Origin of the sequence: Ruegeria conchae (genome assembly GCF_000192475.1) — a bacterium.
In the GTDB taxonomy this organism is placed as follows: Bacteria; Pseudomonadota; Alphaproteobacteria; order Rhodobacterales; family Rhodobacteraceae; genus Ruegeria; species Ruegeria conchae.
The window spans coordinates 115,343-173,013 of record NZ_AEYW01000012.1 but is presented as its reverse complement, the minus strand read 5'-3'; the positions used below and the strand labels follow the sequence as shown (position 1 = coordinate 173,013).

Annotated in this window: 46 protein-coding genes (2 of these 46 running past the window's edge); 14 read left to right on the top strand and 32 right to left on the bottom strand. The window is 53.9% G+C overall.

All coding sequences use genetic code 11. From position 1 onward, the window contains the following. Positions 1-331, top strand: the final stretch of a protein-coding gene (gene gmd, locus G7G_RS0111235; protein WP_010441507.1) for a GDP-mannose 4,6-dehydratase. The gene continues 794 nt to the left of window position 1, outside the view; only the last 331 of its 1,125 coding nucleotides appear in the window; its start codon lies off the left edge, out of view; the stop codon is at positions 329-331. 1 nt (position 332) lies between these two features. After that, positions 333-1,319 carry a GDP-L-fucose synthase gene (fcl, locus tag G7G_RS0111230; RefSeq protein ID WP_010441505.1) on the top strand — a complete coding sequence of 329 codons (987 nt, stop codon included), beginning with the start codon at positions 333-335 and terminating at the stop codon, positions 1,317-1,319. A 35-nt stretch (positions 1,320-1,354) separates the two neighbouring features. Here fcl and G7G_RS22955 read toward each other — a convergent pair whose 3' ends face one another. From G7G_RS22955 to G7G_RS0111190, 8 genes are all read right to left on the bottom strand, one after another. After that, positions 1,355-2,431: a DUF2793 domain-containing protein gene (locus G7G_RS22955; protein ID WP_010441503.1), complete on the bottom strand. Its 1,077-nt coding sequence runs from the start codon at positions 2,429-2,431 to the stop codon at positions 1,355-1,357. 194 nt (positions 2,432-2,625) lie between these two features. Continuing rightward, positions 2,626-4,062, bottom strand: a complete 1,437-nt coding sequence (locus tag G7G_RS0111220) for a mannose-1-phosphate guanylyltransferase/mannose-6-phosphate isomerase (protein ID WP_010441501.1) — start codon at positions 4,060-4,062, stop codon at positions 2,626-2,628. Between the two features lie 70 nt (positions 4,063-4,132). Next, complete coding sequence (gene galU, locus G7G_RS0111215) at positions 4,133-5,026, bottom strand: UTP--glucose-1-phosphate uridylyltransferase GalU (RefSeq protein ID WP_010441499.1); 894 nt, start codon at positions 5,024-5,026, stop codon at positions 4,133-4,135. A gap of 253 nt (positions 5,027-5,279) precedes the next feature. After that, positions 5,280-7,085 carry an ABC transporter ATP-binding protein gene (locus G7G_RS0111210; RefSeq protein WP_010441497.1) on the bottom strand — a complete coding sequence of 602 codons (1,806 nt, stop codon included), beginning with the start codon at positions 7,083-7,085 and terminating at the stop codon, positions 5,280-5,282. 1 nt (position 7,086) lies between these two features. Further along, positions 7,087-8,016, bottom strand: a complete 930-nt coding sequence (locus G7G_RS0111205) for an ABC transporter permease subunit (protein WP_010441496.1) — start codon at positions 8,014-8,016, stop codon at positions 7,087-7,089. Between the two features lie 11 nt (positions 8,017-8,027). Further along, the gene (gene oppB / locus G7G_RS0111200; protein WP_010441494.1) at positions 8,028-8,951 is read right to left on the bottom strand and encodes an oligopeptide ABC transporter permease OppB; all 924 of its coding nucleotides are present in this window, start codon (positions 8,949-8,951) and stop codon (positions 8,028-8,030) included. 66 nt (positions 8,952-9,017) lie between these two features. After that, positions 9,018-10,646: a peptide ABC transporter substrate-binding protein gene (locus G7G_RS0111195; RefSeq protein ID WP_010441492.1), complete on the bottom strand. Its 1,629-nt coding sequence runs from the start codon at positions 10,644-10,646 to the stop codon at positions 9,018-9,020. A 389-nt stretch (positions 10,647-11,035) separates the two neighbouring features. After that, entirely contained in the window at positions 11,036-12,271 is a 1,236-nt protein-coding gene (locus tag G7G_RS0111190) for a lytic murein transglycosylase (RefSeq protein ID WP_010441490.1), read from the bottom strand. A gap of 132 nt (positions 12,272-12,403) precedes the next feature. On the opposite strand from G7G_RS0111190, the gene G7G_RS0111185 reads away from it, so the two are divergent. Genes G7G_RS0111185 through G7G_RS0111170 form a run of 4 tightly spaced genes read left to right on the top strand, consistent with a single transcriptional unit; the run spans position 12,404 to position 16,401 of the window. Continuing rightward, positions 12,404-13,366, top strand: a complete 963-nt coding sequence (locus G7G_RS0111185; RefSeq protein ID WP_010441488.1) for a cytochrome ubiquinol oxidase subunit II family protein — start codon at positions 12,404-12,406, stop codon at positions 13,364-13,366. Continuing rightward, on the top strand, positions 13,363-15,453 hold the full coding sequence (locus tag G7G_RS22950) for a cbb3-type cytochrome c oxidase subunit I (RefSeq protein ID WP_010441486.1): 2,091 nt from the start codon (positions 13,363-13,365) through the stop codon (positions 15,451-15,453). The genes G7G_RS0111185 and G7G_RS22950 overlap by 4 nt, the downstream gene beginning before the upstream one ends. After that, positions 15,450-16,082 carry a cytochrome c oxidase subunit 3 gene (locus tag G7G_RS0111175; protein ID WP_010441483.1) on the top strand — a complete coding sequence of 211 codons (633 nt, stop codon included), beginning with the start codon at positions 15,450-15,452 and terminating at the stop codon, positions 16,080-16,082. The genes G7G_RS22950 and G7G_RS0111175 overlap by 4 nt, the downstream gene beginning before the upstream one ends. Next, complete coding sequence (locus G7G_RS0111170; protein ID WP_010441481.1) at positions 16,075-16,401, top strand: cytochrome o ubiquinol oxidase subunit IV; 327 nt, start codon at positions 16,075-16,077, stop codon at positions 16,399-16,401. The genes G7G_RS0111175 and G7G_RS0111170 overlap by 8 nt, the downstream gene beginning before the upstream one ends. 87 nt (positions 16,402-16,488) lie before the next feature. Here the strand turns inward: G7G_RS0111170 and crcB are convergent, their stop codons facing one another. Next, a complete protein-coding gene (gene crcB / locus G7G_RS0111165) occupies positions 16,489-16,851 on the bottom strand; it encodes a fluoride efflux transporter CrcB (protein ID WP_010441479.1) in 363 nt (120 codons plus the stop codon). Continuing rightward, the gene (locus tag G7G_RS0111160; RefSeq protein ID WP_010441477.1) at positions 16,848-17,216 is read right to left on the bottom strand and encodes a fluoride efflux transporter FluC; all 369 of its coding nucleotides are present in this window, start codon (positions 17,214-17,216) and stop codon (positions 16,848-16,850) included. Before G7G_RS0111160 ends, crcB begins: the two co-directional genes overlap by 4 nt. Positions 17,217-17,472: 256 nt before the next feature. Here G7G_RS0111160 and G7G_RS0111155 point away from each other — a divergent pair, with 256 nt between their 5' ends. After that, the gene (locus G7G_RS0111155) at positions 17,473-19,053 is read left to right on the top strand and encodes an FMN-binding glutamate synthase family protein (RefSeq protein ID WP_010441475.1); all 1,581 of its coding nucleotides are present in this window, start codon (positions 17,473-17,475) and stop codon (positions 19,051-19,053) included. Between the two features lie 6 nt (positions 19,054-19,059). Here the strand turns inward: G7G_RS0111155 and G7G_RS0111150 are convergent, their stop codons facing one another. The 4 genes from G7G_RS0111150 to G7G_RS0111135 are packed head-to-tail and all read right to left on the bottom strand — an operon-like array spanning position 19,060 to position 22,976. Next, on the bottom strand, positions 19,060-19,716 hold the full coding sequence (locus tag G7G_RS0111150) for an ABC-type transport auxiliary lipoprotein family protein (RefSeq protein WP_010441473.1): 657 nt from the start codon (positions 19,714-19,716) through the stop codon (positions 19,060-19,062). Beyond that, complete coding sequence (locus G7G_RS0111145; protein WP_010441472.1) at positions 19,713-21,029, bottom strand: MlaD family protein; 1,317 nt, start codon at positions 21,027-21,029, stop codon at positions 19,713-19,715. Before G7G_RS0111145 ends, G7G_RS0111150 begins: the two co-directional genes overlap by 4 nt. Before the next feature lie 5 nt (positions 21,030-21,034). Further along, positions 21,035-21,850, bottom strand: coding sequence for an ABC transporter ATP-binding protein (locus tag G7G_RS0111140; RefSeq protein ID WP_010441468.1), 816 nt, complete (start codon positions 21,848-21,850; stop codon positions 21,035-21,037). A gap of 1 nt (position 21,851) precedes the next feature. Continuing rightward, entirely contained in the window at positions 21,852-22,976 is a 1,125-nt protein-coding gene (locus G7G_RS0111135; RefSeq protein WP_029621934.1) for an ABC transporter permease, read from the bottom strand. 398 nt (positions 22,977-23,374) lie between these two features. Between G7G_RS0111135 and aspT the strand changes: the two genes are divergently transcribed. From aspT to G7G_RS0111115, 4 genes are all read left to right on the top strand, one after another. After that, positions 23,375-25,060 carry an aspartate-alanine antiporter gene (aspT, locus tag G7G_RS0111130; protein WP_029621933.1) on the top strand — a complete coding sequence of 562 codons (1,686 nt, stop codon included), beginning with the start codon at positions 23,375-23,377 and terminating at the stop codon, positions 25,058-25,060. A gap of 18 nt (positions 25,061-25,078) precedes the next feature. Then, positions 25,079-26,695: a bifunctional aspartate transaminase/aspartate 4-decarboxylase gene (locus G7G_RS0111125; RefSeq protein WP_010441465.1), complete on the top strand. Its 1,617-nt coding sequence runs from the start codon at positions 25,079-25,081 to the stop codon at positions 26,693-26,695. Positions 26,696-26,786: 91 nt separating this feature from the next. Beyond that, a complete protein-coding gene (locus G7G_RS0111120) occupies positions 26,787-28,652 on the top strand; it encodes a PAS-domain containing protein (protein WP_120981230.1) in 1,866 nt (621 codons plus the stop codon). Beyond that, complete coding sequence (locus G7G_RS0111115) at positions 28,653-29,354, top strand: response regulator transcription factor (protein ID WP_010441461.1); 702 nt, start codon at positions 28,653-28,655, stop codon at positions 29,352-29,354. 68 nt (positions 29,355-29,422) lie between these two features. On the opposite strand, the gene G7G_RS0111110 is transcribed toward G7G_RS0111115, so the two are convergent. The 4 genes from G7G_RS0111110 to G7G_RS0111095 all read right to left on the bottom strand — a co-directional run bounded on the left by G7G_RS0111110 (position 29,423) and on the right by G7G_RS0111095 (position 37,740). Beyond that, on the bottom strand, positions 29,423-30,733 hold the full coding sequence (locus G7G_RS0111110; RefSeq protein WP_010441459.1) for an HlyD family type I secretion periplasmic adaptor subunit: 1,311 nt from the start codon (positions 30,731-30,733) through the stop codon (positions 29,423-29,425). After that, the gene (locus G7G_RS0111105) at positions 30,717-32,849 is read right to left on the bottom strand and encodes a type I secretion system permease/ATPase (RefSeq protein ID WP_010441458.1); all 2,133 of its coding nucleotides are present in this window, start codon (positions 32,847-32,849) and stop codon (positions 30,717-30,719) included. The genes G7G_RS0111110 and G7G_RS0111105 overlap by 17 nt, the downstream gene beginning before the upstream one ends. A gap of 386 nt (positions 32,850-33,235) precedes the next feature. Beyond that, positions 33,236-33,823, bottom strand: coding sequence for a SapC family protein (locus tag G7G_RS0111100; protein ID WP_010441457.1), 588 nt, complete (start codon positions 33,821-33,823; stop codon positions 33,236-33,238). 65 nt (positions 33,824-33,888) lie between these two features. Next, positions 33,889-37,740, bottom strand: a complete 3,852-nt coding sequence (locus G7G_RS0111095; RefSeq protein ID WP_037321344.1) for an Ig-like domain-containing protein — start codon at positions 37,738-37,740, stop codon at positions 33,889-33,891. A gap of 221 nt (positions 37,741-37,961) precedes the next feature. On the opposite strand from G7G_RS0111095, the gene G7G_RS0111090 reads away from it, so the two are divergent. Further along, positions 37,962-40,007: a dockerin type I domain-containing protein gene (locus G7G_RS0111090; RefSeq protein ID WP_010441454.1), complete on the top strand. Its 2,046-nt coding sequence runs from the start codon at positions 37,962-37,964 to the stop codon at positions 40,005-40,007. Between the two features lie 20 nt (positions 40,008-40,027). Here G7G_RS0111090 and G7G_RS0111085 read toward each other — a convergent pair whose 3' ends face one another. From G7G_RS0111085 to G7G_RS0111050, 8 genes are all read right to left on the bottom strand, one after another. Then, positions 40,028-41,335, bottom strand: coding sequence for an HlyD family type I secretion periplasmic adaptor subunit (locus tag G7G_RS0111085; protein WP_010441452.1), 1,308 nt, complete (start codon positions 41,333-41,335; stop codon positions 40,028-40,030). Continuing rightward, positions 41,335-43,068, bottom strand: coding sequence for a type I secretion system permease/ATPase (locus G7G_RS0111080; RefSeq protein ID WP_029621929.1), 1,734 nt, complete (start codon positions 43,066-43,068; stop codon positions 41,335-41,337). The genes G7G_RS0111085 and G7G_RS0111080 overlap by 1 nt, the downstream gene beginning before the upstream one ends. Positions 43,069-43,353: 285 nt before the next feature. Continuing rightward, positions 43,354-43,527, bottom strand: a complete 174-nt coding sequence (locus G7G_RS24390) for a hypothetical protein (protein ID WP_010441448.1) — start codon at positions 43,525-43,527, stop codon at positions 43,354-43,356. A 370-nt stretch (positions 43,528-43,897) separates the two neighbouring features. Continuing rightward, positions 43,898-44,911 carry an NAD-dependent epimerase/dehydratase family protein gene (locus G7G_RS0111070; protein ID WP_010441445.1) on the bottom strand — a complete coding sequence of 338 codons (1,014 nt, stop codon included), beginning with the start codon at positions 44,909-44,911 and terminating at the stop codon, positions 43,898-43,900. Positions 44,912-45,038: 127 nt separating this feature from the next. Then, positions 45,039-46,487, bottom strand: coding sequence for a phosphonoacetaldehyde dehydrogenase (gene phnY / locus G7G_RS0111065; protein ID WP_010441443.1), 1,449 nt, complete (start codon positions 46,485-46,487; stop codon positions 45,039-45,041). Positions 46,488-46,542: 55 nt separating this feature from the next. Beyond that, positions 46,543-46,893 (bottom strand): carboxymuconolactone decarboxylase family protein, encoded by a 351-nt coding sequence (locus tag G7G_RS0111060; protein ID WP_010441441.1) that lies wholly within the window; start codon positions 46,891-46,893, stop codon positions 46,543-46,545. An 11-nt stretch (positions 46,894-46,904) separates the two neighbouring features. Next, the gene (locus tag G7G_RS0111055) at positions 46,905-47,666 is read right to left on the bottom strand and encodes an amino acid ABC transporter permease (RefSeq protein ID WP_029621928.1); all 762 of its coding nucleotides are present in this window, start codon (positions 47,664-47,666) and stop codon (positions 46,905-46,907) included. A gap of 10 nt (positions 47,667-47,676) precedes the next feature. Then, on the bottom strand, positions 47,677-48,417 hold the full coding sequence (locus G7G_RS0111050; protein ID WP_010441434.1) for an amino acid ABC transporter ATP-binding protein: 741 nt from the start codon (positions 48,415-48,417) through the stop codon (positions 47,677-47,679). A gap of 119 nt (positions 48,418-48,536) precedes the next feature. On the opposite strand from G7G_RS0111050, the gene G7G_RS0111045 reads away from it, so the two are divergent. Both G7G_RS0111045 and G7G_RS0111040 read left to right on the top strand, forming a co-directional pair. Then, a complete protein-coding gene (locus tag G7G_RS0111045; RefSeq protein ID WP_010441433.1) occupies positions 48,537-49,307 on the top strand; it encodes a transporter substrate-binding domain-containing protein in 771 nt (256 codons plus the stop codon). A gap of 45 nt (positions 49,308-49,352) precedes the next feature. Next, positions 49,353-50,090 carry a creatininase family protein gene (locus G7G_RS0111040; RefSeq protein WP_010441432.1) on the top strand — a complete coding sequence of 246 codons (738 nt, stop codon included), beginning with the start codon at positions 49,353-49,355 and terminating at the stop codon, positions 50,088-50,090. A 34-nt stretch (positions 50,091-50,124) separates the two neighbouring features. Here the strand turns inward: G7G_RS0111040 and G7G_RS0111035 are convergent, their stop codons facing one another. The 6 genes from G7G_RS0111035 to G7G_RS0111010 all read right to left on the bottom strand — a co-directional run. Continuing rightward, positions 50,125-51,831, bottom strand: coding sequence for an ABC transporter ATP-binding protein (locus G7G_RS0111035; protein WP_010441431.1), 1,707 nt, complete (start codon positions 51,829-51,831; stop codon positions 50,125-50,127). Positions 51,832-51,835: 4 nt separating this feature from the next. Further along, on the bottom strand, positions 51,836-52,786 hold the full coding sequence (locus G7G_RS0111030) for an ABC transporter permease (protein ID WP_010441430.1): 951 nt from the start codon (positions 52,784-52,786) through the stop codon (positions 51,836-51,838). After that, positions 52,783-53,760 (bottom strand): ABC transporter permease, encoded by a 978-nt coding sequence (locus tag G7G_RS0111025; RefSeq protein ID WP_010441429.1) that lies wholly within the window; start codon positions 53,758-53,760, stop codon positions 52,783-52,785. Before G7G_RS0111025 ends, G7G_RS0111030 begins: the two co-directional genes overlap by 4 nt. A gap of 25 nt (positions 53,761-53,785) precedes the next feature. Further along, positions 53,786-54,730 (bottom strand): glutathione S-transferase family protein, encoded by a 945-nt coding sequence (locus G7G_RS0111020; protein ID WP_010441427.1) that lies wholly within the window; start codon positions 54,728-54,730, stop codon positions 53,786-53,788. Between the two features lie 3 nt (positions 54,731-54,733). Further along, positions 54,734-56,299 (bottom strand): ABC transporter substrate-binding protein, encoded by a 1,566-nt coding sequence (locus tag G7G_RS0111015; protein WP_010441425.1) that lies wholly within the window; start codon positions 56,297-56,299, stop codon positions 54,734-54,736. A gap of 149 nt (positions 56,300-56,448) precedes the next feature. Next, positions 56,449-57,671, bottom strand: the 3' portion of a protein-coding gene (locus tag G7G_RS0111010) for an ABC transporter substrate-binding protein (RefSeq protein WP_010441423.1). The gene runs 358 nt beyond the window's last position; the window shows 1,223 of its 1,581 coding nt (coding positions 359-1,581); its start codon lies off the right edge, out of view; the stop codon is at positions 56,449-56,451.

Sequence of the window (57,671 nt, the reverse complement as noted above, 5' to 3'; positions counted from 1 at the left end):
GTCTGCCAGCGAGCTGGGTTTGGTGCTGGAGTTTTCAGGGGAGGGTGTCGAGGAATTTGCGATTGTTCGCGAAGTAGTGGGTGATAAGGCGCCTGCCCTGAAAGCTGGCGATATCGTGATGCGGATCAACCCGCGTTACTTCCGACCGGCCGAGGTTGATACGCTGTTGGGAGACCCGTCCAAGGCCAAGCAAAAACTAGGTTGGGAACCCGAGACCTCTGTGCAAGATCTATGCGCCGAAATGGTTGCCGAAGATTTGAAAATCGCACGGCGCAATGCCCTGCTCAAAGAACACGGGATGGCTGCGCCAGTCACACGGGAAAACGGCTGAAATGGGCAGCTCGCGCAGAATATATGTAGCGGGTCATCGCGGCATGGTCGGAAGCGCGATCCTGCGAAGGCTGCAGCAGCGCCAACAGGCAGGTGAAAAACTCGAGCTAATCACGCGGACGCGGAGCGAATTGGATCTGACCGATCAGGTTCAGGTTCAGAATTTCATGCGCTCAGAACGTCCGGACATCGTGATTTTGGCCGCCGCCCGTGTTGGCGGTATCTATGCGAACAACACATATCCGGCGGATTTCATCTACGAGAACCTGATGATCGAATGCAATGTGATCCATCAGGCGTTTTCGGCAGGTATAAAACAGCTGCTGCAACTTGGAAGTTCCTGCATTTATCCGCGCTCAACACACCAGCCTATGCGCGAAGACGCGCTTTTGACCGGGCCGCTGGAGCCGACAAATGAACCTTACGCCATCGCCAAGATTGCCGGGATCAAGCTTTGTGAAAGCTATAACAGGCAGCACGGCGTAGACTACCGGTCCGTCATGCCGACGAACCTTTATGGCCCCGGAGACAACTTTCACCCTGAAAACAGTCACGTGCTCCCGGCACTGATCCGACGTTTTCACGAGGCACAGCGTGACGGGCTAGATGAAGTTGTCATATGGGGAACCGGAAATCCGCGACGCGAGTTCTTGCATGTTGATGATATGGCCGAGGCGTCGGTGTTTGTTTTGGACCTGCCGCGCGAAATATATGAGGCAAATACTGATCCAATGTTAAGCCACATTAATGTGGGTACGGGCAGCGATACATCGATCGCAGACCTCGCAACGATCATTGCGGGTGTCGTCGGTTTCACTGGCCGGATCACGTATGATACAGACAAACCGGATGGCACGATGCAAAAACTGATGGATGTATCGCGCCTCGCAGGTATGGGCTGGAGTGCTGGCATCAGTCTTAACGACGGAATTCGCCAGACCTATGCGTGGTTTCTAGATCAATCAGAAACCGATCTGCGCGAAAGGTGACCGCCCGCGCAATGGCCCGGACGGTGTCTGAGCTGTCAGAACCAGCGGCCGATGGCGATCATTGATGGTTCAATATTTGTGGCATCCGAAATTGCCGCCAGTACCTGGAATGTCGTTTGTGTTTCCGATGGCGTGTCAAATCCTACGAATCGACCGAACCCGCCACCATTCCCGCTAAGGGCTGGTTTGCTGCCAGCGGCAAAAGCGATGGGAAAATCCCAGTTGGTAGAACCACTGGTGAACAAGGCACCGGTTGCGGTCGTACATCCGACAGCATCAAGAGTTGTTGCACAAATTTGGGTGCCGTCAGCAAATCGCGTGTAGTCTCCATTTGTATTACTGCCATGCTCGATCACAGCCCCGGAAGGTACACCACTGTTTTGTGACACTGTGCCCAGTACGTTGCCCGGTCCGTACCCATAATCCGCCCGCATCAGGCGACCAGGCGTGGTGTCGTTGGCACTGCTCTGTATTGCCGCTCCACCCGCGATACCAGATGAGGCGTCAAACCGTAGTGCTTCAACCCAGCTCCCGCCATCTGGCGAGACTTTGATCGAGAACTCCGTGTTGCCAGAAAGGCCCATCTCGGCGTGACCGGTCCAGTTGGATTGAAACAAAAGCGAGGCCGTGTCGCCGTCGCTGGCTTTGTTGACCTTCAACTGATGACCACCACCTTCATGGGTTAGCAACGTCGCAGGGCTACGCACCGCCAGCCGATTGGTGCTGTCGGATCCGGTTGCGACTCCAATTCCTGGCAGATTCTGCAAATCGACAGGCGGGTCGATCCAGGCGGATCCGTTCCAGATTTTCAACTGCTCCGAGCTTTGGTCCCAGGCCCGCCAGCCCAAATCCGGCGCAATGAAATGCCATCCGTTGTCCAGCCACGCCGCCAATTGGCCGTCGTGACCAGCCCATGCCCCCGTGGGCGCCGTGCCAAGCGCGTGCGTCTCCCCCTGATCGGGCGCAGCGGGCGGTATTGTCGCGTCGATGGAGACTACGCTCAGTTGGACCACAAGATCGAGTGTACGCAGCGCCTCGTTATGGGTCACGTGTTTCTGGGCCTGAGACGGTTGAATAAAGGGCAGGTTCAAACGGGGTGAGTTCTGTGGCACGGGCGTCCTCCTGAGATGTCGCTTTGACAATGATCGCGCGCCACCCTGCCGCAATCGGAGTGAAGCCCACCTGACGAACCCGAACGCTAGGTTTTTGATTTGTTAGGATTTGAGAAATGTCAAATAAGCCACCTGCATTGCAGATGGCGGGATTTAATCAGAGATGAACGGCGACTAGCGCCTACTGACCTAAGTCAATTACGCGCATAAACATCTTCATAGCGAATAATGTCGTCTTCACCCAGATAGGTCCCGGTTTGTACTTCGATCAGGACCATCGGGACTTTGCCGGGGTTCACCATCCGGTGAACCGCACCCAAAGGCACATAGACCGACTGGTTTTCTGACACCAACTGAACATCGTCATTTATCGTCACTTCGGCGGTGCCCTCCACGACGATCCAGTGCTCGGACCGATGATGGTGAGATTGCAGACTCAGCGATGCACCGGGATGGACATGGATACGCTTGACCTGGAACCGGTCTCCGATAACGAGGCTTTCGAACCACCCCCAGGGCCGATGATCGACGGGCAGGGATTCCGCCTGCTTGGCACCTTTTGCTTTCAAGGCTGTGACGGCCTGTTTGACATCCTGCGCGCGGTCCATGCTGGCCACCAGAACCGCATCGGGCATCGCGACTGTAATGACGTTTTCCAGCCCCATCGCCACGACCTCCTGTGCAGGAGATTCTGAGCGCACCAGCACATTGTGGCAATCAATGGCAGTGACTTCACCGGCGGTAGCGACCCCATTTGTATCAGGGTTGCTGAGCTCCTGCACCGCCGACCAACTGCCTACATCTGACCACCCGGCTGCATAAGGAACAACGCTGAGGTTGCTGGCCTTTTCCATAACCGCATAGTCGATCGATATGTCCTGAACTGAGTTCCAAGCGATGGATTCAAGCCGCAGAAAGCCCAGGTCAGACTGCGCCTGATCAACGGCGTTCTGAACCGGAGCTACAAGATCCGGCGCATGTTGGTCATAGGCCGCAAGGATATCGCGGACCGCAAACAGAAAGATGCCGGAATTCCAAAGGTAACTACCTTCGGACACCATCCTTTCGGCGCTCTTCAGGTCGGGCTTTTCAACAAATCGATCGAGAGGAATCGACGCACCCGACGCGTCGGGAATCTGCCGAAGTTTGAGATAACCATATCCAGTCTCTGGCCGGTCAGGCGTGATTCCGAATGTAACAAGGTCTCCGCGCTCATCGATCGTACGGATACCTTCCGCAACTGCCTCGTGAAAGGCCTGAGCATCCGGAATGACGTGATCCGACGCCGCCACCAGCATCAATGCATCGGGATCGCTGGACGAAAGGTGCAGAGCTGCCGCCAGGACAGCCGGAGCAGTGTTGCGCCCTTCAGGTTCAATAAGGATCGGGCCTGGGTCAATTCCAACGGCCATCAACTGCTCAGGTACAACGAAACGAAATGCTTCATTGGTTAACAGCAACGGCTTTGCGTAAGGCGTTTCGACGGGTCCTTTAAGACGCTTTGCACATTGCTGCAAAAGGCTGGTTTCACCAATCAGCGGCACGAATTGTTTTGGGTAGCTTTTGCGTGACAGGGGCCATAACCGTGTTCCGGAGCCACCGCATAAAATTACCGGATAGACGGTCCTCATGCTGCCCTCGCTCTCTGTGTTCTTGGGGTCGAGCTATTGCAATGAATGCCAACTGGTTGAAGCATCTTACCTATTGCGCGGCCTGGTCCGACGAAACGATATCATGCAGATACTGACTTAAATCATCACGCAGATCGTCGCGGGCCAGCGCAAACGATACCGTGGCCTGAAGGAAACCGGCCTTTGAGCCACAATCAAATCGTTGGCCTTCGAATTTGTAACCAAATACAGGAACGCCATTTCCGATATCCTCGGCGATCGCGTCAGTCAGCTGGATTTCGCCTCCGCTGCCTTTCTTCTTCTGGTTCAAATTGTACAGTACCGAGGGGCCCAAAATATAACGACCAATGACGGCGAGATTTGATGGTGCCTCCTCAGGTTTTGGCTTTTCAACCATACCCTTGGCTCGGACAACCGTACCGACGTTTTGGCCTGTATCCAAAATACCGTAAGAGCTTGTCTTTTCGTTTGGAACTTCCATCGCAGCAACCATATTGCCGCCGGTTTCCTCATAGGCCTCAACCATTTGCTGCAGGCAGGGTTTGCCAGCAGCAATAACATCATCGGGCAGCATTACCGCAAAGGGCTCATCTCCGATCAGTCGCCGTGCACACCAAACTGCATGTCCAAGCCCCAGCGCCTTGTGCTGGCGAATATAGGCGATCGCGCCGCTTTCCATATTGGTCGCGTTCAATATCTCAAGCAAATCGTCTTTGCCCTTCAACTTCAAGTCCTGCTCCAACACAAGGTTGTGGTCAAAGTAATCTTCAAGCGCTGACTTCCCGCGTGACGTCACGAAGATAAACTCGGTGATCCCGGCTGCCCGCGCTTCGTCAATTGCATATTGAACCAGCGGTCTATCGACCAAAGTCATGATCTCTTTTGGCACCGATTTGGTCGCCGGTAAAAAGCGCGTCCCCATACCCGCGACGGGGAAAATAGCCTTTGTGACTTTGCGTGCCATGTTACCTCATGATTTCCATAGTCTGCCCGTGCGCTTTGTAGGCGCTGGGGTCCTCACATAAAACTTAAATTCGCATCAATCAATCTCACCCGACAGTAGTGCAGCGGGCACGATGGAATCTGCCATTAACCTGCACACAGAGTCAAAACGAAACACACCCAAACGTGGTTCTAGCCAAGGTACACAGAGTACTTGGTGCGCAGAAAAGTAGGATTCGCGCCCCTGAAACCTTCAAGCTTCGGGGCGCTAATAGTCAGGAGTTAGCCATAATCGCATCAAGCGGATCATGTTCGGCAACGAAATGGTCAGGAGCAATTTCGCTAAGCCGCGGAACATAGTCCGTTTCGCCCGAGGACAACTTGCTGGGCAAGAAACGCAATGTGGCCTTGGGATCCATTGGGGACGGTAATTCACCCGGTAATTTAAGCCTTTGACGGTTACGCTCAACATCCGGATCAGGAATCGGAACCGCCGATATCAGGGATTTGGTGTAGGGGTGTATTGGTTCAGAACATATCACTTCACCATCGCCCAATTCGACAATGCGACCCAAGTACAAAACCATGATTCGGTTAGACACTGCGCGTACAACTGACAGGTCATGACTAATGAAAATCATCGACAAACCGAACTCTTGTTGCAATTCTCGCAACAATTCCACGATCTGGGCCTGAATGGACACGTCCAGTGCCGAAACGGCTTCATCGCAAATGATCAACTTTGGTTTGTTGATCATTGCCCGAGCGATTCCGACGCGCTGATTTTGCCCACCTGACAGTTCATGTGGATAACGGTTGATCATATTGGTTGGCAGGCCAACACGTTCCATCATCTCGGCGACCAGGTCCTTACGTTCGCGTTCCGTCAGGTCTGGTCGATAGGTTTTTAATGGTTCCGCGATTGAGGCCGAGATTGTCATCCGTGGATCAAGGCTGGCGAGTGGATCCTGGAATACAATCTGCAGATCCTTGCGGTATTTGTTCAACTCGGACCGTTTCAACCCGACGATCGGATGGCCCAGCCAGCTGACGTTGCCCGCACTGGGTTCGATCAATTGCAGAACCGCCCGCGCCAGCGTGGACTTGCCGCAACCGGATTCACCCACAACACCCAGCGTTTCGCCCTTGCGAATATCAAAGCTGACACCATCCACGGCCTTGAGAGGCACCTTGTGGCCGAATAATCCGCCCGGAACATGGATTGGGAAATGAACCTTGACGTCGTCAACGCGCAGCAGCGGCTCTTCGGTCTTGCCCAAGGCTTTGGGCGCGTCACCGGCGTCGATGCGAGGCATCGCCTCAAGCAAGGTGCGAGTGTACTCGTGTTGCGGTGCGCGAAAGACTTCACGGGTTTCCCCGGCCTCGACAAATTGACCAAGGCGCATGACCTGTATGCGGTCGCACATCCGCGCGACGACGCCCATGTCATGGGTGATCAAAGCAATGGCTGTGCCTTCGTCTTTTTGCAGTCGCACCATCAGGTCCAGAATGTCGGCCTGTACGGTGACGTCCAGCGCCGTTGTGGGTTCATCCGCGATCAACAATTTCGGGCTGCACAGCATCGACATGGCAATCATGACTCGCTGACGCATCCCGCCCGACAGCTCGTGCGGGTACTGATCCAATCGCCGTTTCGCCTCGGGGATACGAACGCGGTCCAACCATTCAAGGCATCGCGCTTTGGCGGCAGAGCCCTGCAAACCCTCATGCACTTGCAGCACTTCGCGCATCTGTTGACCGACCCGCAAATGCGGGGTCAGGGCGGTGAGCGGGTCCTGAAAGATCATACCTACATCATCGCCGCGGATGCGGTTCAGCTTGTTCACTGGCAAGTTCAGGATTTCCTGACCGTTCAGCATGGCAGACCCCGTTGCACGGCCAGCCGGAGGCAATAGCCCCATCGCTGCCATGAAGGTCTGGCTTTTGCCCGACCCGCTTTCGCCGACGATGCCCAGACACTCGCCTGGATTGATGTCGAAACTGATGCCCTTGACGGCTTCGACGATGCCATCTGGAGTATCGAACTGAACGCTCAGGTCTTTGATGGAAAATAGACTCATATCAGCGATCCTTCGGGTCCAGAGCGTCACGCAAACCATCACCGATGAAAAACATGGTGATGATGATGGCAACGTAGAAAGTCAGGGGATAAAGAAGCTGCCACAAAGTGCCATAGCCCATGGTCCCGGCACCTTCGGCAATCAGACGGCCCAAAGAGGTGTAGGGTTCAGAGATTCCGAGACCTAAAAACGAAATGAAACTTTCGGTCAGGATCATTTCGGGAACCAACAGCGAGGCGTACACGATCACAACGCCCAACAGGTTGGGCAGAATGTGGCGATACATGATGGTAAACTCACTGACACCGGCGGCACGAGCGGCTTCGATGAATTCGCGGTTCTTCAGCGTCAGGGTTTGCCCCCGAACGATCCGCGCCATGGTCAGCCAACCGACTGCACCCAACGCGATGAACAGCATGAAAAAGGACCGCCCTGCCACGACCAGCAGAAGGATGATGATCAGAGTTGCCGGGATCGCCAATAGGATGTCGACAAAGCGCATCATGGCGTTGTCGGTACGCCCTCCGATATAACCAGCGGCAATGCCATAGCAAGTGCCAACGATCAACGCAGTTGCAGCCCCAATCAGACCAACCAGCAGCGATGTAGTGGTCGCCTGAATGACACGGCTGTAAAGGTCGCGCCCCAGATCATCGACACCGAAATAGTGACCAGTCTCGATCGAGGGCATTCCCATGCCGCGTACGTCACCCATAACGTTCCAGTCGATCTCTTCATTGGACCAGGCTGCAAAATATGGTCCGATAATCGTGAACAGCACGATCAGACCCAAAACAAAAACACTGGCCATTGCGGCCTTGTTGCGGACAAAACGCATACGTGCGTCCTGCCAGAGCGAGCGCCCCTGAATGACCGTGTAATCTGTGATTTCTTCGGCCAGATGGGCGGCTTTTTGAGATTTTCCAAGCATGAGCCAGCCCCTCAGTAACGAATTTTCGGATCAAACCAGGCATAAGCCAGGTCGGTCAGAAGGTTCACGACAACGGTCAATGCGCCATAGAGAATGGTAACCCCCAGGAGCACCGCATAGTCACGAGACAGTGCAGAGCCAACGTAGGCCTGACCAAGACCACCGGTCGAGAAATAGATATCGACAAAGACTGAACCCGTAAGCACGTAGACGAACACCGGCCCGAGATATGAGACAACCGGCAACAACGTAGGTTTCAACGCATGACGCCAAATTACGGTTCTGGTCGGCAAGCCCTTGGCGCGCGCGGTACGGATGAAGTTCGAGTTCAGAACTTCGAGCATCGACGAACGCGTGATCCGTGCAATCGAACCCATATAGGATGTTGCCAGCGCAATCACCGGCATGACCAGATATTGCCATTGGCCTCCGTTCCAGCCACCTCCCGGCAACCAGCCCAGCCACAGGGTGAAGGTAAGGATCAGGATCGGCCCCATGATGAAGTTTGGCAGAGCTTGCGCCGCGATACCAAGACCAACAGCGAAATAATCGATCCAGCTATTGTGTTTGATCGCGGCTGCGATCCCAAGGCTTACACCAACGGCAGTTGCAACAAGAAATGAAAGCGAGCCATAGGTCAGGGAAATCGGAAACCCTTGAGCGATAATGTCGTTGACGTCCCTGTCCTTGAACTTGAAGGACGGGCCGAAATCAAAATGCACGACGATGTTGTACAGGTAGTCCCAGAGCTGTTTCCACAACGGTTGGTCCAACCCATAGCGCGCCTCAATATTGGCCAGAACCTGCGGCGGCAGCGGCCGTTCTGAGGTAAATGGCCCACCGGGTGCTACGTGCATCAGGAAAAAACAGGCGACGATCAGCAACAGGATCGTCGGAATGGCGATCAGCAGTCGCCGCAGACTGTAGGCAAGCATTTCATGCCCCCATGTTTATTGGCCCTGCCCCGGATGCCTCCGGGACAGGGCGTGGTTCTATGGCGATTATTCGGCGACCTTGTACAGGTTCTTCGAATACCAGTTCTGCTCGACGTTGTTGACGGGCCAGTTCCCTACATCGCTGTCCATCATGTAAACGCCTGCATAGTGATAGATCGGGATTACAGGAGTTTCCTGTGCAATAATCCGCTCTACTTCGGTATAAAGCGGTGCCGGATCGTCCGAAGTTTTGGCTTCGGCCAGCAGCTCATCAACGCGTGCGTTGTTGTACTTTCCGTCGTTGTAACCGGAATCCGATTGCAGCAGATCAAGGAAGGTCGAGGCTTCGTTATAGTCGCCACACCATGCGCCGCGAGCCAGTTCGAAGTTCTGGTTACCGCGCTCTTCCAGGAACACTTTCCATTCCATGTTTGCCAGCTCTGCATTGACGCCCAGCTTCTGTTTCCACATCTGGCTGAGTGCCACGGCCACTTTCTTGTGCGCCTCTGAGGTGTTGTAAACCATCTCAAAGCTCAGCGGATTATCCGGACCATAGCCCGCTCCTGCCAGCAACTCTTTTGCAAGCTCATCGCGCTCAGCCTGGCTCATCGAAGCCATCTCCACGTCAGGAACCGTAAAGTTGGCAGTGGCGGCGGGTGCGAACGTGTAAGCCTGGGGCTGACCACCAGCCATCACCTTTTCAGTAATGATCGCGCGATCCACGGCCAGGGACAGTGCCTGACGGACGTTGGGGTCCTTGAACGCTTCGGGACCGCTGTCAGAGACGTTGAAGGTATAGTAATAGTTGCACAAACGAGGGAAGCTGATGGCTTCATCCGGATGCTCCTGCTGCAGGCGCGGGAACTGACCGGCAGGAACTTCGGTGCGATCCAACTCACCCGCAAGGTAGCGGGTCAGGGCGACATTCTCGTCATTGATGACCAATGCCACAACTTTTTCGATAATGGTGTTGTCATTGTCCCAGTACATCTCGTTGCGCTCACGCACCGAACGTTCCTGTGGCAGATGCTCAGTCAGGACATAGGCGCCGTTCGATACGATGTTTTCCGGCTTAGTCCATGCATCGCCGAATTCTTCAATCACTTTCTGCGGCGCAGGGAAGGTTGTCGAATGCGTGGTCATCTGAGGGAAATAGGGGAGGGGCGTGCTCAGTGTGACTTCTAGAGTGTGGTCGTCAATGGCTTTGACACCCAGATCATCCACTGATTTTTCACCCGCAATGATCTCAGCCGCGTTTTCAATCGACATCAATTCCATGAACCACGCGTAGGGCGATGACAGCTCAGGATCGACAGCACGTTTCCATGCAAAAACGAAGTCACCTGCGGTAACCGGATCTCCGTTTGACCATTTCGCGTTATCGCGGAGGGTAAACGTATACACATCCTTGGTGTCATTGACCGAGTATTCGGTGGCAACGCCGGGGACCAGATTACCATCTTCGTCCTGGTTCATGAGACCTTCGAACAAGTCGCGCACGATTTCGGCGCCCGACACATCTTCAACCACTTGCGGGTCGACCGAGCTGTGCTCATCCAGAATGCGATAGATAAACGTCTGATCATCCGCCAGCGCTTCGCCGGTTTCGGGGTGGGTTCCTGCGGCGATTGCTGCGCCAGTTATGATGGTCGAGGACAACAGTCCCGCCAATGAAGTACGGACAATTTTGTGCATGTGATTACTCCCATTATTATGTGGCGTCGGGCTATCCTGCTATTGCAGCGGATACCCATCTACCTGTGTGTCTCCGACAATTGCCGTGCGTTCACCTTGATCTAGATCGCGGCAGAGTCCAAATTTCAGACCATTTCCATTGGGCAGCGTCGGAAAGCCGATTGCGAAAGTTCTCTTTCACTGCTGCAAAATCTGCTGGTTTTTGGAGAAAGGTAAAGAGTTTTAAGTCGCATTGAAGGCTCAAAGATCGATTGAAACCGTAACGTAAGGGAGCATCGAAAGATTATTCTGAAACGCTTTGCTTTGGTGACATTTTCGTGAAGTCATACAAATTGCAAAGGGCGAATGGGTTTTCGTCAACACGCGCAAATGGCGAATCAGGGCAGAATTCAGGGCTTGAGCGCTGCCTTCAAACGGTCATTTGGAAAACATGTCGGCGCACGGCCTGATGCGGCTTGCCAGCGACCGATCGAACGCCGGGTTTTATATCCAGGCAGACCATCGATGCCGCCGACATCATGACCCTGTTCAACAAGCACTTGCTGCATTGTTACGATATCCGACCGATAGAGGTTGCCGACGTCACCCCAGCGCCCGTGAAAATCGCCGACACCATATTGGATGCGATCGCCGACATGGCCCACAAACAAAGCGTAGAGGTCACTGGTATTATAGTCTTTGAGGACATAAAAATTAGGCGTGACGATGAAAGCCGGACCGCTTTGACCTGCGGGCATCATCAGATAACCTTCGGCAGCCAGTTCGTGCGCTGGAAAAGGTTTGCCAGAAACACGGCTGACGCCCATTGCTGCCCAATCCCTGATAAGACGCCCTTGATCAGGCCCCTCTAGGGCGCATGAAACGGTATTGGGCAGATTAACCTCAAATCCCCAATCGCGATCCGCAATCCATCCGTGCTCTTCAAGATAGGCTCCAATCGACGCAATAGTATCTGCGGCTGAGCCCCAGATGTCCGCCCTGCCATCGCCGTCGCCATCGCGCGCATAAGTCAGAAAATTTGTTGGCATGAATTGTGGCTGACCCAATGCTCCTGCCCAACTGCTCTTTAGCTCTCTTCCTTGCGCATGACCCGCTTCGGCAATTTGCAGTGCTGCGATCAGTTCTGCGGTGAAATAGTCGGCGCGCGTGCTCATGAACCCTTTCGTGCTCAGAACCTGAAATGCATCGTGTCGGATTGGTACCTGACCATATCCACTCTCGCGCCCCCAAATGGCCAGAATGATGCGTGCGGGCACACCGGTTTCAGCTTCAACGCGTGCCAGGGTTTCTGCGTGACGTCTGGCCATTTTACGGCCGACCGACGTGGCGCCCTGTACGGATTCGGCATTAAAATATCGACCCGGCGAGCCAAACTCGGCTTGACGCTGTACCTTTGGTGTTTTTTGAGGGCTGCCCGGCGGCACCAGATCCGGCAGATCCCAATTTAGTTTCACCCCATCAAAAGCTTGCCGAAAAGTTTGCTTGGAAACACCCTTTGCCTTTGCTTGTGGCCAGACGGTTTTTTGCAGCCAGCTCTGAAACTGACGTTCAACAAAAACACGATCCTGCGCCAACAAAGGAGCTGCCAGAACAATCAGGAAGAGAACAGTGAAAACGAAACGCATGGAATCGATCTTGCGCGCCCGTGACGTGGTGTCAACAAGCGCCTTTAGGAGCAAAATTGCAAAAGTCCTTGAGAAAATCCGTGACTCTGTCGATAGTTGCCGGGAACCCCCGCCGTAAGAGGATCATCAGGCGTGACCTTTTCCCGGATGTCTTCGATCGCAGTGTCCGCTCTGGTGACGCTAGTTGCGCTGTTGCTGACAGTGCAGGCAGCTGGGGCAAGTGATAGTTTCATCGACCCACAGGGGCCAATCGCCGAGATCCAAAAAAAGCACCTTCTGCGAGCGACCGCTCTGATTCTGATTGCGGTGATCCCGGTTTTGGTCTTGGTGCCGCTGGTCGCCTATCGGTATCGCCGACGTAAAGGTGGAAACGCATATTACAAACCGCACTGGGATTTCTCTGCAAAGCTTGAGGTATTGATGTGGGGTGTACCGGTGCTGATTGTGGCGATCCTGTCATTCTACCTTTGGAAAACCACATACCGTCTTGATCCCTATACAGCCCCGTTCGGGGAGGAACCTGCCTTGCGGGTGCAGGTGGTTGGCCTCGATTGGAAATGGTTGTTCATCTATCCCGATCTTGGAATCGCTACAGTCGGAGAGTTTGGCATCCCCATCAAAAAGCAGGTCGCGATTACGCTGACGACCGACACAGTGATGCAATCGTTTATGATCCCTGCATTGGCTGGGCAAATCTACGCCATGCCTGGCATGACAACGCAACTGCATGTGGTGGCCGACTCGCCCAATACGATGCAGGGTGAGAACACGCAGTATAATGGTCGCGGGTTCACCAAGCAGAAATTTCTAACGCAGGCTATGCAACCCGTAGATTTCGAGGACTGGGTCGCCAGCGTCCGGGCGCATGGTATTCCGTTGACAGAAGACACGTATCAGACACTGGCCATGCGCACGGATCGGGACGAAGTTCAGGCGGCGTTAGGAACCGAACTCATGCCGCTGAACGCGCTTTATTTTACACTGGAAGAAGGTGATTTGTTCCGCTCGATCCTGCATCGTTATCACAGCGGGGAGCCTCTTGCCCTTGGCCAGCAACCCGGCACCACTGCGTACGGGTCGGAGGCAAAACAATGACTTCAGTCGAGACTGGCATTTTGGGTCGCCTGAGTTGGGATGCGTTGCCGATCACCGGGCTCATCCGGGCGCCCGATGCCAATGAAATCATCGCCAACGCTGCGGCCGGTATAGTGATAGTGGGCGCTTTGACGGTGCTGTTCCTGCTAACGTGGTTTCGCCTTTGGAGCCCTCTCTGGCGGGATTGGCTGACCAGCGCTGATCACAAGAAAATCGGCATCATGTATATCGTCTTTGCCATCGTCATGCTGGCAAGGGGCGTGTTGGAAGGTGTTGTGATGCGGGCCCAACAGGCGGCAGGTCCGGGCGATGGATTTCTGAAGCCCGAACATTTCGCCGAGCTATTCAGCACCCACGGCACCATCATGATCTTCTTCGTTGCCGTCCCCTTTGTCTTTGGAGTGGCAAACTATCTGGTTCCGTTGATGATCGGCGCGCGGGACGTTGCATTTCCGGTTATAAACCAAATCAGCCTTGGCCTGACGGTATCGTCCGGCATGATGTTGATGGTCTCGCTGGTGGTTGGCGAGTTTTCGACCGGAGGTTGGACCGCATATCCGCCTTACACAGGCGCCGCGTTCAATCCCGGCGTCGGGCCGGATTATTGGATTTGGGCCATTGTTGTCTCGGGCGTAGGCACCACTCTCACTGGTATCAATTTTGCCGTCACAATTTACAAGCTGCGTGCACCTGGGATGAAATTCATGCGGTTGCCGATGTATTGCTGGACGATCATCTGTAGCTCAATCCTGATCGTCTTTGCCATGCCGCCCCTAGGCGTGGCGGCGCTGTTGCTGGCCGCTGATCGGTATCTGGATTTCCATTTCTTCACCAATGATCTTGGTGGAAACATGATGAACTATGCCAACCTGTTTTGGCTGTTCGGTCACCCAGAGGTCTATCTGCTGGTCCTGCCTGCTTATGGCATCTATTCCGAAGTCTTTGCCACTTTTTCGGCCAAGCGCCTTTATGGCTATAACTCGCTGGTCATTGCCACGATGTCGATTGCAGTATTGTCTTTCACAGTATGGCTGCATCATTTCTTCACCATGGGCCAAAGCGCGCTGATCAACGCGGTATTCGGCATTGCGACGATGCTGATCGCGATCCCAACCGGTGTGAAAGTCTATGACTGGATGGCCACGCTCTATCGCGGGCGGATACGGTTTTCCGTTCCGATGCTCTATGGTCTAGCCTTTTTGATGCTGTTCGTGATTGGTGGCCTTAGCGGGGTAATTCTGGCCAATCCGACGATTGACTATCAGGTCCACAACACGTTGTTCCTTGTGGCGCATTTCCACAACGTCCTTCTGCCCGGAGTACTGTTTGCGCTGCTCGCGGGCTATAATTACTGGTTCCCGAAAGCCTTCGGTTTTCGCCTCAACGAATTCTGGGGACGCGTCTCGGTCGTCTGCTGGACCGTGGGTTTCTTGCTGACTTTTATGCCGCTTTACTTTGTTGGTTTGATGGGAATGCCGCGCCGGTCCTACAGTTGGGAGGACCCGAGTTTTCACCCCTACATGATCATTGCCGTAATTGGTGCATTGGTCATCACCTGCGGGTTGTTCTCGATCCTCATTCAACTTTGGGTCAGTATCCGCAATCGTGAAAAAACCCGTGCTCCGATAGGTGATCCGTGGGACGGGCGTACACTGGAATGGTCGATTCCGTCTCCGCCACCGCCCTACAACTTTGCCATCATCCCGGAGGTCACCGACCGCGACAACTTTGCCGCCGCCAAAGAGCGCGCTGCAGCTTATCCCAAACCTGAAGCCTATGAAGATATCGAGATGCCGCGCAATACCGGCATCGGATTCATTCTCTGCGTGCTCAGCGGTGTCTGGATGTTCGCGCTGGTTTGGTGGATTTGGTGGCTGGCGCTCCTGATGACGATTACTATCATCCTGGCGATTATCATCTGGAGCTTTGATACCAGCACCGAAATCATCATTCCTGCCGAAGAGGTCCGCAAAGACCATGAAGCTTGGCTGGACCTTGTCCATAGCACTGCAGCAGTGGATCGCGATTATGAAATCGCCCCAGAAAATCGCGGTCTCGCACGCCCGGATATGGAGGTCGTGACATGAGGCGCGCACCCACGCAAAGCTATCCGGGCATCAACCTTGGCGAAGGCCATGCGAGCGCCCACAAAGCCACCGAGGTTGTCACTTTTGGCTTCTGGGTCTTTCTTATGAGCGATCTGGTCTATTTCGGCCTGATGTTCGCGATCTACATCACGATGATTGATGCACAGGCCGGTGGGCCCGGACCACATGAATTGTTTGATCTGAAAAGCATCTTTGCTCAAACCCTGATATTGTTGACGAGCAGTCTGACCGTAGGGCTTGCGATGCTGGCGTTGAAATACAACTTGCCGCGGGCGCGGATCGTTCTGTGGTTTGGAGTAACACTGGTACTGGGGCTTAGCTTTCTGGTTCTGGAGATCCGCGATTTTCTGAACATGGCAGCCCAGGGCGGTATCCCTCAGCGCAGCGGATTTTTGTCGGCTTTCTATGGCCTTGTGCCACTGCACGGGCTGCACGTCGCGTCGGGGTGCCTGTGGCTGATCGTCTTGGGCATTCAGCTAAGAATGTTCGGACTAACTGACTTGCTGATGTCCCGTATGGTGCGACTGGCATTGTTCTGGCACTTCCTTGATCTGATCTGGGTCGGCATCATCACAATTGTCTATTTTGGAGGGCTGACCTATGGATAGACGCGCTGACCTGCACAAGCGAGAGCGTCGCCGATATGTTATCGGATATGGTGGGTCTCTTCTGCTAACGCTGGCGGTCTTCTTAATCGCTCACCGATACGGGATTGAAACCAAAGGGGTATATCTTAGCATCGGCCTGCTGGGCTTGGCACAGTTGGTTGTGCAGTTGGTGTACTTTCTTCATATCGACAGGCGGCGCAGCAGCCGAGAGGATCTGGACCTGATCCTATTCTCAACGCTGGTCTTATTGATTATCATCGGCGGGACGGTCTGGATTCTAGGTAATTTGGCCATTCGGATGCACCTGCAGATGATGTGATCCGCCAAGCCCTGACCCGCTTGTAGCCGCATCAGGAATGGTTCTTCGCACCACCATCATTCGTTCCATAACCGGTGACTCGATTGGTCAGGCCATCAGGACCAATCCTAACCAAAGCGCGATCCAGCACAGAACCAGACTGAGAATTATGTTACCAGCTGCGAACGCGATGGTTCTTTCACGGTTCAACTGCAGTGACTGATAAGCAAAGCTGGAAAACGTTGTGAAGCCACCGCAAAAGCCGAATACCAATCGGTTCTGTTGCTCGCTCATTTCGATTTCCCCGCCGAGATAACCAACCCACAGACCAAGCAACAGGCTGCCTGCCACATTCACGATCAGTGTAGCGTAAGGCAGATCGTGGGTCACCTGAAGCGTCAACCAGTGGCGCAGTACAGCACCTGCTCCTCCTCCCAGCGCAAACATGACGTGCAGATGCAGGTCGTTCATTCTGGATGCCTCCAAGGCAAGTACTTTCGACCCAACGCTTCACCCAAAGCCGCTGCGGCTAAGCCAATTGCGATTTCTGCCCCGAAGGCGGTGATGACGTACCAACCGGTGGTTTCGGCCAAACGCTCCAACTCGGCCACAAATGAAGAAAAAGTAGAAAGGCCTCCGCAAAACCCTACAGCACCCAAGTGCAGCACATGTGCATGAACTTTGTGGCGGATAGAATAAAGCCAGCCAAGGATGAAGCAGGCCACAATGTTAATACCGAACGTCTCTGTCAGAAATGGAGCACCGGGTATCGGCACCGTGAACAGTTCGCGTAGCAGCGAACCCGCAGCACCACCAACAAAGACGGCTGCGTACATCTGGGCACTACGCCTGAGGGCAGGTGCAGTTTGTGACACCTAGATTGATCCCGCTCTTACCTGTGTCTTATCCCGCATATAGATTGCGAATGGACCGATCAACTGCCCTTGCTAACTCAACCGTTACTAACGACAGATTAGCAAGGTCTTGCAAATTCAGTTGAATCTGGTTCACGTTTAAAAACATCTGCCGGGCTTCGAGCCCACGATCCAGCCGAGGATACACAGCTCTTTACGCCACCCAGGGAGGTCAGGGATGATTGTTCGCAGACTATATTATGTGCTCAGCTTTGTGGTCCTGCCACTTACCCTATTGCTGGGGTATTTCTGGTCCCCTGCGAATTGGCTGTTGGTCATTCTGATCCCGTACGCGATTGTAGGAATGTACGATATGCTGACGACCAAGCATAACGTATTGAACAACTATCCCGTTCTCGGCCACTTCCGCTATATGCTGGAATTTGTCAGCCCCGAAATCCGGCAGTATTTTGTGGAAACCAACGAAAGTGGTCGACCTTTCAATCGGATTATCCGCAGTCTGGTCTATTCCCGCGCCAAAGGGCAGGTGGATACGCAGGCATTCGGGACCCAGTACGACATACTGAGTGTCGGTTATCATCGTTCAAACCATTCACTTTCGCCAAAACATGTCGATGAAAGTGAGGAGCGGATTATGCTTGGCGGGCCTCAGTGCGACAAACCCTATAACGCTTCGCGCCTGAATGTTTCAGCGATGAGCTTTGGTGCACTCAGCGCAAATGCGATCCGGGCACTGAACGGTGGCGCTAAGGATGGCGGGTTTGCACATAATACCGGCGAAGGAGGGCTATCCCCGCACCATCTGGCTGAGGGTGGTGACATCATCTGGCAAATCGGAACAGGGTATTTTGGATGTCGCACCGCCGATGGGGGTTTCGACAAGGACAAATTCGCCGAAAAAGCCAAATTGGATGTGGTGAAGGCAATCGAGATTAAGCTTTCACAAGGGGCAAAACCGTCTCATGGAGGGGTATTGCCGGCCGCAAAGGTGGACGAGGAAATCGCGGAAATCCGAGGCGTTCCTGTGCATCAGGATGTAATTTCACCCCCTATACACTCGGCGTTCGATGGGCCGACAGGGTTGATGCAGTTTGTTCAGCATCTGCGGGAAATGTCTGGCGGTAAGCCGATTGGCTTCAAACTGTGCATCGGCCAACCTTCGGAATTCATGGCGATCTGTAAAGCCATGTTGGAAACCGGCATACTGCCCGATTTTATTACCGTTGATGGTGCCGAAGGAGGGACCGGCGCGGCGCCGGTTGAATTTACCAACCGTCTGGGGATGCCCCTGAACGAAGGGTTGATCTTTGTAAACAATTGCCTGCGTGGGATTGGAGTGCGCGACAAGGTGCACGTGATTTGCTCGGGCAAGGTTGCGACGGGTTTCGACATGGTCGAGAAAATGGCCTTGGGTGCTGATATGTGCAACGCGGCGCGGGCGATGATGTTTGCCGTTGGGTGCATTCAAGCACTGCATTGCAATACCAATCGGTGCCCTTCGGGCGTGGCGACGCAGGATCCGATCCGGGGCCGAGCGGTAAACGTGCCGCAGAAACGTCAGCGTGTGCACCGGTTCCATGACGCGACATTGGAAAGCTTCCGCGAGATCTTGGGTGCTATGGGCAAAGCCAAGGTTTCTGAATTGCGACCCAGCGATATCCTCCGTCGCATGGCAGATGAGGGAGAACGATCTTACGCTGAGCTTTACAGCTTTCTGGAAGAAGACGCATTGCTGGGCAAAACCGTGCCGCAGGAATATGCTGCGGACTGGCAGGCAGCTTCGGCCAGCCAGTTCTGACAACCCCTAGCTTGGGCTTGATCGTGGGTTGTTCTGCACGTGAGTATTAATTTTGCGGATACTCCATTCAACCGCATCCCGCATGGTCCGGCCCAAGGCCACATCAAATGCTTCGACTAGATCAGGGGTCTGATCAGTCGTGGCCATTACGTTTTCCCTGAACGAGCTGGAGGCGATAATCTTGTCCTCGTACTCATCGATGATTTTGATGTTGATGCGCACTTCCACGCGCACCGTTTTTGAGTCTCCGGTTTCGCTGACGACTATGCCCTGAAACTCGCGCAAATCGGGTGCAATCACATAATCAGCCCGCAGGCCAACCGTCGATCGCCCCACGGCCGCAACCTTGCCGGAGTTTTCATAGCTTTCAACCATCAGCGCCTGAACGATCAATGGCGCGCGATCCACCCAACGGGCCCGAGGCAGGTATTGAACTTGCAGCAAAGTTGGCTGAACGGCGATCTGATCGGTGTTTACCGCTGCCGTCGCTGTGGGTTCCTCAACAACGATCTGTTTCTGTATGCGCGGCAGCGAAGACGAGAACGTGCTCTTTGGGGTTAGCAAATAGAGATCGTTGGGCTTTGAGGCTTGCCGCAGCGTTCCTAGGCCAGTGCAACCCGTCATTGCGGCCAATATCAGAGACAGTGTTAAGGGCCGTATCATTGACGAAACTCCGATGCTTGGGTGCCTAACAAAAAGCGGGCGGGGTCGCGTTCGACCTTGTCGACCAGTCGGTCGAGACTAATCACCAGACGCTGCGATTCCTCGATGAAGCGGATAAACTGAGGCAAGCCAACGCGCAAGAAATCCGAGACCTGACGGCGGTTATCCTGAACGACGCCATCGATGGTACCCAACAGATCTGACGCCGATTTAGAAGCGCTCAGGACGTCGTCTGATATTTCGTCGATTTTTTCGGTGATGTTCGAGACGGTTTCCGCGACTTGATTGGCTGCCTTACTTACATCGGCTGCGACCGGAGATATATCCTCGTCCATCACGCGATTGGCCGAGTCGAATGCTCGCTCGGCCGAGTCTAGCGCCCCTTTGGCCGAGTTCATCGTGGATGTAACCGATTCAAGGGTCGTGTTTGCGTTCAGAACAGTTTCACTTATCACGCTAAGTGTCAGGCTGCCCTCATCTGACAGTCGTGTCAGCCTTTCGGCAAGGATTGAACCCCGCTCGACAAAGGGTCGAATCTCCTCCTGAATTACGTTTTCAGCGCTTGCAATGGCGGTGTTTGCAGTCTCAAGAGTTGTTTTGGCAGTTTCTGACGTCTCTTTGATGCTCTTGAGCGTATCGGTTCCTGTACTCAACGTTGTTTCGGCCGTGTTCGCCAACGTATCCAATCTCTTGGTGAATTCGCCAACATCTTTAGCGGCACCGCCCAGATCCGACGAAAGCGACTGGAAATCCGTCAGTGTTTTATCCAGTTTGCCCGACGCTTCTGCCAGATTGTTCAGTATATCAGACACCGCCTTGCGATTGTTCTCATCTACAACGGAATTGAGGTTCTCCAGCAGGGTGACCGCCTTTTCCAGAACCTCTGGTGCGCCTTCGAGTAAGGACTGGATTGAGCTGCGCTTGCTTGTGATGACACTATTCTGGGGCAATTTCTGTGCGGTTGGTGATCCACCGGACAACTCAACATATGCCACGCCGGTGACGCCCAGAGACTGCAATTGCGCGATGGTTTCCTTGGTGACGGGGATGCCTGCATCAATCTCAAGCCGAACCCTTACTTTCGAGGGGTCATCTTTGTCCAGATCCAGGGAAATTACCTGTCCCACCGGCAAGCCGTTATAATTCACGCCACCGGCGGCAGACAGGCCCGAGACATTGTCGAACAACACATCATAGTAAGCGTATTGACGGGTTACTTCGAATTTGGCGAGCCATAGGAAGAACCCGAAGGCACCAAGAATGCCCGCCAAGGTGAACGCACCAATCAGGATATAATTCGCTCGGGTCTCCATCGCCTCTACCTGTCCTGCCCCTTCTGTTGTGCCGCACGGGCGCGGGGGCCTGTGAAATATTCCTGAACCCAAGGATGATCGACCTTGGTCATCCCTTCTATCGGACCTTCAACCAGCACACGCTTTTCCGCAAGTACAGCGATGCGGTCACAAATGGCGTATAAACTGTCCAGATCATGCGTCACCATGAACACAGTCAGACCAAGCGCGTGCTGTAGTTCACCAATCAAATCATCATAAGCGGCAGCCCCGATCGGGTCCAACCCAGCAGTTGGTTCGTCCAGAAACACGATTTCGGGATCCAATGACAGGGCGCGGGCCAACGCGGCGCGTTTGCGCATACCCCCGGACAGTTCCGAGGGGAACTTGCTGCAACTTAGCTGAGGTAGTCCGACCAGACTGATCTTAAGCCCCCCAAGCGCGGCCATCAGTTTTTCACTTATGCCGGTATGTTCACGCAGAGGCGCCATCACGTTTTGCAGCACGGTCAGCGAGGAAAACAGCGCTCCGTCCTGAAAGGCGACACCCCAGCTTTTTTCGATGCGCTGACGCTCTTCTTCGGGGCCGTTCAGGACATCAACGCCCAGAACTTCGATGCTGCCCGACTTAGGCTTGTTCAACCCAACGATCGTGCGCAATAGCACCGACTTACCGGTGCCCGAGCCGCCGACCACACCCAGAACTTCACCACGCCAGACATCCAGATCAAGATTGTCATGGACCACTTGTTCTCCAAATTGATTGGTCAGATGGCGCACACGAATAACGGCTTCGCGTTTCGTATCGGATTGGGTTTTGTTTTGCAGCGCGGCCCCATCCATCTCATATCCCCATTTCTGAGAAAAAGATCGAGAACAGCGCGTCTATCGCAATTACCATGAAGATCGATTGCACGACCGAGGCTGTCGTCCGCTGACCAACACTTTCCGATGAACCTTTGACCTGCATGGCTTGCCAGCAAGCAATAACTCCGATCACCAACGCGAAGAAAGGAGCTTTGATCATTCCAACGGCAAGTTGTGCCACCCCAGTATTTTCCTTCAACCGGGTCAGGAACATGCCAGGGCTCACTCCAAGGTCGATCCAACTCATCAAAGCGCCACCGATTAAACCTGCCATGTCGGCCACAAAGCCCAGGATTGGCAGCATGATAAGCAAGGCTACGACACGCGGGATGACGAGAACTTCGATCGGGTCAAGCCCGAGTGTCCGCATCGCATCAATTTCTTCCTGCACCTTCATGGAGCCGATTGAGGCGGTAAAGGCCGATCCAGAACGGCCTGCGACTATAATCGCGGTTAGCAGGATACCCAGCTCTCGCAGGATAGAGATTGAGATCAGCTCCACTACAAAGATCTCGGCCCCAAACTGTTTTAACTGAGTCGCACCCTGGAACGCTAAGACAACCCCAATCAAAAAGCCCATCAAGGAAACGATCGGCAGAGCTTTGAAGCCGACCTGCTCCATCTGCGAGAACAAAGCAGCACGCCGCAACCGCCAGGGCATGATCAAAGTTCGAACCAAGCGATGCAGGGTAAGGCCCAGGAAACCGACGATCGACAACGTGTCCTGCCAGGCACCAAAAGTCCTTTGACCGACCCGGGCAACCCAGTTCACAAAACCCTGCGGCGGCAGCTCCTCTCCGGCCGCATCGGGTAAGTTGTGCGATACCGTCTCGATCAACGAAGAATGCGCTGGGGCCACTCCTTCAAGCCGAACCTGGGCCCCATTGGAACTCATCCGTCGTACGAGGTTGGCAACAAGCCATGCCCCTCCGGTATCCAAAGACTCGACTTGTGACATGTCTATCGTAGCATCTTGCCCGTTGGGCATAAGAGTCGCAAAATCCCCTTCAACACGATCCAACGATTGCGTGCGCAAGTCCCCCGATATCCGTATGCAAACGCCGGTTGCGCTCGTCTCAGAATTTATCGTCGGCCGTGTCATAGCCGTATGTGATGGCAAACACTTGGGACCTGCAATGGATTTGTTCAAACAAGCTAAGATTTTACCCTCACGCATGGCGAGTGTGCGACAGTGAAATTCGGGGCGAAGATTGCTAAAGAAACAGTGCAATTGGTCGAAACCCGTCATTTGAATACCAAGATTCTGCTGGCCAAACCTCAAAGGATATTGATAGGCGCGCGGGAGCAAAACAGGTTAATATTCAGATAATTATGGACAAATATCCTTCTTGAGGTATCGTGTGCTGGAATTTCAAGTTGTGGTTGAGTTTGTCGAACGTGCGGCTTGGTCGGCAAATAGATTAGCTTGCAGGGCGCATTTCTGCCTCGCCACCGACGCTTGCACCACATGCCTATTGCGCACGAACTGAGAGGTGGATGATGGTCGATTGGTTGGTGAATATTCTACAGAATTATCCTGAGTTGGCGGTATTTTTGTCGATCGGTATCGGTTTCTTAGTCGGCCCGTGGAAGGTGATGGGATTCAGCCTGGGCACAGTCACCGCAACTTTGCTGGCGGCTGTGGTGATTGGGCAAGCCCAGATTGACATCGACTCGGCCGTTAAATCGACATTCTTCATTATGTTTATATTTGCCGTGGGCTACGGTGTCGGACCGCAGTTCATTCGCGGTTTGAAGGCAGACGGCGCGCGCGAGGTGCTCTTTGCGCTCAGCGTGCTCGCGCTTTGCCTTGTTATTCCGATCATCGCAGCCAAGGTGGCGGGGCTGGAGCTTGGCTATGCAGCAGGGCTTTATGCCGGATCGCAGACGATTTCGGCGGCGATTGGAGTCGCCACTGACCAGATCGGTCAGCTGGGCCTGTCTGCGGAACAGGCCAAGACCTATGCTAACCAGATTCCGATCGCCTATGCGGTGACCTACATCTACGGCACTATCGGGTCGGCCATCATTCTGGCCAAGATCGGCCCGCGCCTGATCGGCGTCGATCTGGTCGCGGCCTGCAAGGAGTATGAGGCCAAGCTGGGTGGCACGACATCGGTGGAAACCGGTGATGGCATCGTCTCAGCTTATCGCGCGATCGAGGCGCGGGCCTTCGAGATCCCAGAAGGTAGCGATCTGCTGGGGCAACCGGTCAAAAACCTGATGCCCGGTATCCGCATCTATGCCGAACGCCTTAGACGCGACGGGAAGATCATTGAGGTAGACGATAACACCGTATTGCAGGTCGGAGATATCGTGATGTTCTCAGGCCGCCGCGCTGATCTGGTGGGGTTGCTTGAGACCAACCTCACAGAAGCTGATGCGCCTGATCTACTGAGTATTCCATCGGAAAAGCTGGATGTGCTGATCACCAGCAAAGAGGTGCATAACAAGACGCTTGAAGAACTAAGCAAATTGTCGATCGCGCGGGGCATTTATGTCTCGAAACTGATGCGCAACATGCAGGATTTGCCGCTGCTGCCAGGCACCGTTGTGCATCGAGGTGACATCGTCACAATTCAGGGCAGCAAGCGGCACGTTGAGGCCGCAATTGCCCAGATCGGCTATGCAGACCGCCCGGTAGATACCACGGATCTGGCCTTTGTGGGTTGGGGCATATTCATCGGTGGGATCATCGGAACTCTGTCAGTCATAATGGGTGGTTTTCCGATCAGCCTTTCCACCACCGGAGGCGCGCTACTGGCCGGGCTGGTGCTGGGCTGGCTGCGCACTGTCCATCCGACATTTGGCCGAATACCTGGCCCGGCGCTCTGGTTGATGAACACGCTGGGTCTGAACGTCTTTATCGCGGTGATCGGGATCACCGCAGGGCCGGGATTTGTCGCGGGGCTGCAACAGGCTGGTATTGCGCTGTTGCTGTGGGGGATCGTCGCAACTTCGCTGCCGATGATTTTTGCGGTCTATGTCGGACATTACGTGTTCAAGTTTCACCCTGCGATCTTGTTCGGCGCCTGTGCCGGCGCTCGGACCACCACAGCTGCATTGGGTATGATCCAAGAAGCCGCGCAAAGTCGCATCCCGGCGCTGGGTTACGGAATGCCGTATGCGATAGGGAACACATTGCTGACCATCTTCGGTATGGTCGTCGTTTTGATCTTAAGCTGATTTGAAGAGGTTCACGGTATGGATAGAGTAACGCTGCACGACTACGAAGCACTCAGCCCGTTTCAGATCAAAGATGAGCTGATCAAACTGGCATCGGCTGAGGCGCACAAGGCCAACAGCGCCTTTCTGAATGCAGGACGAGGCAATCCCAACTGGGTCGCCACCCGCCCACGCGAAGCGTTCTTTGCCCTTGGTCAATTTGCAATAACTGAATCCAAACGCGTGATGGACCATCCTGCTGGTTTAGGCGGAATGCCTGCGCAGAAAGGCTGCCATGAACGGCTGCAGAGTTGGGCGTCTGATCATTCTGAAACACCGGGTGTCGACACGCTGCTTGAGGTCGTGGCGCATGCCATTTCCGCACTTGATTTCGATGCGAATGAATTTGTGCATGAGCTGACGGATTCGATCATCGGTGACAACTATCCGGTCCCCGACCGCATTCTGAAACACAATGCCGCCATCGCCCATGAGTACCTGATGTGGTCCATGTGCCGGGGTCACCGGCCTGACGCTCAGTTCGATCTGTTCGCAGTCGAAGGCGGTACGGCGGCGATGTGCTACATCTTCAAGTCTCTGAAAGCCAATCGGCTGCTGAACCCCGGCGATACCATTGCGCTATGCACACCGATATTCACCCCCTATCTGGAAATGCCAGAGCTGGAGGACTACAGCCTTGAATCTGTCCATGTGGAGACCGACGAGGAAGACGGGTTCCAACTGACTGACCACGCTGTGGGAAAGTTGAAAGATCCCAAAGTAAAGGCGTTCTTTCTGGTCAATCCCGGCAATCCGTCTTCAGTTGCGCTCAGCACCGCTTCGTTGCGCAAGTTGGCGGATTTAGTGGAAAATCAACGTCCTGACTTGATCGTGCTGACAGATGATGTCTACGGCACCTTTGTGCATGATTTTACCTCGGTCATGGGCCATCTGCCGCGCAATACGATCGGAGTATATTCCTATTCGAAGTATTTTGGCTGCACCGGCTGGCGGCTTGGAGTGATTGCCGTAGCGCAAGACAATATCTTCGATCTGAAACTGGCGGATCATCCGGACGAGATCAAACAGGCCTTGGACAAGCGCTATGGCACACTCAGCCTGACGCCACGGGATATCCGCTTTATTGACCGGTTAGTGGCCGATAGTCGCGATGTCGCTCTAAACCACACAGCGGGTCTATCACTGCCGCAGCAGGTTATGATGACTCTGTTTTCGCTGTGCGAATTGGTCGATAGCAAGAAAATCTATCAGACCGCCTGCATGGAACTGGTTCATCGCCGTTTTAAACTCCTGACCGAAGCGATGGGGATCGAGGTGCAGGCAGGTGAGCACTACGACGCATATTACGGCATCATCGATTTTGAATACTGGCTGCGAAAATATGTCGGCGAAGATGTCGTGGCTTGGATTAAACAGAATGTTCACCCGTTGGATATCGCGTTCAAGTTGGCCGAAGACTATGGCATCGTTTTGCTAAACGGCAGCGGATTTGATGCACCCGGATGGTCGGCCCGCGTGTCCTTCGCAAACCTGCCGGATGAAGCCTATTCGCAGATCGGAATAGCTGTTCGATCGGTTGCGCGGGGCTACGTGCAGGCCTACCGCGCCGCGAACAATTTGCCGCTGCATGGCTAGATCAAATTCCCTACACCTGTGCCTGAACTGGTGTTACCCATAGGCGCAGGGGAGGATGAATTTGGAGATATCTGAACAACGCATTAAGGCGATGACAACGGCTGGCCTGAACCTGATCGGGCAAGCGCTGTCGATCTATGACAGTCAGTTGCGCCTTGTAGTCAGCAATTTGAGATTTCAGGAAATGTTCGGATTGCCGGATGAGCTTGTCGAACCAGGTGCATTGTTCCACGACACCATTCACTTTCTCGCCAGCCGTGGCGAGTACGGCCCGGACGGTGATGTCGCCGAAATGGTTGAGACCCGCGTTGCTCAGGCGTTGGCGTTCGAGCCACACTACATGGAGCGTACTCGACCCAATGGCCAAGTGATCTCGGTCGAAGGTGCGCCCTTGCCGAATGGTGGTTGGGTGGCTGTTTACACAGACATTACGCGCACAAAGCGGGTGGAAGATTTGCTGCGAGCCCGCTCAGAAGAACTGTCCGGCCAACTTTTAGGACACGCCGAAGAGCTTTCGGCAACAAACCGGAAACTGGCTGCAACGATTACGGCGCTTGAAGAGGCTAAGCGCCAGTTGACCGAGATCGAGGCGCGCACGCGGATGACAACCGAGATGATGCCGGCTCATATCGCGCATCTGGATACTGATGGACGATACGATTACTCAAACCGCCGCCTCAGTTCGGTTATGCCCGGCCGCCCGTCTGACATTCTGGGCCTTCACATATCAAAGGCCTTGGGGCAATCGGCCTATGATCGGGTAAAACCGCATCTGGAACAGGCGTATGGCGGCCAACCATCGGTTTTTGAGTTTACCGAGGATCAGGATTCGCGCCGCATTCGCGTGTCCTTCACGCCAGACGAAGCTGGTGGCGTTTATGTCATGTCGGTGGATATTACCGAAGAGACACAAGCTCGTGTCGCCCTTCAGCAAACACGACGCAGAGCGATGGCGGCGCAAATGACAAGTGGGCTCGCGCACGATTTTTCGAATTTATTGACCATAATACTTGGCATGCAGGCGCGTCTGGAGAAGATGGATTTGCCTAAAGAAGCAGACCAACTGATCGCCGCCACGCAGCAGACCGCACGGCGAGGCGGGCAATTGTTGAACCGCATCGCAGACATGACTGGCAATCGCACACCACAACCACAGGCGACGGATATGCGCGGGCTACTCGAGGATTTGCGCATTCTGGCCACACCTTCCTTACCGCGTGGAATGGGACTGTCGGTCGTAAATACTCTGCCCAACAAGCCGTTGATGCTTGATCCAGGTATGGTGCAGGATGCTCTGCTAAATCTCGTGCTGAATGCCCGAGACGCCTGTGGTACGTCCGGTCAAATTACCATCAGTGTGCATGCGATCGGAACCATTTGGATCGAGATTACGGTCTCGGACACGGGGTCAGGCTTTACTCCGGAGGCGCTGGAGCAAGCATTAAATCCGTTCTTTACCACCAAAGGCAGCGATGGATCGGGGCTGGGGCTTCCGATGGTTTATGACACCGTAAAGCTCGCCGGGGGCGATCTGAATTTACGGAACACTCCTTCTGGTGCATCGGTCGTAATTCGCCTGCCTTTCCGACCAGCGCCGCCCTCTCAGGCGGGTCTTGTACTTTTGGTTGAGGACAACGATGAATTGCGCAGCCAATTTCGGGAAATTCTGATTGGATTGGGCTGTCCCGTCATCGAAGCGAGCTCGGTTGAAGAAGCACTTACTTTGACGTCCGATGTTGAAGATATCACGCTGGTGCTATCAGACATCCGGCTTGAGGGTGAAGGCACCGGTATCGATATCGTCGACCATCTGAGTGGTGCTTTGCCTTGCATCTTGATGACATCCCTACCGATTTCCGATCCGTTGCATCATCAAGCGCTGAAACGCGCGCCTGTCCTGAGCAAACCTTTCACACCAGAGCAGCTCTCCGCTCTGATCCGTACCGAGGCCGCGTAGATGACACAACCATTGGTGACCATTCTTGATGATGAACCCGAAATACGTCACATTTTGACAGGCGCTCTCGAAGATGCGGGTTTTCGAACCCAAAGCTTTGCGCGCGCGCGCGAATTCGAAGCGTCGTTGAAGCGGGTCACGCCAGATGTCTGCCTTGTAGATTTGTCGCTCCCTGATACTGATGGACTGGCACTGGTACATCGCCTTGCGCTCGAGCAGGGGGCCGCTGTCATTATCATCTCGGGCCGGGCACAGGTGCAGGATCGAGTGACAGGGCTCGAACTTGGGGCGGACGATTACATAACCAAACCTTTCGACCCCGCAGAGGTCATCGCGCGTGTTCGCGCCCGCTTACGGTCTACTGGTCCTGCCGTGCAAAACTCAGATGCCGCCGAATTCAACGGATGGACCGCGCATTTTGACCGATATGTTCTGATTGATGAAAATGGTGCGGAAACACCATTCAGCCACGCCGAAGGTGAGGTTCTGCGCCTCTTCCTCGAAAGTCCCAAACGCCTTATCAGTCGGGCCCGTATGCAAGAGATTTTAGGTGGTGGCGCTGGTGACAGCTTTGAAAGAGCGATGGATGTACGTATCTCACGGTTGCGGACAAAATTGGGAGAGGACCCCAAAAATCCGCGCCTGATCAAAACTATCTACGGGGCAGGGTACATCTTTCTAGGCGACGTTGCCTGGCGATGAGCATCCCTTTTAAACAATTGTCAATTTACCGCCACGACGAATGAGCCAGCATTTCTTGAGACGAGAGCTCATTCGCGAAGGGCCTGGTCCTTGATCTTCAATACCGGTTGGATCAGGTAATCCAGCACCGTTTTTCGACCCGCAAGGATATCAACTTCCGCGATCATTCCGGGTATGATCTCGACCGCCATACCAGATCCGTCCAGCATGGTGTCCGAGGTCTGAATTTCAACTGCAAAGACCTCTTCTTCACTCCTGTCAGTACGCGTTACTGCGTCAGCTCCAATGCGAATGATCTCACCGTCTAAGCTGCCGTATCGAGAATAGTCGTAGGCCGTAATCTTCATCTTAACCTGTTGTCCTGCATGCAAAAATGCGATGTCATCGGGGCGAATGTAAGCTTCCACCAACAATCCGTCGTCCAATGGCACGATTTCGATCAATTCTTCACCGCTGCGCGCCAAACCTCCGATTGTCTTACTGTGGATGCGATTTACAATGCCTCGAACCGGAGCACGAATCTGCGCGCGCGACACCCGGTCGCGAAGCGAGGGCAGGGCAGGTTGCAACGCCGACAGCTCAGCCGTAACCAATGCCAAATCCGTAAGTGCAGTGCTGCGAAATCTGCTGCGCGTAGCGCTTACTTTTTCATCTATTTCGTTAAGACCGGCCTTAAGGCGGCTTATCACCGCCTCAGCCCTGGTCTTTCGGCCAGTCCATTCTGCCTCACTCCGACGCAATGCAAGCAATGTAGTTACAGGTTCCATGCGTTGCTCAACCAGAGGCTCCATCATTGCGCGCTCTTCAGCCAGAACATTCAATGTTTCCACTGTTGTAATCTGATCCACCAAACCCTCTTCGTACTCGCGCTGTCTTTGTTCGTGTTGTCTCGTCAGAATTGCAATCTCGGAGGCAAGTTCAGCTTGCCTCCCCCGATACAGCGCTGTTTCTGATCGTACGACGCTTGGAGCTTCGCTCAACAAAGGTTCGCCAAACTGCAGATCACTCCCGTCTATTTCCGCCTGCAGTCGCTGGGCACGCGCCATTAAAGCATATGCGCGTTGTTGTTCCTGAATTAACTCACGTTCAATCTGGTTACTGTCGAGTTCCATCAACAACGCTCCGGCTTCGACCAGCTGCCCTTCATATGCATGCAGAGATTGCAGGACCCCCGGCTCGGTGGCTTCAATAACCTGAATGTCTCCGGAGGGTACTATGCGGCCATCGGCGCGTACAACATCGTCCAACTCTGTAAAATTTGCCCACGCAACCGCGGTGATGATGCATCCCACTATCAGGAACAGTAACACGGATCCCCGGAGCGGTGCCTGCCCTTGCATTTCGCGCGCGAGCTGTTTGAGTTCAGGATGCCGCGACATTCAGATGCCTCCCGGGATTGCGAACATGTTGCTCAAGAACGCCTTTGGGTCCATCCATGCCGACCTTGCCATCCTCAATCACGATCACGCGGTCCACCAGTTCCAACAAACTTGTACGATGTGTCACGATAACCATCGTGGTGTGTTGCGTTGCAGATTTTAACCTTTTGATTGTCTCCGCCTCGGATTTGATATCCATGGCACTTGTCGGTTCATCCAACACCAACACCGGGGGGCGGCCGATGAGCGCCCGAGCCAGAGCAACTGATTGTCTCTGACCGCCTGACAGGCCTTCACCACGCTCGGCGATTTGTTGGTCGTAACCGAGCGGGTGCTTGGCGGTGAAATCCTCAACCCCCGCTACCTGACCAGCGCGGATTACATCGCTATCGTGCGGACGCATCATACCGCTGGCAATATTGTCCCTGATTGAACCAGAGAACAGCCAAATATCTTGCAGGATCGAGCCAACGTTGTGACGCAATTCTCCGGGATCGATTTGACGGATGTCCAGCCCATCGAGCATTACAGATCCCACGCGCGGCTGATATAATCCCAGCAGCAATCGCGCGATCGTACTCTTGCCTGATCCAATTTGGCCAAGGATCGCTACCTTTTCACCCGGTTCGATGGTGAAGGAAACACCCTTTAGCGTATCGTCAGTTTGCTCGGGGTAAGTAAAATAGACATTGTTAAACGCGATGCGCCCGGAAATCTCGGGTCTGCTCACCCATGACCGGCCCTGCGGCCGTTCGTTATCTGCCTGCATAAGCTTATCGAGATTGCGAAAAGCACTACGCGCATGATTGATGCGCGTAAGTGTCTGAGCCAACTGGCCCAATGGCGCCAAAGCCCGTCCAGTCAGCATAACTGATGCCACAAGCGCACCCATGCTGGTTTGGCCATCTGCAATAAGAAATACGCCGTAGAACACAATCAACACTTGCGCGGCTTGTTGAGTAAGCCCGGTCAGGTTCAGTGCGAATTGGGTAATGGCGCGACTACGCGCCCCATGCTCCGACTGGCGCACGATTGCATTCTCCCAGCGTGTTCGCATTTTCCGACCTGCAGCTGTGGTCTTGATCGTCTCAAGACCAGTTGCTGTCTCGACCAGTACAGATTGCTTTGACTGTCCATCGGCAAAGCTATTTTCCGCCAGCCGTGACAACATTGGTTGGACAGCTAATCCGCTCAGCAAAACAACCGGTACGGCAAGTGCTGGAACTAGCGCCAATGGCCCCCCGACGAGGTAGATGGTAAGGATAAAGACGGCGATGAACGGCAAGTCTACAACTGCGACCAAAGTGGCCGAAGTAAAGAACTCACGCAGGGTTTCGAATTCTCTTATCGTGCTGGCCATTTCACCGACTGAACCTGGCCGTGCGGTCATGCGGATATTAAGCATCTGGTCGAAGATGCTCCGCCCCATGAACATGTCGGCTTGTTGTCCGGCGCGGTCAATGAAACCGGCGCGCAAGAGTTTAAGCGCAAAGTCGAATATCAATGCCAAGCACACGCCGAAAGTTAGAGCTAGGAGAGACTCCGTTGCTTCGTTCGGCAACACCCGGTCGTAGACAATCATTATGAAAACTGAAGTCGTCAGCCCCAGAATATTCGCCATCGCAGCCGCCAACGCGACCTGAAAGTAGGACCAACGATTCACCGCGAGCGCGGACCAGAACCAGTGCCCTTCGTGCCTCGCGTCAGAGGTGCCGACCTCGTCATCGTGCGACCGTCGAAAAAGTAAGGCATAGCCTGTATATGCTTCCTGAAAGTCTCCCTCAGAAATCTCTCCGACGCCATCGCCTAACGCTGGATCAAAGAGTAAGAGATCACCCGATTGCGAGCGGCCATGATAAACGACGGCACGATCATCACTCAACAACAGGATCGCTGGCGCCAGTGTTGCGTCAAATGCGTTGATTTTTTGCGCTCCAAAACCAACTTGCATCCCGGCATTTTGCGCCAAGGTTATCGCGTCGCGAACGGTTAGATCATCCGCCTCACCCGACCGTGCGGCAGACAGTGTCGAAATTGTCAAAGTGCGTTCGAGCGTGGCTGCTACATTTAACAAGCAAGATTCTAGCGGCGTTATAGAACCATGAGTAATTTTCATGTGAGCCTACCCCAATAGTTTAGTTTGACGATCAACAGATCAATCGAATTTACGGATCGGCTCGCAGTTGTTACCCGCTTTTCACAATTTAGGTTTGGCGCTACTTTCTGTGTAGAAAAAAGCACGGTCGCCAGAAACGGTAGCTTTGATAGATAGTTAGCCCATCTCATTGATCGGCTCTGCGTTTGTGTGATCATGGGCTATATCATTGGCCATCGCGGTTAAGAACCCGTTTAGTGTGTCGCTCGAAGACGAATGATTGTATTCTGAGCCTCTCTGCGCTTGTGCCAGCCATGCACATTGCGACAACGAAATCTGATGAGCGTGGATAAGTTCAAACGCATCATTTTTTATCAGCGTCAGATTGAAAACATCCGGAACGCGATTTAGTTTTTTCTATCGATGCCCCAACATGCTGGGGGCAGAGCGATCCCTTCAAAATCCTGAAGGGGAATAAAAAGCTCCATTTCTGCAAGCAATGTGCAAAGGCGGTGGGTTGTGATTGCTGCGGCTTCACGATGTTGCAAAAACTGCAGCACGTCCTGGAGGTCCTGAGACAGTTTATTTTGGTCGGTAAAAAACGGATTATCTTGTGGATCGCGCGTCAACAATCCAGAGTTTTCATCTACGTACAGGCACAACTTTTGCACCGCAGGAACGTCGGAATTTCTACAAGGCCCTGTGTAAAACGGGTAGGAACGAAGCGCTGACGGTACGTACGGCGCACGCCAATGCCCTTTTGGATCGACAAAGGGTGACGCTATGCCAGCAGCGACTGAAAACAGCGCCGTCGGTATGAAATCATCCCCCCGCAGCTGAAACACAATGGGAAACGCAGACGCGATCCGAGATATTTCTGAAATAACGATCGGACATCCGGCCATGCTTTGGGCAAATCCGAAAGACGTGAAACGACGCCAGAAAAAGTTGCGATGACGCCGAACATGTACGGGGACAAGACCATTCTCTGTCATACAAACCTCTTGTAAGGATACGGCGAGATCACCTCAGGTAATCTCGCCAAATGCCGATCGACGATCTACGCAGAAGCGCCGGTCGGGTCGGTCAACAGGACGTTGTCTGATGTCAACGCACTTAGGTCCGCAAGCCCTTCAAACTGCGCCAGTGTTTCGACCGACGCTGAACCTGGGCTTGAATAATCGACTTTGACAAGAAGGCTGTCAGAGCCATCTGTTGCAAGAAGATATATCTCGTCTCCGGCCTGAGCACCTGTCAGGTTCTCTGCAGCGCTGGCAATCGTGTTGACATCCAGATCAGCAAGTGAAGTTTCCAAACCAACGAAGCCAGTGTTTGAGCCGATGGTGCCTCCTGCCATAAGCAACTCAACTCCAGTACCGTCACCGCGCAGCGTACTTGCATCGAGATTATGAAATAGCAGCGCGTCTGATACGCTCGCTGCCGGGCCGAGTGTAAAGTTGCGAACGCTATCCAAGCCATTCGCCGCAGGATCTACATCAAACACAACAACGTCACGACCTGCGCCTGAGAAGTCAATCATATCGTTTCCATCGCCGCCATGGATGACATCATCGACGTTTGACCCGATTAGATGATCAGCCCCAGCGGTGCCCAGATGAAGTTGCGACGGCCCGCCATCCGGTGTGGTCAACGTCAGCACTATCGGTTTGGTTGCATCCTGCACGGTCATCGTGAATGTAACAACTGGTTGCGACAAATCTCCATAGCTTGTCGCAGCTCCGGCGAAACTGATCGTTGAACCTCCGCTTGGGTTCGCAAGGAACAGGTTGAAATCCGCGTTCTCGATCTCGGACCCATTGTCATAAGTCGCAATCGAAGAATCAAAGCCCAGATCAGCTGTAAATGCCAGCCCGCTGGAGATATCGCGATCCGGGTCTGCGTAAATCTCAAATGTCACCGTCGATCCGCTTCGACCAACCTCAGAAATAGTATAAGCGGCTGGCACATGAGCGAAGGTTTCAACCGAAATTGGGGAGGGGTTCGGACCACCAGACACAGTTGCCTGTGCAGAAAAATCGAGAGAGTCTCCAGCATCGATCGAGGCGAAGATTGCAGCGGACACTGCAAGGCTCCAACTTCCATCAGCGGCAACGGTTGCACTGCCGATGGAGACTGAATTTAGCGTGACATCAATCGCCTGACCTGGCGTTAAACCCGTAGAACCACCAGAGATCGTTAATCCGGTGCTTTGCGCTTCGGTTAGTGAAACTGCTCCGTTCGTTCCGGGCGTATTGAGGCTCAGGATAGGACGGAAGTTTGTATCTAACGTTGCTGTTGCGTCAATTGCCGGATTCCCTGCTGCGTCCTGGACCGATGCTGTGATCTGAAAGCTGCTGCTATCAGCGAGCCCAAGCAAATCGGCAGAAGGGATAACCGCAGCCCAAGTACCACCAGAAACCACAGAAGTATAATCCGCACCGTTCAGATTGACGGTAACCAACTGTCCATCTTCAGCGGAGGTGAAACCTGAAACGCTCAGATCGGATCCTTGTTCAATTACATCCAGTACAGGACCCACAGTCATAGGGTTCATCGTAATCGTAGGTGCATCAAGGTCCGTGCTGAAACTTGCCGAGGCGCTACTGTCATTCCCAGCGGCATCGGAAACCAAAGCATTTACGGTGTATGATGCCGCATCTTGTAAACTGCTCAGGTCAGATGCGGCCGCAGTGTAAGTCCAGCCACCTCCGCTGACAGGGGTGGAACCACTTAGCAAAACAGTGCCATCTGAAGCTACAATTTGGACAGTAACTTGTGTTCCATCACCGACGTTGGACGTTCCGGAAATTTCCAAATCAGTAACCTGCTCGGCGATGTTTATCACCGGACCATCGGATAGGGACGAAATTACCAATGCTGGAGGTGTGAAGTCAGTGTCGAAGCTGCCGGAAGCCTGCAATGACGGATTACCAGCCGAATCGGAGACATTTGCAGTCACGGATATCGTTGCGCCATCTGACAGCAGCGCCAAATCTGCGGTAGGTACGGTGGCAATCCAAGACCCTCCTTCAACAATACCCGTATAGGATTGCCCGTTGAGGGATACGGTCACCGTTTGGCCATCCTCGGCCGAAGTGGTTCCTGAGACGGTCAGTTCCGTATCACGCTCTGTCGCATTCATGACTGCGCCATGCGAAAAGCTATCAATGTTCAATGTGGGCGCTGAAACATCTTTGGACAGGCCGACAACGTCCTGCGGAGCCGGTAGGCCGTCAGCGTCAGTAACGTCGGCCGTCAGGTTGAAGCTTCCGCCATCAGCGAGTGCTATGAGATCTGCACTTGGAATATTCACGCTCCAACTGCCGCCCGATACCAAATCTGTATAAGTTTGGCCGTTCAGAGTGACCGAAACTTGCTGGCCGTCAGATACGTTTCCTGTTGTCCCATTTACGGTCAGATCAGAACCCACCTCAGCTGCGTTCAGGACGGCACCGACGGATAGGGGAGCAATTGCTATCGAAGGACCAGTGAGATCGACCGGTACAGAGACAACAATGGGTGTTGCAGGGTTACCCGCAGCATCGCTGATCGCAACAGAAATGGTAGCGGGCACCCCGGTGGCCAGTCCAGAAAGATCCCCATTCGGGATCGTCACCGACCAACTGCCGCCCGAAGCGGTTCCGCCATAATCTTGGCCGTCGAAAGATACGGTAACGGCCTGACCGTTCTCGGCGGTGGTTGTCCCCGTCAGAACCAGATCGCCGCCAACATCTGCAAGATCGATAGATCCGCCGGCGACAGGGTTCAGAGTCAGAGCAGGAGCAGAGAAGTCTGTATCAAATGCATCATTTACCTGAACGGCGGGATTGCCTGCGCGGTCAGTTACATCTGCCGTTACTGCTATGTTAGCTCCGTCTGGTAAAGCCGCAAGATCAACGGCTGGTACCGAGACGTCCCAGCTGCCCCCAGAAACTGTCCCTTGATAGGACTGACCACCGACTGTTACCGTGACAATTTGGCCATTTTCCGCCTCTGTTGTGCCCGAGATTTCAAGAGCGCCATTTTGTTCTGCGCCATTCAAAACTGCGCCAGCTGAAAACGCGGTAATTGCCAATGTAGGTGGGACTGTATCGACGTCAAACTTGGCGGTATCCACCGAAAGTTCCGTGCCCATTCCATCCAGATGACGAATTGTAACCGTTGAAATCCCCTGAGGGAGCGCGGCCGCTTCGGCTTGAGTCAGCGAAACGCTCCAGTTTCCATCGATATCGGGGGTGACAGCTCTGGTGACGGAACCAATGGTTACCTCTACCGAAGTTGTGCCCTCGGGGGTCGCTGATTTGCTGCTGATATTATTAAGTTCATTTGTCTGCAATTCCTGCAGATTAAGGCTGGGTGGGCGAGGAGGTTCTGTTGCGACCGTAGTTGGCTCGGGATCTTCATCACTTCCTCCCCCTCCACCACCACCTCCGCCAGCAGCGGCAGCTGCACCGGCAATACCCAGCCCACCTAATGCAAGCCCCGCGCCGCTCACCCCGCCTGCGGCGGCGGTCGCTCCGGCGGCTTCCGCTGTGAGACTGAATTGAGCAATTTCTGCGGCGACCCCGTCGGCAAGCATAATCGCGCCGTTTTCCAGAATTTGAACGTTCTCGGCGGTGACAACAATCGTTCGACCATCCGCCAAGCTTAGTTGGACATCACCATTTGCAAGCAATTTTACAACCAGAACACCGGGGATCGAATTTGCAAATTGATAGGTTTCGAGCTGTTCGTCGGTCGCCTGTGCCAACACCGGCAATGCCAATAGTGTTGACCCAAGACCACCTGCAAATCCACGCTTGGCCAATAGCTTGAGCTTTTTGTCTATCCAGTTGCGAACATGGCGCTTGCGCTGCGCATTGGGCTGAGAGTCCGTGATCGAAATTTTGGTCGAGCCGGTATTGTTGGTCATGTTGCCCTCACATTTGATGGACGCGGTTTTTGAATGTCCCGCATTTCCCGGTTCAAACCCATTCATTCGTGGCGCGATCTGGCACCTTTGGGGGAGCAATCCGGAAAACTTGAATTAATCTGGAACCGAAGTCCCTATTTTCACCACATTTCTGCTCTGGTTCTGGTCTGCGCATCGTTCCATCCTGTTTCCACTGCCAGGGGTGGTAGGGGGTAGGGGCGATGAAGCTTCAGTTCGAAAGTGTGGTGGCAACGGGGACCGCAGCGCTCGATTCAGGTATCGGCGATACGGCTTTAAAAACGTTTAACGGAGAAACGTATCTCTATAGTATCACTGGACCCGGAGGCGGGATCGTTTCGTGGCAACTTGGTTCGGAAGTATCGCCTCAGGAAATAGACCAGCAGTATTTCGACGCGTCGATCTCGTATCAAGTCGGTCGGAGTGGCATTCCAATCCAACTCGCCTCTGGCGATCAGCTAATTTTGGACGTCGATACCGCGACGGGTCTGATCGGATATGACCTGAACCCTGATGGAAGCATTGGCAGCATCCGCGAAACAAACACTCTGTCTGGCGGCGGAGATATTTCTGCAGCGACACAGTTGACGGTTGGTACAAACGAAATTCTTACGCTTGCACAAACTGATACCGGGCAGCTTGCAACGTATCACATCAATGTAGACGGGACTTTGAACGTGATAAATTCGGTTGCAGGCTCAGCAGATGAGCTGCGGGCGTTACAAGTCGGATCGAAACATTTCGTCATGGCCATTGATGCGGCAAGCAGCTCCATCCAGCCGTATTTGGTCGACCAGAATTCAGGTGTACTGTCCGCGGTCGATGGAAATACTTCGATTCAGTCGCTCGGCATAAGCGCGCCAAATGCTATCGAAGTTGTTCAAGCTTATGGCAAATCCTGGGTCGTCGTAGCGGGTTCCCAAAGCAACTCAATAGGCGTCATGGAATTGGGCGACGATGGTCAGCTCAGACCAACCAATCACGTCCTGGATACACTGCATACCCGATTCGAATCTGTACAGGATCTATCGGTCATTGAAGTAGAGGGGCGGGTATTTGTCCTGGCCGGGGGCGGCGATGACGGCGTCACACTGTTCACGATGACCCCGGATGGGCAACTCATTCATATGGATAGTCTTGCAGATACGCTGGAAACCGGATTGCAGAATGTTGAATCCCTCAGCATCGCGCATGTGGGGGACGAATTACAGGTTTTTGCAACGTCTCAAACAGATCCGGGCATAACCCATCTCAGCGTATCAGTTGCGGATTTGGGAATTGTTTCGCAAGGCTTTGGGTCGGTAACCGGGACCGCGCAAGACGATTTGTTAAGCGGAGGGATTCTGGATTCAACCCTGAACGGTGGAGCGGGCGGCGACATCCTGATCACCGGTACAAGTTCAACGATCATGACAGGTGGGGCAGGCGCGGATGTATTCGTGATCCGTCAAAGCAGTGGTCCAACTGTTATTTCGGATTTTCAGGCTGGGACAGATAGACTGGATTTGTCGCACTACCCGTTCCTTAGAACACCTGCGCAGCTGGATTTTACATCAACAGCGACAGGCGCTCGCATAACCTATCTTGAGGAAACAATCGACCTGATTTCGGATAGCAACACCCCTTTGACCAGCACCCAAATGTTCGGGTCCGGGTTTGGTGGGCCGGACCACATCCCGGTTGATTTGGGTGCCGGTCCGGATAACAACTCCTCAGAAGGTTTAGCTGGCGCATTTACACTTGATGCTTCCGTCCGCAATCCAGCGCTTAGGGATGCCAAAATCCGGTTTACGCCTGATGGAGGCTCCACTCTCACAGCGCAAGCCAATGAATATGGTGAATTCGATTTGGAAGTACCGGATGGGACGTTTCCCGGACAATTAGAAATCATAAAGTCTTATTCGACAGCGAGCAGCGAAATTACAGCGCTGGATGCTCTGCAGGTTTTGCGTATGTCCGTCGGTCTCTATCCAACCTGGGGGTCTACCGCTGCAGAGAATTTCATCGCAGCCGACATAACCCGGGATGGGTCGGTTAATGCCCTCGACGCGCTGGCGATTCTACAAGTCGCGGTTGGACAACCCACCGCACATGGGGCCGAATGGGTATTTCTGGACGCGAACGAAAATTTGTCTGATATCTCCAGAAACAATGTAAATTACGATACAAGCGTCGATGTCACCATAATAGATGGCGCTTTGACGCTTGATATGACCGCAATACTCCTGGGAAATGTCGAAGCAGTTTGAGCATGGGCTTCAGGCCCCGATCACTCCCTGAATGCGCGATAAAAATAGTCAGCCAATGGTTTGATCAGATAGGATAGAGGTGTACGCTCATCTGTCTTGATCATAGCTTCAACTGGCATTCCAGGCAGCAGTTCCTGACCGTTGAGACGATCAAGCTGGCCTTCATCGGGCACCACTTCGGCCCTATAGAAAGTAAAGCCGCTAGTCTCATCGGTGAACGTGTCAGCCGAAACGTTGACTACATGGCCTTCGATCTCGGGGGTGTCACGCTGGTTGAAGGCCGGGAACCGAAGGGCGACATCCTGTCCACGATGCAACTGATCCACATGCAATGCGTCAACGCGCGCGGCAACCAGTAACGGAGTGTCCTGAGGAACTACGTACATCATCGGTTCACCGGGTTGTATGACCGACTGAATCGCAAAAACCTGGCTGTCATAAACTGTACCAGCAACGGGTGCGCGAATATCCAGGCGCGACAAACGTTCGGTTAGTGCAAGGCGCCTTTCTGCCAACTCAACCGCACGAGATTGAACATCTCGAAGTTCGGTAATCGCCTCTTCGCGGCGGGTGGCCTGCAGTTCGACAATCTGAATTTCGGTCGTTGCGATCTGGCCCTTGAGCCGTGCAATGGTTGATTCAAGCCGCCCTATTTGTCCGGTAAGATTTGCCTCTTCTCTTTGTAGGGCAGAGACACGGCTTGCTTGCGTCAGACCGCGTTGCAGCAAACCCTGCTGATCTTCAAGTTCGGTTCTGATGAGTCCAACTTGCGTGTTCAGCGATGTAAGCTGCGCTTGCGTGCCCTCAATCTCGTTTCCTATCTGAACCTTTTGTTTGCCCAACTGGTCAATCTGTTGGGTCAGCGTGTCAAGTCTTGCATTGAACAAACGTTGCTGGCCCGCCAGCAAATCGTCACCGATTGTTTCATTGGATTTGAGCTCCTGCAGGCTTTGGGCAAGTGCATCGATATCCGCGCCGTCCCTCTCTGCCTCAAGCCGAGCCTTTCGGGCAAGCAACTCGAACAACTGTGATTCAACGATGGTTGTCTCCGACGCCAGAAAGGTATCGTCAAGCCTCAGCATCAATTCGCCTTCGGTGACACTATCACCGTCACGTACGAAGATTTCGCCGACTACCCCGCCATCCGGATGTTCGATCACCTGACGGTTGCTTTGCACTTCAATCACACCCTGGGAAATGATCGCCCCGGCCAGTTCGGTGCGGACGCTCCAGATTCCCAACCCCAACACGAGAATTGCCAGGGCCAACAAGCCGACAACGGCTGGTGCCGTGATGCTCCAAGCTGGACGTGAACTCTTGTCTGACATCATTCACCCACCTTATTCAGATGCCGTTTAATGACGTTGGCGTTTTGCACCATTGTATTCAACACCTCATCGCGCCCGCCGGATTTTACGATCTGACCCTTTTCAACGACGACAAGATCATCGCACTCTGAGATAGCTTGCGGGCGGTGGGTCATGATGATGGTGGATTTGCCTGCTTTCTTAAGCTCGCGTACCGCAGTGTTCAAAGCAAGAGTTCCATCGGCATCCAAAGCCGAGTTGGGTTCATCCAAGATCAACACAACAGGGTTGCCATAGAGTGCCCGCGCAAGTGCAATGCGTTGTTTCTGACCTCCCGAGAGCTGACTATCGTTCCCCTCGAGGAACGTGTCATAGCCCTTCTCAAGGCCGAGAATCAAATCATGTGCATTGGCCGTTTTCGCCGCTGCAACTACCGCTTCGGGATCAGGTGACTGAGACATACGGGCAATATTCTCGGCCACAGTACCATTGAACAAGGTAACTTGTTGCGGCAGATAACCAATGTGCTGCCCCAGATCGTCAGGATCGTATTGGTCCAGCGTCGCACCCCCCAGACGGATTTCACCTGCTGCAGGGGGCCATAAACCAAGCAGCGCCTTGGCAAGCGTTGTTTTGCCAGATCCGCTTTTACCGATTACGCCTAGCGCTCTGCCGGGCTCCAGCTCAAGCGCGGCATTGCGCAATGTTGGGGTTTTGGCGCCAGGCGGAATTACGGTCAAACCTTTTGCCACAAGATGTGCCTTGGGGGTAGGCAGCTTCGTGCGCGATGCCTCTGGTGGTGTGGAGTCGAGAAACTGGTTCAGGTTGATCCAGGCTGTACGCGCGCGTTCAATCATTGACCATTGGCCCACCGCCATCTCAATCGGTGCCAAAGCACGACCCAATAGGATAGTGCCTGCGATCATCGCACCGGGTGTCATTTCATTGCGAAGAACAAGCCATGCACCTAGTGCCAACATCGCAGATTGAAGAAACAGCCGAAGTGATTTGGTGAGTGAGGTGAAACTGCCTGTCCAGTCACTGGCGGAAATCGACTGCGAGAGCGCTTCGGTCCGCTGGTTCAGCCAACGCTTAGATACATCCTCCTGCATTCCTTGCGATCTCACCACTTCGGCAGCTTGCCGGGCGTGTTCAGAAAATGCGTTGGCTTTGGCAGTCGCCACCTGCGCTTCCGCGACCTTACGGTGCGTTAAACCTTGGTTGAGCAGAGCAATCACTACCAAAAGTGTACCACCAGCGACCGCCAGCCAGCCCAGCAATGGGTGAAACAGAAAAATCGCAGCAAGAAACACTGGGGTCCACGGAATGTCCATCACTGCAAGCAAAACAGGGGAGGCGCATAACGAGCGAATCGACTCCAAATCGCGCAACGCCGTAGCAGGCGCTGACCGAATTTGCGGAAACAGGGCACGCCGCATCGTTCCTTCAAACACGCGCTCATCAAGGGATGACTGGAAACGGGCGCCAAATCTGGCAACGATCCGGCCACGTGCATAGTCCAGCATCGCCATCAGCGCATAAAGCAATGCGACAAGCAGAAACAGAGCTGACAGTGTTTCGGTCGAGCGTGACCCAAGGACCCGGTCATATACCTGCAGCATAAACAGAGGGCCGGTCAACATCAGCAAGTTGACAAACACACTGAACAGGAACGCAAGCGCAAGGAAGCTGTTGCCTTGGTTGCGGACTTTTCTCAGCTCGTGTCGCTGGGGTGGGTTGTTGCGATTTTTCAAACTCACACGAACGGCCCTTGATTGCTCACATCGAAAACTCGTCAAAAGCCGAATTTCCAGAACCCGAAATCGACCTGACAATTGTGGCAACTATATCTGCGCGCTTATGCAGGGACAACGCGCGTTATCCGCTGCTTAGTAGCTTTCGGCGGTGTTTATGCTGTTGCTCGTTCGAATATGGCAGGAACACGCCGACTGCCTTAGCGTAATCCGCGCCGGCCTTGGTAAACTCCACCAACCATTTTCAGCCGGAGTTTACTCTAGCTTCCAAAACAAGGCAGCCATTCAGGCGCAAACCGCTTGACTGCGTTCATTGAGTACACTTGCAAGTTTGCCAAATACATTCACAGGCATCGCGGTGTTGACCTCGCCAGCCAACTCAATGAACCGGGTGTCGACGCCATACTCGCGCGCTTTCCAGAGAGCAGATCCCAGGGCATCCAGAGATGTTCTTTTCATTAAGAAATCTCTCGCTTTTTGGGTTTGCAGAGTTTTGCACCAATATCTCGCGGGTCACTCAAACCCAAGATGGGGTCTCTACCAGTCGCTCTGTCAGAAAAGATAATGGGTATTTGCTTGCAGATAACGTGCGACGCACTCAATTTGAGAATTCATTCACCGGTGCCAAATATTGCATCAGATGTGCCAGTTGGCGATTAGGCAGCAGCAAGTGTGATCAGCCTGCCAATGCTCCCATATTACAGGAACATACGCAGACACGGATCATCAACGCATTGAAACAAGCAATTTGATAACTGTAGTGACCCTAAGGGGACCCGCCTAGTTTCTCAGAGTAGCGGTTGGTTTAAGATTGACCAAATCGCAGGCTCTATTTGCTGTAATAGTCGCGATACCAGTCTACAAAAGCCTGAATGCCGTCCTTGATTTCTGTCTTTGGGCGATAGCCAGTCAATCGGTGCAGCAAATCGGCATTGGCCCAAGTCGCGGGCACGTCTCCCATTTGCATCTCCATGTAGTTTCGGATCGCGGGCTTGCCGAGGCTTTCTTCGATCGCGTCAACGAAATCCAACAGGCGCACTTTGTCAGAGTTACCAATGTTAACAATGCGGTATGGCGCGACAGGGCTTAAGCTGTCGCCTTCGACGACATCTTCAGGAGATTCGGGCCGAACCGGAGCGACATCGATCAAAAGCGAAATGGCTCGCACCAGATCATCAACATATGTGAAGTCCCGATACATGTCGCCATGATTGTAGATGTCGATGGGTCGATCTTCTAGAATCGCATCTGTAAATTTGAAAAAGGCGAGATCCGGACGCCCCCAGGGGCCGTAGACCGTGAAAAAGCGAAACATGGTTGTCGGCAGATCCCAAAGGTGCGCATAGGAATGCCCCATCGCTTCGTTCGCTTTCTTGGTCGCAGCGTACATCGTAAGTTGATGATCTGCCTTCTCGCATTCGTCAAAAGGCATATCAGGATTAGCCCCATAGATTGACGAGGTGGAGGCCATCAGCAAGTGCTGTACATTATGTCGCCGTGCCGCTTCCATCACGTTGAATGTTCCGACAACATTGCTTTCGACATAGGCGCGCGGGTTTTCCAAGCTATACCGGACGCCGGCCTGCGCCGCGAGGTGGATGATCACGTTCGGTTCGAATGCGTCAGCCATTCGGTCGAAGCTCTCGGTGTCTTCCAACATCCCTTCGTCGCACGAAAAGTTCGGGTTTTCCAACAACAGCGCGTGCCGGCTCTGCTTGAGGCGGACATCGTAGTAATCCGTCATCCCGTCATAGCCGTGAACGCGATTACCATTCTCAAGCAAAAGTTTGGCAAGATGAAATCCGCTAAATCCGGCGGTGCCTGTGATCAGAACCTTTTGCATGAGGTTGCTTCCTTGTGTCTGGGCTTGGCGCTTGCGTCCACCGGCACATATGACGCCTGCAGTCCTACGGCTCAAGCCGTCATTTCCCTATTGGCCGGTTTTCACTTTTCTATCCAAATCAACCTGCTCATCCGGGCCAGGGGAGCGAATAGGTTTTGACATTCGTAAAGTACTTCATGGCCTCAATGACCCCTTCTTTGACACCATTTCCTGAGTCTTTGATGCCTCCGAACGGGGACATCTCGATGCGATACCCGGGTTGTTCCCAGATGTTGCAGGTGCCAACATTCAGACCATTGATATAGGCAATGGCACGATTAAGGTCGTTGGTGCAGACGCCCGAACTAAGGCCAAACCCCGTAGAATTCGAGATGCGTATCACCGCTTCGTCATCTTCAGGCACGCGAATGATCGGGATGATGGGGCCAAAGGTTTCCTCCATGACCAGTTCGCAGTCATAGGGCACTTTGTCGACCACGATGGGCGGTAGCAATGCGCCCTGACGGCCAGGGTGGTATAGTATTTCTGCTCCTGCTTTCTCAGCAAGATGAACGCGTTTATTAAATAGTTCAGCGGCTTCGTCGTGGATAACACAACCCAGCTCAGTCTCGGGGTCTTGCGGATCTCCAAATTTGATCTTCTTCGCCTTCTCCAGAACCGATGCCACAAACTTGTCGGCCACGCTGTCCTGCACCAGAATACGTTTGATTGCGGTGCAACGCTGGCCAGAGTTTCCGGTAGCACCTGCCACCGCAATTCCAGCAGCCTTTTCAAGATCGGCGTCACACAGATCGTTCAGAACTATAAGTGGATCATTGCCGCCAAGCTCAAGCGCCTGACGCTTAAATGCGGCCTTCTCCGCTATCATCTTGCCCACTGGCACACCACCGGTGAATGTGATGATGTCAATGTTTTCATTGGTGATCATCTCATCGCCGATATCCTGCGGCCACCCGGTGATCACCTGAAACATCTCAGGGGGCAGACCGGCTTCGTACAGGATGTCCGCCAGTGTCAGACAAGTCAGCGGAGTCAGCTCGGTTGGTTTACAAACCATGCAATTGTTTGTTGCAATTGACGGAGCAACCTTGTGGCTGACCATGTTCAAAGGGTGGTTAAAGGGGGTGATCGCGCTGATTGCGTTCACCGGTTCGCGCATAGTGAAAATCTTGCGGGCCCTGCCATTATGCGTCAAATCGCACGAAAATATCTCACCATCATCCCTCAGCGCTTCACCGGCTGCGAATTGAAACACATCCTGCGCGCGTTTTGTCTCATAAATTGCGTGCTGATGGCAGATGCCCAGCTCTAGCACGAGCCATTTAACCAGATAGCCACGGCGCAGGCCGATTAACTCAGATGTCCGTTGTAGGATCTGGTTACGCTCATGGCGTGTCAGGCTGGGTTTGTATCGAGCGGCAACCTCAAAAGCGCGACGCGCATGTTCGGCTTGGCCAGCAGGAACATTGCCGACAACTTCATTGGTATAAGGGTAGTGGACCGGAATTGTCTCATTTGCAAAGACGACCTTGCCACCGATCCTCATCCCCTCGGTTCTGATTTCGTTTGCTGACATGTCCCGAACTTTCCTACACTAAGCGAATGAGCGGGAATATGTCATCCAAATCAGATCATGTCTCGCCCGATTGCTCTGAAAACACATCAAACGCTTTCAGTGCCTTGGCGCTGTAGGCATATGACGGTCCGCCCCCCATGTAGGTCGCCATAGCCAGAGCCTCGCACAGTTCGCCGCGGGTCGCACCCAAACGAACCAAAGAACGGGCGTGGAAACCGATGCAGCTATCGCATCGCGTGGCAATCGCAATGCCAAGGGCCATGAACTCCTTGGTTTTCTCACTCAGTGCACCGTTCGTTTTGGCAGCTTTACCCATAATGCCAAACCCACGCACGGTTTCCGGCACTTCTTTCGAGAACACACCAATATTGGCCTCGGTTTCGGCCATGAAGTCTTTCCAGTCCAACTGTTTTCTCCTTATCCGCGTTCATCCGCGCCCATACGACGCTCTAACCAACGGACGCCAGCACTGATTATCAAAACCAGCACCAGATATTCAAAGATCAGCAAAGTATAGATTTCGAGCGGACGATATTCGGTCACCACCAGCTCGTTCGCGCGGCGTGTCAGTTCCTGCATACCAATGACGCTGGCAAAAGCGCTCATTTTCACGATGTAAATGAACTGATTGGCCAATGGCGGCAGAATGCGTCGGATTGCCTGCGGCAGGATCACATAGCGCATAGTCTGAAAGTAGTTCAGCCCGATTGTCTGCGCAGCTTCGCTTTGGCCTTTGGCAATTGATTGAATCCCAGCGCGGTAAATTTCAGCGGTAAAGGCACTGTCCGAGATTGCCAATGTGATGATCGCCCCCCAGAATGGATCGATCGGTATATTCATCCCCATCGACTGAAATACGATTGGCAAACCATAAAATACCCAAAACAACATCGGAAGCAGAGGGATCGAGCGGACAAATTCCACGTAGATCCGGTTCACCAGTCGCCAACCACGTTTTTCAGACAGACCTGGCAGCGCCACCAGCAGACCAATCACAATCGACATGATCGCCGCGATCAGCGATATCTGGATCGTCGCACCCATCCCAGACACCAGAAACTTGACATTGGTCCAGCCTGATGCGGTGGTGGGATCAATCACATACCAGCCCCATGTCTGAGACGACGAACACCCAGCTAAAAGTACAAACAGGGGGAGGAACAGGAGCGGTTTCTTCATGACATCCAACTCAATGTTGCAGAATCTGGCTTAAGAATTTCTGACACCGCTCAGACCGCGGATTAGTGAAGAAATGTTCCGGTTTTCCTTGTTCGACGATCTCACCCGCATCCATAAACACCATGTTGTCTGCAACTTTGCGTGCAAAACCCATCTCGTGGGTGACAACCACCATGGTCATTCCTTCCTGCGCCAGTTCAACCATCACGTCGAGGACTTCCGAAATCATTTCGGGATCCAGGGCCGAGGTGGGTTCGTCAAACAACAAAACCCTCGGCTCCATGCAAAGCGAACGAGCGATGGCCACACGTTGCTGTTGTCCACCTGAAAGCTGAATGGGACGTTTGTCGGCCTGGTCTGGGATATGGACCCGTTCAAGGTAATGGCGGGCTTTTTCTTCGGCCTCTTTTTTGCTCAACCCTCTTGCTTTGATCGGACCCAAAGTCAGGTTTTCGAGCACGGTCAAATGCGGAAAAAGATTAAACTGCTGGAACACCATCCCGACTTCTGATCGAATTGTGGCGACGGATTGGGCGTTATCTGACAGCTCTGTCCCGTCTATGCGGATCGTACCTTTTTGGTGTTTTTCAAGCTGGTTGATGCATCTTACAACCGTCGATTTTCCAGAACCGGAAGGCCCACAGATTACAACTTTTTCACCGCTATTTATCGTAAGATTGATATCCTTGAGCACATGAAATGTGCCATACCATTTGTTTACGTCGACTAACTCGATCGCGGCGTCTGGCATTAGCTGGCCTGCCTTTGTTATTCTCAGTCAATTATTTTCTTGAGGTTAGCGTGGTCTTTGCGCTTAGATCAAGAAACAATCCAGCTAAACTAGCCGACTGCCACCAACAGGAGAAATACATGAAACATCTTTTCAAAGTAGCCATTGCCGCTGCGATTGGCCTAGCGATTGGTAGCGCCGCTCAGGCCCAGTCTGCACTGAATGAAATCCTGGATTCTGGTGTGATGAAAGTCGGTACAACTGGAGATTGGAATCCAATGTCGCTGCGCGATCCTGCGACTAACAGCTACAAGGGTTATGATATAGATATCATGAACGCACTGGCTGCAGATCTTGGCGTCGAAGTTGAATATGTTCCGACAGACTGGAAAACCCTGGTCAATGGGGTGGTCGCCGGGAAATATCATATCACCGGCTCGGCTTCGATTTCTCCGCCGCGCTTGAAGGTTGCCGGTTTCTCTGACAGCTACATCTCTGTTGAACTGTTCCCGTACACGACCAAAGACAAGGCCGATAAATTTGACGGGTATGACTCGATCAACAAACCCGGTGTAAAAGTCGCAACAACCCTGGGTACAACCTTTGAAAAACGTGTGCGCGAATGGTTCCCCGATGCGGATATCAAGGTGGTCGAAGCCCCGGCTCGCGGTTTTCAGGAAGTGCTTGCCGGTCGGGCGGATGTGTTCATCACGTCGAATATCGAAGGCTCGACGCTAGAGGCCAAGTTTCCGGTTGTTCGCGTGAAAAATGCCGGCCCCCGGTCGCCGTCCCCGATCGCGATGCTGTTGCCACAAGATGATCAGGTCTGGATCAATTATGTAAACAGCTGGATCGAAGTGAAAAAAGCTCAGGGCTTCTTCGATGAAAACCAGAAGCGGTGGGGTCTCTGATCACGGCTAACACCGCAGCAATGATCAAGACTTGGACAGGAAGTCATGAAGCTTGATCACATGACCTGGTACGAGGTCGACGCTCGTATAAATCAAGGTGCTGCGGTGTTGCTTCCGGTGGGTTCGACCGAACAGCATGGTCCGATGGGTCGCATAGGTACGGACACAATTTGCGCTGAGGCAGTCGCGCTTGCGGCTGCCAGTCGATGCGGGGGGATCGTTGCGCCCCCGCTGGCGTACACCCCCGCGCCGTTCAATACAGGCTTTCCCGGTACGGTTTCGGTTTCGGCCGAAGTATTTCAGATGCTGGCAAATGAAGTCATTGCGGGATTGCTGGCACAAGGGTTCCGTGGCGTGTTCGTAGTGAATGGGCATGGTGCCAATCTGGAACCCCTTCGCACCATCAAATCTACTCTTCTTGACAACCAGTTGATTATCCGCAGCTGGTGGGAGCCCGACACTGTAAACACGCTACGCAGACAGCTATACGGCGAATGGGAAGGGATGCATGCAACTCCATCCGAAATCGCAATAACGCAATCTCTACTCGGCGTATTGCCAGCAAACCTGGCTGCCGAACCACCAAGGAAACTCACTGCAGAATATGTGCGGGATCACGCAGGCGACCGACATGGTCCACCCGATGAACATCGTGCAGAATTCCCTGATGGGCGAGTCGGCTCACACTCTGCCCTCGCCAACCCGAAGGATGGTAAACGCCTGCTGACCATGGCTGCGATCGCAATTGCGAACGAATTCCGTTCATTTGAGCAAGATCGATAGTCAAAAGATGCTGAAGTGAAAGGGTAAGTGTTTTCTAACCTGCCTCAAGCCCATCGGTCGACAGGTCATCAAGCTTTGGCATAAGCCGCAGTAATTCGCTTGCGTATTCGGTTTTCGGATTGGCAAACAACTCGCTGGTCTCTTGGACCTCGACGATTTGGCCCTGCTTCATGACCGCAACCCGGTCGCACATCTGGCGGACGACGGGCAAGTCGTGGCTGATAAACAGCATGGTCAGGCCCAGATGCTCTTGCAAATCCTTCAGGATGTTCAGAATCTGAGCCTGAATCGATACGTCAAGCGCGCTAGTCGGCTCATCGCAGATCAGGAACCGGGGTTGTGTCGCCAAAGCGCGGGCGATCGAAATACGCTGCCGCTGACCACCCGAAAACTCGTGCGGGTATTTTTGACCGGCTCCGGAACCCAGACCCACCTGATCCAACAATTCATCCACCCGGCGCTTGATGTGCGCGCCATCCATCAGGCGATGATGGCGAATTGGCTCGGCAACAATTTCATCCACGCGCATCCGAGGATTGAGGGAAGAGTAGGGGTCCTGAAAAATCATCTGGATGTTCTTTCGGTACTCGTCTTGCACCGAACGATTGCTTAGATCACTTACCCGCTGGCCCTGAAAATCGATCGTGCCTCCGTCAACCGGGTAGAGCCCGGCGATCATCCGCGCGACCGTCGATTTACCCGAGCCCGATTCACCCACGACCCCGAAGACCTCGCCCGCGTGAATATCGAAGCTAACATTATCAACGGCTGTAAAATATGTCCGATCCCAAGGCAGCAGGCCACGTTTCTGCAGGAACTTTTTGGTCAGGTTGCGGATTTCAAAAAGCGGTTTGCTAGTGTCGTTGTCCACCTTTGGCCAATGGCGCGCCATATCGTCGACGGCAAAACGTGTTTCGCGACCGCCATAGCTGATCTGAGGGAAGCGATGCAATTTCAGTGTCGGGCGCGGTACAGCAGCGATCAAGGACTTGGTGTATTTGTGCTGTGGCTGGCCCATCACCTGAGCCGTGGTACCGCTTTCGACCACTTTTCCCGCATACATCACGGTCACCCGATCTGTGGAGTCGGCGATCACGCCCATATCATGGGTGATCAGGATTACACCGACCTGACGCTCCTGCGCCAATTCCTTGATCAGGTCCAGGATCTGCGCCTGAACGGAAACATCCAATGCCGTTGTGGGTTCATCAGCGATAATTACGTCAGGTTCGGTGCACAAGGCCAACGCGATGACCACACGCTGGCGCATCCCGCCGGAAAACTGATGCGGGTATTGATCAAGCCGCGTGTCCGGGTCCGGAATGCCCACGCGGTCAATTAGGTCTCGGGCGCGTTTGTTTGCCTCGGCTTCAGTACCGCCCAGATGGGTCTGGATCGTTTCAACCAGTTGCTCGCGCACTGTGAACAGAGGGTTCAATGAGGTCAGCGGATCCTGAAAGATCATCGAGATCTTTTTGCCGCGCAGCCCTCGCATCGCCTCGGCATCAATGCCACTGATCTGCTCGCCCCCCAGCTTGATCTGGCCACTGGCGATACGTCCCGGACGTTCCAGCAGGCCCATGACCGCGGCGCCGATTGTAGATTTACCGGCACCGGATTCACCCACCAGCCCGTGAATTTCGCCGGGTTCAACGGACAGGCTGGCGTGATCCACCGCTGTGAAAAGCTGGCGGCGGGTCGGAAACTCAACGGTGAGGTCTTGGATAGTCAGAAGGCTCATGAAATCACCGCAGTTTGGGATTCAACGCGTCGCGCAGCCAGTCGCCCAGCAGGTTGACCGACAAGGCAAGGGCCAGCAGTGTGCAGGCTGGGAAGAACAGAATCCACCATTCGCCTGAGAACAAGAAGCCCTGACCAATGCGGATCAGCGTGCCCAGCGAGGGCTGGGTCGGGGGCGCACCAACACCCAAGAAGCTCAGCGTCGCCTCGGCGATAATGGCCAGCGCCAGCGAGATGGTGGCGATGACCAGAACGGGGCTCAGGACATTTGGCAGGATGTGGCGGAACATGATCGGGAACGATCCCCGGCCAATCAGGCGCGCGGCTTGCACATATTCCTTGTTTTTCTCAACCAACGCAGCACCACGCACGACCCGTGCGAACTGCACCCAGTCCGACAGCGCAATCGCAATGATCAGAACATAGATTGCCATCTCATCACGGTATTCCGGCGGGGTTATCCCTTTGGCGATGCCGAAGATCAGCATTGCCACGAGAATGGCAGGAAAAGTCAACTGCACATCGGCGATCCGCATGATCAGCGTTTCGATCCAGCCACCAAAATAGGCCGCGACCAGTCCCAGGATCACTCCGATAATCAGTGCAAGAAGCACCGCCGATGCCCCGACGAACAGCGAAATACGCAAACCATAAAGGATGGTAGAAAACACATCGCGCCCCTGATCGTCGGTTCCCAACAGAAAGGTTTCTTGCGTGAAGGCATTCGGTGTGCCCGGCGGTGTGAAACCGTTCATCAGGTTCAGCGTTGCGGGGTTGAACGGGTTATAGGGCGCGATCAAGGGCGCGAAAATCGCAGCCAACACCAGAATGACCACAACCAGTGAGGCGATCACAGCAACCGGGGAATGCCGGAAGGACCATGCGAAATCACTGTCCCAAAACTTGGCCATGCGCGTTTTTGGTGCGGCTTTCGGAGTTTCCATCGTATCGCTCATGTGGCCCTCGCGTCGACACGCAGGCGCGGGTCAATGGCATAATATAGAAGATCGACTATCAGGTTGATCGTCACGAACATCACCGAAATCAGCATTAGATATGCCGCCATCACGGGAATATCGACAAACTGGATTGCGTTGATGAACAGCAGGCCCACGCCGGGCCACTGAAACACTGTCTCAGTGATGATGGCGAATGCGATGATCGAACCCAGCTGCAAACCCGTGATGGTAATCACCGGCACCAGTGTATTCTTCAGCGCGTGGCGGAAGTTGATGACGCGATCTGATAGCCCACGGGCGCGTGCGAAACGGACATAGTCGGCGCGCAGCACCTCAAGCATTTCGGATCGCACCAGCCGCATGATCAGCGTCATCTGATACAGGCCCAACGTAATCGCGGGCAAAATCAGCGCCTTGAGGCCCGAGGCCGTCAGAAACCCGGTTGACCAATGCCCAATCATAACGGTCTCGCCCCTCCCGAAGCTGGGCAGCAGGTCAAGCTCGACCGAGAAAATATAGATTAGCAAGATACCTATGAGGAATGTTGGTAACGATACCCCGATCAGGGAAACCGTCATGATCACATTCGCAGCAATCCCTTGTCGTCGGATCGCGGTAAAGACACCTAGCGCGATGCCCATTGTAATTGCCAGAAACCCGGACACAAATGCCAGTTCCAGCGTAGCCGGAGCACGCTCAAGCAGGATAGTCGAGACAGGTCGGCCCTGCCGGTAGGATACTCCGAAATTACCCTGAACAGCACCTTGCAGGAACTTGGCGTATTGCACCACAAAAGGCTGATCCAGCCCAAGTTCGGTGCGCAGGCGGTCGATGTCAGCCTGCGTACGCTCCTGTCCCAGCATGTTGTCAATCGGGTCGCCAACAAAGCGGAACATCGAGAATGCTACCAGCCCCACGACCAGAAGTACGATGATGGACTGGAACATCCTTCGGACGATAAATGCGAACATTGATTTTCCCCATTGGTGGGTCTGTCTATGCTTTAACCGACCGGGTGGTCAAGCTATCTCGGCCATGCGGAGTGGTCCAGTCGATTTTCGGGCCCAACGGCACGATGCCCAGCGGGTTGCGCAGCTCGGAAGGTGAAAAATAGCCCTTTTTGTAGATATCAAATTTCACCGTCTCGGCGACACCTGGCAGCGCATAGAGCTCTCGCGCATAGCCCCAGAGATTGGGATAGTCGATCAGACGGCGCAGATTGCATTTGAAGGCGTAATGGTACGCAACATCAAAACGAGCCAGTGTCGGGAATAGGCGCAGATCGGCCTCGGTCAGGGTGTCGCCGCAGAGATAGCGGTTTGTGACCAAATGCGCGTCGATCTCATCCATCGTGGCGAAGACATCTCGGAATCCCGCCTCATAAGCCTCCTGCGTGCGTGCAAAACCTGCGCGGTAGACCCCGTTGTTGAGGCGTGCATAGATTTTTTCATTCCACGCTTCGATTTGATCAAGCTTTTCTGGGGGTGCCAGATTTGGGCCATGGCTCGGCAGGGTGCCCAGCATCCGCACCAGATCAGCGGATTCGTTTGAGACTGCCTTGTCGTGAACCCGATCCCAAAGCAGCGGTACCGTGATCCGCCCGGTATAAGCGGGGGTCACGCGGGCATAGGCGTGATGCAAAGCGCTCGCGCCATAAACCGCGTCGGCGCCTTCCGCATAAACCCAACCATCTGCTGTGCGACGCGGTTCGGCATAGGCAACCGTGACGAGATCCTGCAGACCTTTGAGGGCAAGGACCAACAAAACGCGATGCGCCCAAGGGCAATTCCACGCCGCGTAAAGGTGAAACCGCTCTGGTTCCAGTGCCGTATCGGGTAAAGCGTTACGGATGGTCGAGGCTTGACGGCGAAACGCGCCGTCAAGCGTGCTATCGGGCGCCGGGTCTTCTGCATGATAGACACCGGCAATCATCAGGCCCATTGCTCAGTTCACCGTCACCCAGCGCAGAAGGAAGAAGTTGTCCGGGCGCTGTGTCAGCTCGACATTGCTGCGCGTGCCCCAGACCAGCGGTTGAACATACATCGGTACGTAGACCTGCTCGTCCTGATAAATCTGCGTCACCTCATCCAGCATGGCTTGCCGCTTGGTCTGATCCAGCTCGGATTGGATCATCGGTAACAGCTCATCGACCCGCGCATTCGAGAATCCGCCGAAGTTCCAGCTGCCCAGTTTTTTCTCTTCGTTTGGAGTGGCGACGAGGAAGCGGACCGGATGTTCAGCGTCAAACGTACCTGGGCTCCAGCCCAGAAGATACATGTCATAATTGTCCTCACGCAGCTCCGGCCAGTAGTTCCGCACAGGCATTGCATCCAACTCGGCCGTTATGCCGATTTGCGCAAGCATGCCGACAACTGCCTGACAGACGGCCTCATCATTCAGATAGCGGTCGTTCGGACATTTCAGGCCAAACGAGAATCCATCTGCATAGCCTGCTTCCGCAAGCAGGGCCTTCGCAGCTTCTACATCAAACGCTGGACGTTTCGCATTGGCGTCGGAAAATCCACTCATCGCCGGGCTGACGAGTTGTGAGGCGGGTTCAGCATTGCCTCGCATGATCGTGGCCAGAATGGCATCCACATTGACGGCTTGTGCAACTGCCTGACGCACACGTGCATCACGGAACGGATTTGGCTTGCCTGCATCGTCGGTGTATTTCAGGGCTTCGGCTTCGTGGTCGAAGCCCAGCATGATCACACGTGCTTCGATGCCCTGAATGACATCAACCTCTGCGTTCTGCTGCAGCCGAGCGACGTCCTGAATTGGTACAGGGTTGATCATGTCCACGTCACCCGAAAGCAAAGCTGCAACGGCAGTCGCCGGGTTCTGGATCGGATTAAATTCAGCACGGGTAATGTTGTGTTCGACATCTCCCCACCAGCCCTCAAATGGTTCCAGCACAGTTTTGAGGCCTGGCTCACGCTCGGTGACTTTAAATGCCCCTGTGCCATTGGCATTGATGGTTGCGTAGTTGCCGGTCTCTTTATCAGGCACCACAGCGTAGTTGGCTTCGGTCCAGCCCTGATCCATGATCATCCAGTTGGCTATCGAAGACGGGAACAGAGGGTTCGGTGCAGTCGTCATGATATCGACGGTGTAGTCATCGACCACAACGACATCGCTGACGGGGGCGAACCAACTGCGGGTATCTGCCGCTTCGCCTGATGCGCGTTGATAGCTGAACAGGACATCCTGTGCGTCAAAGCTGCTGCCATCGTGGAATGTTACGCCTTCACGCAGCTTAAACCGCCAACCTTCACCATCTCCAATCGGCTCCCAGCTGACGGCCAGTGCGGGCTCGACGCTCATGTCCTTGCCGCGGCGGACCAGACCTTCGTAGACGTTGTTCAGGAACCCAAGTACAGGGGCTGAGTTAACCGCATGGGGGTCCATCGTCTGCGGATCGGTGGTCGAGGCCCATTTGAAATCGGCGGCCTGTGCGGTGCTGCCAAGCAACATGGCCAGGCCGATGGCACTTTTTCTGAAGATCATAGCGAAAACTCCCTGTTATCGCTGAAACAATCCAGCTTTTTGGCCACCACGTAAAGACACTCTCGGTTTGAGATCACGGTCCCGTTACCTGCGGCGCAAACAAGAACAGGGCGCGAAAACGCGCCCTGATCAACATCCAAATGGATGATCTAGTTCATCTCGAAGTATTTGATCTTCGGTGAATCTTCCGGTTCAACGATGGTGCCAACACCCGATTTCATACCCCAGTTCAATACCTGGTGGTGGATCGGGATATACAGCTGCTCGTCCTGAACAACTTGCCAGATGTCTCCGATCTGCTGATCGCGCGCGGGTAGATCGGTTTCCGAGGCCAGGGCTACGATCTTGGCATCCAAATCAGGGTTGGAGTACCGCGTGCCATTCCAAGAGCCATACTTCTCACCCTTCGAATGCACCAAGAAGTTGAAGATGTATTCCGAGTCATATGTCGGAACACCCCAACCCAGCATGTAGAAGTCTGTCTCCAGATTGTTGATCAGCGGGAAGTGCTGGGCCTTCGGTTTGGCGTCCAGGTTCACGGTGACCCCGATCTGGGCCAGCATGCCAACCGCCGCCTGACAGATTGCCTCATCATTGATGTAGCGATCATTCGGGCAGTTCAGGGTCAGCGAGAATCCATCAGGATAGCCCGCTTCGGCCATCAACGCCTTGGCCCCTTCGATATCAGTTGACGAAGACGCGTCCATATCTGCGTCCCAACCATTCACAAACGGAGGTGAGATCATGCCTGCAGGAGCAGACTGGCCACGCATCACGACCTGTTTAATCGCATCACGATTGATCGCTTTCGACATCGCCTGACGAACTCGGACATCAGCCAGCGGATTTTTACCATCCACATTGTCCGAGGTCAGATCGGCGTCACCCATGTTCATACCAAAGAAGATCACCCGGTTCTGTGGTGCTGTCCGTACATCCAGCCCATCAGTTCCGGCGACACGCTCAAGATCCTGCACCGGCACGTCCTGAATGAAATCCACTTCACCCGACAACAAGGCGGCGACGCGTGTCGCGGCGTTCTGGATTGGGGTGTAGACGATCTCGGTCACTTGAAGCGGGAATTCATCCTTGCCCCAGTAGTTCTCGTTGGCAGTCAGTACGGTTTTCACGTCCGGTTCGCGGCTGACCAGCTTGTAAGGTCCGGTGCCATTGGCGTTCTTAGCTGCAAAGGTGTCCTCACCGCCTTCATAGTCCTGCACCTTGACGGCATTGTTTGCCTCAGCCCAATCCTTGTCCATCATGAACATGTTGGTCAGGTTGTTGGGCATGATCGGGTTTGGGCCATCAGTTTCGATTTCAACCGTGAACTTGTCGGGTGCACGCACCTCTTTCACCGAGGCAAGCAGTTCCT

Bases quoted from the DNA above. Each gene is read 5' to 3' on its own strand.
- fcl (WP_010441505.1), top strand. From the start codon at position 333: ATGGGCAGCTCGCGCAGAATATATGTAGCGGGTCATCGCGGCATGGTC.
- G7G_RS0111030 (WP_010441430.1), bottom strand. From the start codon at position 52,786: ATGAGCGATACGATGGAAACTCCGAAAGCCGCACCAAAAACGCGCATG.
- G7G_RS0111125 (WP_010441465.1), top strand. From the start codon at position 25,079: ATGGATAGAGTAACGCTGCACGACTACGAAGCACTCAGCCCGTTTCAG.
- G7G_RS0111210 (WP_010441497.1), bottom strand. From the start codon at position 7,085: ATGAGTCTATTTTCCATCAAAGACCTGAGCGTTCAGTTCGATACTCCA.
- G7G_RS0111055 (WP_029621928.1), bottom strand. From the start codon at position 47,666: ATGAAGAAACCGCTCCTGTTCCTCCCCCTGTTTGTACTTTTAGCTGGG.
- G7G_RS0111115 (WP_010441461.1), top strand. From the start codon at position 28,653: ATGACACAACCATTGGTGACCATTCTTGATGATGAACCCGAAATACGT.
- G7G_RS0111045 (WP_010441433.1), top strand. From the start codon at position 48,537: ATGAAACATCTTTTCAAAGTAGCCATTGCCGCTGCGATTGGCCTAGCG.
- G7G_RS0111170 (WP_010441481.1), top strand. From the start codon at position 16,075: ATGGATAGACGCGCTGACCTGCACAAGCGAGAGCGTCGCCGATATGTT.
- G7G_RS0111120 (WP_120981230.1), top strand. From the start codon at position 26,787: ATGACAACGGCTGGCCTGAACCTGATCGGGCAAGCGCTGTCGATCTAT.
- G7G_RS0111070 (WP_010441445.1), bottom strand. From the start codon at position 44,911: ATGCAAAAGGTTCTGATCACAGGCACCGCCGGATTTAGCGGATTTCAT.
- G7G_RS0111100 (WP_010441457.1), bottom strand. From the start codon at position 33,823: ATGACAGAGAATGGTCTTGTCCCCGTACATGTTCGGCGTCATCGCAAC.
- G7G_RS22950 (WP_010441486.1), top strand. From the start codon at position 13,363: ATGACTTCAGTCGAGACTGGCATTTTGGGTCGCCTGAGTTGGGATGCG.
- G7G_RS0111145 (WP_010441472.1), bottom strand. From the start codon at position 21,029: ATGGAGACCCGAGCGAATTATATCCTGATTGGTGCGTTCACCTTGGCG.
- phnY (WP_010441443.1), bottom strand. From the start codon at position 46,487: ATGTCAGCAAACGAAATCAGAACCGAGGGGATGAGGATCGGTGGCAAG.
- crcB (WP_010441479.1), bottom strand. From the start codon at position 16,851: ATGAACGACCTGCATCTGCACGTCATGTTTGCGCTGGGAGGAGGAGCA.
- G7G_RS0111035 (WP_010441431.1), bottom strand. From the start codon at position 51,831: ATGAGCCTTCTGACTATCCAAGACCTCACCGTTGAGTTTCCGACCCGC.
- G7G_RS0111195 (WP_010441492.1), bottom strand. From the start codon at position 10,646: ATGCACAAAATTGTCCGTACTTCATTGGCGGGACTGTTGTCCTCGACC.
- G7G_RS0111020 (WP_010441427.1), bottom strand. From the start codon at position 54,730: ATGGGCCTGATGATTGCCGGTGTCTATCATGCAGAAGACCCGGCGCCC.
- G7G_RS0111090 (WP_010441454.1), top strand. From the start codon at position 37,962: ATGAAGCTTCAGTTCGAAAGTGTGGTGGCAACGGGGACCGCAGCGCTC.
- oppB (WP_010441494.1), bottom strand. From the start codon at position 8,951: ATGCTTGCCTACAGTCTGCGGCGACTGCTGATCGCCATTCCGACGATC.
- G7G_RS0111155 (WP_010441475.1), top strand. From the start codon at position 17,473: ATGATTGTTCGCAGACTATATTATGTGCTCAGCTTTGTGGTCCTGCCA.
- G7G_RS24390 (WP_010441448.1), bottom strand. From the start codon at position 43,527: ATGAAAAGAACATCTCTGGATGCCCTGGGATCTGCTCTCTGGAAAGCG.
- G7G_RS0111150 (WP_010441473.1), bottom strand. From the start codon at position 19,716: ATGATACGGCCCTTAACACTGTCTCTGATATTGGCCGCAATGACGGGT.
- G7G_RS0111220 (WP_010441501.1), bottom strand. From the start codon at position 4,062: ATGAGGACCGTCTATCCGGTAATTTTATGCGGTGGCTCCGGAACACGG.
- G7G_RS0111085 (WP_010441452.1), bottom strand. From the start codon at position 41,335: ATGTCAGACAAGAGTTCACGTCCAGCTTGGAGCATCACGGCACCAGCC.
- G7G_RS0111205 (WP_010441496.1), bottom strand. From the start codon at position 8,016: ATGCTTGGAAAATCTCAAAAAGCCGCCCATCTGGCCGAAGAAATCACA.
- G7G_RS0111190 (WP_010441490.1), bottom strand. From the start codon at position 12,271: ATGCGTTTCGTTTTCACTGTTCTCTTCCTGATTGTTCTGGCAGCTCCT.
- G7G_RS0111140 (WP_010441468.1), bottom strand. From the start codon at position 21,850: ATGGATGGGGCCGCGCTGCAAAACAAAACCCAATCCGATACGAAACGC.
- G7G_RS0111025 (WP_010441429.1), bottom strand. From the start codon at position 53,760: ATGTTCGCATTTATCGTCCGAAGGATGTTCCAGTCCATCATCGTACTT.
- G7G_RS0111015 (WP_010441425.1), bottom strand. From the start codon at position 56,299: ATGATCTTCAGAAAAAGTGCCATCGGCCTGGCCATGTTGCTTGGCAGC.
- G7G_RS0111110 (WP_010441459.1), bottom strand. From the start codon at position 30,733: ATGTCGCGGCATCCTGAACTCAAACAGCTCGCGCGCGAAATGCAAGGG.
- galU (WP_010441499.1), bottom strand. From the start codon at position 5,026: ATGGCACGCAAAGTCACAAAGGCTATTTTCCCCGTCGCGGGTATGGGG.
- G7G_RS0111105 (WP_010441458.1), bottom strand. From the start codon at position 32,849: ATGAAAATTACTCATGGTTCTATAACGCCGCTAGAATCTTGCTTGTTA.
- G7G_RS0111095 (WP_037321344.1), bottom strand. From the start codon at position 37,740: ATGACCAACAATACCGGCTCGACCAAAATTTCGATCACGGACTCTCAG.
- G7G_RS0111135 (WP_029621934.1), bottom strand. From the start codon at position 22,976: ATGACACGGCCGACGATAAATTCTGAGACGAGCGCAACCGGCGTTTGC.
- G7G_RS0111175 (WP_010441483.1), top strand. From the start codon at position 15,450: ATGAGGCGCGCACCCACGCAAAGCTATCCGGGCATCAACCTTGGCGAA.
- G7G_RS0111050 (WP_010441434.1), bottom strand. From the start codon at position 48,417: ATGCCAGACGCCGCGATCGAGTTAGTCGACGTAAACAAATGGTATGGC.
- aspT (WP_029621933.1), top strand. From the start codon at position 23,375: ATGGTCGATTGGTTGGTGAATATTCTACAGAATTATCCTGAGTTGGCG.
- G7G_RS0111160 (WP_010441477.1), bottom strand. From the start codon at position 17,216: ATGTACGCAGCCGTCTTTGTTGGTGGTGCTGCGGGTTCGCTGCTACGC.
- G7G_RS0111040 (WP_010441432.1), top strand. From the start codon at position 49,353: ATGAAGCTTGATCACATGACCTGGTACGAGGTCGACGCTCGTATAAAT.